The following is a 57,671-nucleotide window of genomic DNA, read 5'->3' as shown; positions in this document are numbered from 1 at the left end:
TTAAGTTTAACTTTTCTTATTAATCTCGCAAAGACGCAGAGTCGCAAAGATTTTCTCATTTGATCTCATTATGCTCAAATTCTTTATCTAAAAACTACGCGACTCTGCATCTTTGCGAGATTCTAAAAACTACATCGCGAGAAACTCCAATCGCATCTTGATAAAAAATATTATCTTTAAACTCAAATACTCTATCTCATGAAAAAAACAATCTTCTTTCTTTTATTCGTTGTTTCTTTTGCAAATGCACAAGCCGATAAAAACAAAATCAATCAAACTTTAGACGCTTGGCACAAAGCGGCTGGCGAAGTAAAATATGATGCTTATTTTAATGCAATGGCAGATGATGCGATTTACATCGGAACAGATGCAACAGAAAATTGGACAAAAAAAGAATTTGCAATCTGGGCAAAACCTTATTTCGACAAAAAAACTACCTGGAATTTTAAAGCTTTAGAACGTCATATCTTTTTTGATAAAAGTGGAAAAACAGCTTGGTTTGATGAATTGCTTGATACCCAGATGAAAATTTGCCGTGGTTCTGGCGTTCTAGTAAAAGTGGGCAACGAATGGAAAATTCAGCATTATGTTTTATCCATGACTATTCCGAATGATGAAGTGGATGCCGTAACTAAAATAAAAGCACCTATTGAAGACGCTTTGATTGCAAAGCTTCAAAAGAAATAAAACATTTTACATATTTCTTTTTATAAACATAACTTTTCTAGCACCTTACTAGCCGAATTAAGAAAATAATTTTAATTAATTCGGCAAAAACGGTGCTTTTTTGTAACTTTAAAATAAGATACTGTCAAAAAAACGATGTGTATTTTAAAAAATCAATCAAAATAAAACACCGACCTCTATTTTAACAGCCTTCAAAACGAGAATCTTTATTTTTTTTTAACTTTGACCCCAAAAAAAATAGGGTTAAACAAAGTATTTTAAAATGAAAATAGAAAAACGCTGGATTATTTCCTTTATTATGATCAGTGTCGTTTGCACAATTGGTGCATTTTGGCCAACAGTAACAGAAAATAGTTATGTTTTATCAGAATTTGGAACTACAGATCATATTGTTCCTGCCGATGTTGCCTGGATGTTGACTTCAAGCTGTCTGGTTTTAATTATGACACCTGGATTATCTTTCTTCTATGGTGGAATGGTAGGAAAGAAAAATGTTATTTCGACAATGCTACAGAGTTTTATCTGTTTAGGAGTAGTAACACTTTTATGGGTTACAGTTGCATTTAGTTTAGCTTTTGGAGATCCTGTTGGTTTTGGTTCTGGAGAACATTTTTACAGTTTTTTCGGAAATCCGACTACTTTTGCTTTTATGGATTATGTAGGCGTTCTGCCTCATAAACAATTGGCAAGCACAATTCCGTTTATGCTTTTTGCTTTGTTTCAAATGAAATTTGCTATCATTTGTCCAGCAATTATTACGGGTTCGTTTGCAGAACGTGTTCGTTTTATCTCTTATTTAGTTTTCATTAGTTTATTCACGATATTTATATACGCTCCTTTATGCCACGCCGTTTGGTATCCGACGGGTGTTTTAGGAAGTTATTTTGGTGTTAAAGATTTTGCCGGAGGAACTGTAGTGCATATGAGTTCTGGTTTTGCTGCTTTGGCGGGAGTTATTGTTTTAGGAAAAAGAAAAAACAGCCAGCATATTCCAACCAATATTCCGTTTGTTTTATTAGGAACTGGAATGCTTTGGTTTGGATGGTTCGGATTTAACGCTGGATCTGCTCTTGCTGCCAACGGAACGGCTGCTATGGCTTTTGCAACAACCACAACTTCATCTGCAGCAGCGATGTTGACTTGGATTTTCTTCGATAGAATGAACGGAAGAAAAGTTTCTGCATTGGGCGCTTGTATCGGAGCTGTTGTAGGTTTAGTAGCGATTACACCAGCTGCAGGATTTGTTTCTGTTCCAGAAAGTATGTTCTTCGGATTCATAACTGCTTTGGTTTCTAACACGGCTGTAAACTGTAAATATTCTAAAAAATTCGACGATACGCTTGACGTTTTTGCCTGCCATGGAGTTGGTGGAATTATGGGAATGATTCTAACTGCAATTTTTGCTCACGGAGAAGACGCAAGTTTACTTCACGGAGGATGGAATGTTTTCGGACACCATATGATGGCATTGGTTCTAGTTTCGATCTTTACTTTCTTCGGAGCTTATTTCTTATTCAAAGTAACCAACTTTATTATTCCATTGAGAGTTTCGGAAGAATCAGAACACATCGGATTGGATTTATCTCAACACGATGAATCTCTTGACCCAAAAGCACAGCCAATTACTGAGCCACATTACGGTTAAAAAATATTTCTTTCCGCCACGAATTCACGAATTTTATTTTTAAAATAATTCGTGAATTCGTGGCGGAAAACTTTTTAAACCTAATTACGCTATTTTCATTCGTTTATATTCCTTAATTTTGCGGAAAATTTTTAGTAAAAGTGGGAAGCAAAAATAAACTTAAAAGATTCAGAGAAAACGAAACATTTCAAAACGTTTTTCAACCAACCAGAGAAGAAGTTGTAGGCGATTTAATGCCATTAAAAGGAAAATGGAATTCTGATTTCTTTAAAAATGATAATCCTTTAGTTTTAGAATTAGGATGTGGAAAGGGAGAATATTCTGTTGGATTAGCTGAAAAATACCCAAACAAAAATTTTATCGGAATCGATATTAAAGGAGCGCGTTTCTGGCGCGGTGCTAAAACTGCTGTTGAAGACGGCCTACATAATGTGGCTTTTGTTCGTACTCAAATCGAATTGATCAATCATATTTTTGCTGAAGGCGAAGTAGACGAAATCTGGATTACTTTCCCAGATCCGCAGATTAAATACAAAAGAACAAAACACAGAATGACTAATTCTGAGTTCTTGAAATTATACAAAAAAATCCTTAAAAAAGACGGTGTCGTAAACTTAAAAACCGACAGCGAATTTATGCACGGATATACACTCGGATTACTTCACGGAGAAGGTCACGAAGTTTTATATGCCAACCATAATGTTTACAAAAATGAAGGAAGTCCAGAAGTTGTAACTTCGATTCAGACATTTTATGAGAAACAATATTTAGAAATTAACAAGGCAATTACGTATATTCGTTTTAAAATTAAAGACTAATCTTAATTTTAAAACTTTTATTCAAACAGATTTAATTACTGAATGGTATATCTTACTCCATTACTTTCAGGCTTTATTGCAGCCGCAATTGGGATTATTCCGCCAGGATTAATCAACATGACAGCTGCCAAAATAAATCTGAAAGAAGGAAAAAAGAATGCTTTGTGGTTTGCTATTGGCGCAGTTCTAGTTATTTTTTTTCAGGTTTATGTTGCGGTTCTTTTTGCACGCGTAATCGATAATAGACCCGATGTTGTTACATTATTGCGTGAAGTCGGTTTCGGAATCTTTTCAATCTTAACGATTTACTTTTTATTTATTGCGAAAGAACCCAAAACCAAGAAAAAATCGAAGATTAAAAAGAGCAGTAAAAAAAGTCGCTTCTTTCTGGGAATGTTGCTTTCTGGGTTAAATTTCTTTCCCATTCCGTATTATGTTGTAGTAAGCGTGACTTTAGCTTCATATCATCTTTTTGTATTTGAAAACAATATCATTTTTACGTTTGTATTAGGATCAGTTTTAGGTTCGTTCGCCGCTTTGTATAGTTACATTGCCTTTTTTGGACGAATTGAAAAGAAAACTGATTACATCATGCGAAACATGAATACTATTATTGGAAGTATTACAGGATTAATCGCACTTGCAACACTTTTTAATATCCTGAATTACTATTTCGGTTAATTTTATATAGCCACAGATTAAAAGGATTAAAATGATTTTTTTTTACTTTGTGATGAAGTTTTTCACGCAGATTTTGCAGATTTGCGCCGATCTAAAAGATTTTTTGATTTAATTTTAATCTGCTAAAATCTGCGTGAAACAAAAAAACAATTTATGGCTGAGGAAAATTTTTTCGAAAGAGTTTATGTAATTGCAAGACAGATTCCGTACGGAAAAGTAACTTCGTATGGCGCAATTGCAAAAGCCTTAGGCACTGCCCGATCTGCGCGAATGGTTGGCTGGGCTATGAATGCTTGTCATAATATGGATGATGTTCCAGCGCATCGAGTTGTTAATCAAAAAGGGCTTTTGACTGGAAAACATCATTTTGACGGAACTAATTTAATGCAGCAATTATTAGAAAATGAAGGCATTAAAGTAGTCAATAATCAGATTGTAGATTTTGAAAAGCATTTTTGGAAGCCTGAGGTTGAATTCTAATTTTTAAATGCAAATACTATCTTTCAGCCTCACATTCTTGTAAAATTAAAAACAGATTGCGATTTATTTTCTTTGTGTAGACGCACTGCAGTGCGCTTCTGCGATAAAATCTTTGCGTCTTAGCGCCTTTGTGGCAAAACCAATCAAATCAAACAAATCACAAAACTCGTTTTATCTTCATCTGTTTGGTAGCTTAAATAACCTCCGTGCGCTTCGATAATATTTTTAGAAAGCGTTAATCCGATACCGGCGCCGTCTTTTCTGGTTGTGAAAAATGGCAAGAAAACCTTATCTCTAATTTCAGCATCTACTCCTTTTCCATTATCAGAAATCACAATAAAAAAGCGGTTATTTTCGGTATAACTCGACACAATTAATTTCTTTTCTTCTTTTTCTTTTAAAGCGTGAATACTATTGGTAATCAAATTAATAATAACTTGTTCCATCTGATTTTTATCTATTGAAATCGAACGGGAACTATGAATTTCATTAATCAATTCGATCCCTTCTTGTTTCAAAATCGGACTCATAATTCGCAAACAATCTTCAAACAAAGCATTAATTGGCGTCATTTGTTTGTTTGGAGTGGGAAGCATGGCAAGTTTTCTATAATTTTCAACAAAAAATTGCAAATGATCGCTTCGGTTTATAATGGTCGAAATACTGCTTTTTATGTCTTCAAAATCATCTTCTTCTAATTCTTCCTGATCTACAATATGAAGCAAATTTTGCGAAAGCGCGCGAATCGGCGTTAATGAATTCATTAATTCATGTGAAATAATTTTCATTAAATTGATCCAAGCCTCTTTTTCTTTTTTCTCAATGACACGCTGAATACTATCCAATAAAATAATAAAATACTCTTTATCGTATGTTTGCGTATACGACGTCTGAAGCATAAAAGTCTGCAAATCTTGTTCTTCAATTTTAATAGAAATAGCGTTTTTTACCTCAGCAAATCCAATATTTTCAATTTCATTGCAAAGTCCTGGAAGGTAATTTTTAAGATATTTCCAATGCGTTACTTTTGGCACTTTGAAAAGATTCGAAAAACAATCGTTCATTATAAAAATAGACCATGTATCATTTTCTTTTTCCAAAATCAACGCGGCTGTGTCGATACTGTTCAATATCGAACTATAAATTAATTCTTTAGAAGTCTGTTCTTGTTTTTGCACTTTTAAAGCATCATACAAATTATACAAACTAGTAAAATCACCTTTTTTATGTTCTTCTGGAAAATGTGTAGAAAAGTCGTTATGCAAGATAGAGTTTATGGTTTTATCATAAAACGACAACTGATTTTTGATAAAAAAATACATTTCAAAAAGGAAAATTAATACGAAAGCACCAACCAAAATGGCATTGTATCGAAAACCGAAATAGAAAAGGAAAGCGCTTCCAAAAAAAAGCAACATTATAGACAAAACTCGCACAAACAGCGCATTATAAAACTTCCAATTCTTCATGTTTTATTTGAATTGCCTCCAGCTTTAGCTGGAGAGATAAAATTATTTAGGAAATGGCTTTAGCCAAACTTACTTATTTTGGCTAAAGCCTCTCATCTTTCCTTATTATTTACATCCAGCTAAAGCTGGACGCTACTCATTTTCCTTAATTTTTCAAATCGTATTTTTCAATTCTTCTGTACAAAGCTGCGCGCGAAAGCCCCAAATCTTCGGCAGTTTTACTGATATTTCCATTGTGCTTAAAAAGCGCTTTTTCAATTGCTACTTTTTCCATTTCAGATAAAGGATTTTCATCATTTTCCTGAATTTCTTCAAAATCCAAAATATCCAAATCAAGTACAGAAATTGTATTATTTTCGGCTAAAATTAAAGCACGTTCTATTTTATTTTCCATTTCGCGAACATTTCCTTTCCAAGGATATTTTTCAAGATAAGGAGCTACATTATCGTCAAAATTCCATCGCGAAGTTTCGGAACCATGATTGTACTTTTCTGCAATCTGCTGCAAAATAAAATTTGCCATCGGAACAATGTCATCTTTTCGTTCGCGCAAAGAAGGCAGATTAATTTCCATTGTATTGATTCTGTACAACAAATCTTCACGGAAAGTTTTATTTTTTACTTCTGTTTTAATATCACTATTTGTTGCCGCAATAACACGAACATTGAGAGGTCTTGGTTTGCTTTCTCCTAATCGAGTCACGGTTTTGGTTTGCAAAACATGAAGCAATTTCGCTTGAAGATGTAAAGGAATATTTCCAATTTCATCTAAAAAAATAGTCCCATTCGAAGCATTTTCAAAGCGTCCTGCAGTATCTACTTTAGCATCTGTAAAAGCGCCTTTTGCATAACCAAAAAGTTCGCTTTCGAACAAATTATCGCTCAAAGAACCCAAATCTACATGTACAAAAGGTTGATTTTTTCTTTCAGAATGCTGATGAATATGTTCGGCAAAAACATACTTTCCTGTTCCGTTTTCTCCCAAAATCAAAACATTAGCATCGGTTCTGGCTACTTTTTCTGCTATTGCATAAGCTTGTTTTATTTTGGATGAAGTTCCGACAAAATACCTTTTCTCATTTTTACTTTCTTCAACAGAAGCCTTTTTGGTGTTTTTTCTGCTTTCTACAACTGCTTTTTCTATAATTTCAAGCAGTTTTTCGTTGTGCCAAGGTTTTAAAACATAATCAAAAGCGCCAATTTTTATACCTTCAACAGCCGTTTCAATTTTACCGAAAGCGGTCATTAAGATTACAATTGTGTTGGGAGAAAGTGTTTTTATTTCTTTCAGCCAGTGAATTCCTTCTCGCCCATCTTCAAATCCAATTCGATAATTCATATCTAAAAGCACCACATTTATTTCGTTTTCACTTAAAATAGAAATGATTTTTTTTGGACTACTAGTTGTAAAAATGGTTTCAAAATGCTTTTTGAGAATCATTTTTGCCGAAAAAAGAATTTCTTCCTGATCGTCTACAACTAATATTTGGGCTTGCTTTTTTCTCATGTGGTACTTTTTTGTTCGATTTTGAACGGTCAACTGTTCATTATCGAACACTACTTTTTTATAGTGGTTTTGAAAGCTTCTTTAAAATCAACACTTTACAAATAATAAATTTAATGGCACAGTATTTACCTATTGATTATCAGTAAAATATTAAAAAAATGGACAAGATAATTCCTCGTAAAAATAAAAAAATTAGATATCTCACAATAGCAATTGCTGTTTTTTTAGTTTTGGTGGTTATCGTTGGTTTTGCTTTGAATTCGAAAAGAACTTTGAATGTAAAAACCGATGAACTGGTAATTCAAAAAGCAGAAAAAGCCTTTTTTGAAGATTTTGTAGTTTTTCAGGCAAAAGTTGAACCATTGAATGTTATGTTGGTCAATGTTACGGAGGGAGGTTCTGTAAAAGAAATTTTTGTAGAAAATGGTGCAATGGTAACCAAAGGGCAATCACTAGCTCGTTTATACAATCCGAATACAGAATTAAATTATTTGACGCAAGAAACTGCTATTATTGAGCAAATCAATAATTTAAACACAGGAAAATTAAATATTAGAAATCAGGAATTAAACTTGACAAAAGATTTAGTTTTAATTGAACATGATTATAACGACGCCAAACGATTATATGACATGAACGCTAAACTTTATGAAAAAGACGTAATTTCTAGAAATGACTGGAATACTTTTAAAGAAAGTCTGCGCTTTCAGGAAGAACGAAAAAGAACGATTCAGCAAAGTGTTCAGAAAGAAAAACAAAGCAATCAAGTTCAAATCTCTCAAATCAATCGCTCGATTCAAACCATGGAAAAAAGTTTGGAAATTTTGAGAAACAACAAAAAGAACTTTTTAATTACAGCGCCAGAAACAGGAAGATTAACTTCTTTTGAACCGGTTTTAGGAAAAAGTTTTCAGGCTGGAGCAAGCATCGGAAAAATTGATTCTAATAAAGGTTATAAACTTGCCGCAGAAGTTGACGAATTCTACTTAGAAAAAATCAGAGAAGGCCTAAAAGGTCAAGTTGAATTTAAAGGAAAAAATCTTGAGGTATTGGTTACCAAAGTAATTCCAGAAGTAAAAAACGGACATTTTACAGTAGAATTGGCTTTCACATCCAGAGAAAATATTGTTTTGCAAGACGGACTTAGCTTTGGTGTAAAACTGATTTTATCCGAGAAAAATAAAACATTAGTAATTCCAAGAGGTGCTTTTAATCAAGAAGCTGCTGGAAAATGGATTTTCGTAGTAAAAGGAAATAAAGCAGAAAGAAGAAACATAAAATTAGGACGCGAAAATCCTTCTTATTATGAAGTTCTTGAAGGATTAAAAGAAGGCGAATCTGTAATTACTTCTTCATATTCAGATTATAAAGATATTGAAGAGCTTTCGCTTAATCAAGAATAGTTTGTTTTGTTTCAAGTTTCAGGTTTCATGTTAACGCAACGAAAAAAACTTGAAACCTGAAACAAATAAAAACAAAAACAAAACACACAATCATCGTTTCAATCATCAATCAAAAAACGTATTTAATAACATTTCAAAACCTTAAAAAATTATGATCACAATTCAGAATTTAACCAAAGTTTTTAGAACAGAAGAAATAGAAACTGCTGCTTTAAGCGGTATCAATTTAGAAATAAAAAAAGGAGATTTTTTAACTATCATGGGACCTTCTGGTTGCGGAAAATCAACTTTATTAAACATTATCGGACTTCTAGACAGCGCTAATGACGGAAGTTATAAATTATTAGATCAAGAAATGATCGGACTTAAGGAAAAAGGAAGAGCGCAAGTGAGAAAAGAAAACATTGGTTTCATTTTTCAAAACTTCAACTTAATCGACGAGCTTTCTGTTTACGACAATATCGAATTACCATTGCTTTACAATAATGTAAAAGCATCTGAAAGAAAACAGAAAATCGAAGCCATTGCAGAAAAATTAAATATTTCTCATCGTTTGAAACACTTTCCGCAACAGCTTTCAGGAGGACAACAGCAAAGAGTTGCCGTTGCAAGAGCTTTAGTTAATGATCCTAAAATTATTCTTGCCGATGAGCCAACTGGAAACCTAGACAGTAAAAACGGTAATGAAGTAATGGAACTTTTAACCGATTTACACGCAAAAGGCGCAACAATCTTGATGGTTACCCACTCTGATTATGATGCTTCTTTCTCTCAAAGAACCATTCATATGAAAGACGGAGTTATATTTTCTGAGAAATTGAATCAGAGAAATGTAGATGTTTTTATGGACGCTAAATAAAGAAATCATGATTAAAATTATTGTTACTGCACTCGTAGTTCTGGTAGAATTTGTCTGCAAAATTTTTACAATGCTTTAAAAAAATCTTTACGATTTAAAACTCATTTAACTAAAAACATATACCATGATTTTTAACTGGTTTAAAATATTTATTTATCATTTAAGACAAAGCAAATTGTTTTCGTTTTTAAATGTTTTAGGATTAAGCATCGGAATTGCTTCTGTTATTTTCGCTATTCTGTATTGGAATAATGAACATTCTTATGATCAATGGAATCCAAATAAGGAAAGTGCTTATATGGTGCTAAACCGAATTAGCTCTGGAGATACTTGGGGTTCGAATTCTATTCCGTTTGGAGAAACCTGTAAAGCATCAATTCCTGAAATTGAAAAAATCTGTTTTTTCAACACTTGGTATGACGAAGATATCGTCAAATATCAAGCTCAAAAAATAATGGCTAAAAAGATTACTGTAAGTGATGGAAGTTTCTTCGATTTTTTTCCTTTTGAAATTATAAAAGGTTCAAAAACTAATATCTTACAAGAGAAGAACAGCGTAGCAATTTCTGAAGAACAAGCAAAATTAATCTTCAAAGACGAAGATCCAATTGGAAAAGCAATAATCTACAACACCATTACTTATACCGTAAAATCGGTTTATCGCATTATAAAACCTTCTTCAATGGAGCCTAATTATGTATTTAGTGGCGTAAAACGTGACGGCGATGAAAATAGCTGGGGGAATTTTAATTATGGCTTGCTCGTTAAACTCAAAAAAGGAGCAGATCCAGCTGCTGTTTTAAAGAAAATGCAGAATGTAAATTTTGTTAACCGAACTTTAAAAGATGCTAAAGAAAGTGGACAGACTGTAGAACAATATGTAAAAGAAAATGGCGAAATCAAAGTTATTTTGGACCAATTGCAAATGTCTCGTTTGCACGGAACAAAAAGCTCAGCAGGACAAAATTTCCCAGAAGGTGTTGGGAATTTAAAATTACTCTATATCATGGGCGGTTTGTCTGTTTTAATTCTGGTTTTATCATTAGTTAATTACATCAATTTAGCAACTGCATCGGCAATCAAACGTGCAAAAGAAGTTGGAGTTCGCAAAATTGTTGGAGCTTCAAAAAATCAAATTATATCACAGTTTATTTTTGAAACGGCTATAATTGTTACAATGGCAATTTTGTTTGCTTTGGCAATTGTAGAGCTTTCATTACCTTATTACAATACCTTTTTAAAGAAAAATTTGACTATGAATGGCAGTGAATTTTACCTGCAGCTCATTTTTATATTTGGATTAGTAATCGTTCTTGCCGGTATTTTCCCTGCCATTTATATCTCAAATTTTGAAACTTTAAAGGTTTTAAAAGGAAATTTTTCCAGAAGTAAAAGCGGTATTTGGATTCGTAACTCCATGCTTATTTTTCAATTCGGAATTGCAGCATTTTTTATCATTGGCGCTTTGATTGTCAATTCTCAAGTAGATTACATGATGAATAAAGAACTTGGTTTCAGCGGAGATCAGGTAATTTCGATTCCATACAACAAACCAGATCGATTTAAACGAACAGAACAATATTTGGTTGACAAACAAGAAATAGCAAAAATTCCTGGAGTTGTGGATGTTTCTACGTTTGCTGGCTCTTTTGGCGGAAGTACCAACTCAAGTTCTGGTTTTACACATAACGGCATTTTCGTACAGCCAAGAAATGTCGAAATGGATTTTGGGTTTCTGGATATGATGAAAATCAAAATTGTTCAAGGACGTGATTTATCTCCAAAGTTTGCCTCAGATACAATTAGCAGTATGCTAATGAATGAAACACTGGTAAAAACATTAAACCTTAAAGATCCGATAAATACTGTTGTGACCTCTGGATGGGGAAACGAAAAAGGCAACTTGAAGTTTAAAATTGTCGGGGTTGTAAAAGATTTTAATATCACTGGTTTACAAAATAAAGTACCGCCAATGGTTTTTATTAATCTTAAAACTTTAAAATGGAATAACTTTAATAATGTGCTTGTAAAGGTTTCTCCAAATAATTTAACAGAAACGTTAGAAAAATTGAAATTATATTGGGATAAAAATGTAAACCCAGACTATCCTTTTGATTACGAATTTGTTAACAAAGGTTTTGCAAAAACTTATCAAGAGCAAATCAAGCAAAAAAACCTGTTTTTTATCTTAAATTTGGTCGTAATTATAATTGCTGTGTTCGGATTGTTCGCTTTGGCATCATTTTCGATGGAGAGAAGATTGAAAGAAATTGCAATTAGAAAAACGCTGGGTGCAGAAACAGATATTTTGCTAAAAGAATTATCAAAACAATATATCGTATTTTGTTTCATGGGATTCGCAATCGGAATACTACCTGCTTATATTTTATTGCAAAAATGGCTTGAGGATTTTGCTTTCAGAATTAATATTTCTGTTTTTCCTTTTACGGTAGCACTTATTTCTTTAGTAATTCTTACTTTAATAATTGTACTAACAAAGGCATATCAAGTAACTAAAATAGACGTTTTAAAATATTTAAAATACGAATAAGCTTGTAGACCATTTTTTTTAAGAAGCCCGACAGATTTCAGTAAAATCCGTCGGGCTTTTATTTTGATCTTAATTCATAGTTACAGTATCTGAATACAGAAGCTTATCTAAACTTTCATCACGGCTGTATACATCTGGAAAAAAATTTATTTCACCATTATCTTGAACCCAAGCCGTAAAATAACCAATGTAAACCGGAATTTTATTTTTGAGCATACAAGTGGTTTCCTTTTCGCCACTCATTGCTTTGTCTATTTTCTCTACCGGCCAATCTGGGTCATCTTTTAAAATCGCCAATGCCAGATTTTTTGCTTCTTTTACATTAATACAGCCATGGCTAAAAGTACGGTTTTCAAACTCGAATAAACTTTTTGCAGGCGTATCGTGCATGTAAATATCATTTGGATTTGGAAACATAAATTTGACTAATCCTAATGAATTTTTTGGTCCAGGTTTTTGTCGTACGCGACCTCCATTCCATTCCATATTGTTTTCTGCCAGATAATTTTTATCTCTGGCGATCTGTGATTTCAATTCGTTTTGGACGATACTGTTCGGAACATTCCAATACGGACTAAAAACAATTCGATCCATATTTCCGCTAAAAATTACCGTTTCACTAAGTCGATTGCCAACAAAAATATCCGAAACAAGTGCATATTGTCCGTCTTTGACATAAAACATTCTGAATGATGGAATATTAACCATAACATATTCTTTTGCCTGAGATAATTTGGTCGGAATCCAGCGGCAACGCTCCATGTTTAGCATAATCGTTTTGATTCTTTTGCTAATTGGTTCGTTCAACTGATTGATATGATCTCTCGTTATAGCATAATTCAGCTTAAGATTATATCTTTTTTTATAGTTTAAAACTCCCGCCATTAACTCTTCATCATAAACATTACTTTTAGAATCTCGTTTAAGATCTCCATCAATAAACAAACGGTGTCTTATCTGTCCTATCGCTACGGCAGAATCATCAGGTCTTAAATCTTTATAAGCAGCACTATCAATTATAATTTTTTGCCAAAGACCATCTTTTTCTATCTGTCTGTATTTTTTTAGAGCATCTTTTAGTTTATAATACTGGCTAAACATTAAATTATCATCTTCATTCAATCTATTGGTATCTACAATCAAAGAATCTAATATTTTGGAATATGAAATAGTTTTAGCCGGAAGATACCAGCCAATTTTCTTCAATGTCGCAGGATCTACGCCAGAATAAACATTACTGGCATAAAAAACATACATACTTGTTAAAAGCAATTCTGTATCAATTTGTGGAGGCTCTATATTATCACTTTCATTAAAGGCTTCATCAATTACTTCTTTGTATGGTAATTTATTGTCAATTCCTTGATCTTTAAGCACATTTACTTTTTGGTACAATAATGCTCCAAATTCAGTTATTTTGTTATCATCATACCAAATAGATTTGTACTGTTTGGTTTTATAAATATCCTCAACATCTTTCTGATATTTTTTCAGTTTAGGATATTTTTTAAAAAATGCATTTATAGATGCCGCATCTATCGTAACAGCCAAAGCATTTTTAGCGGTTTCCTTATGTATAATTTTCTTTGGAAATGAGTTAAAAGAAAATACCAAAAAGCTAATTGCAACAATACAGGTAGAAAAAGTAAAATTTCGCATATTTCTAAAGTTTAAGTGGAAGAAAATAACTTTAAAAAAAATATCGAAAACCCAAAAAACACTTCTAGAAAAACAAGTTTTCGTATTCTTTTTACATCTGAAAATCATCGATTTGGGCTATCAAATATACACAAGATTTGTGAGATTTTAATGGTAAAAAACAGAAAATTTTGACAAAAAAATGACCTTAATTTTTCAAAAATTTTAGTTCATTTTAAAGAAAATCGTTTTATCTGGTAATCAATTGAGCATCAAAATGTACTTCAAAATTGATCTTACATAATTTTGAATAATCTCTCTATCAATAATTACAATTTAAAAACGCTTAATTCCGAACTTAATCTGTTATCTTTGCACCCTGAAATCAGTTTAACTAGTTATAGTTTTAAAAATTGGCTTCTTAGAATAGAAAAAATAGCCCATTACAATGAAATTAGATAGAAAAGAAATTCTTAAAGCTTTAGAATCAATTACTATTGCTGGAGAAGGAAAAAATATGGTTGAAAGCGGCGCTGTAACCAATGTTATTACATTTGGAGATGAAGCTGTGGTAGACCTTGTGTTGCATACACCTGCAATGCACATCAAAAAAAGAGCAGAAGACGATATCAAAAAAACAATTCACGAATTAATATCGCCAGACGCAAAAGTAAAAGTGAACATTAAAGTAGAATCTCCAGAGAAACCTGAAATTAAAGGTCGTGCAATTCCTGGAATCAAAAATATTATTGCTGTTGCTTCTGGAAAAGGAGGAGTAGGAAAATCTACTGTTACAGCAAATTTAGCTGTTACACTTGCAAAAATGGGATTTAAAGTTGGTGTTTTAGATGCTGATATTTATGGTCCTTCGATGCCGATTATGTTCGACGTTGAAAACGAAAAACCAGTTTCTATTACTGTTGATGGAAAATCAAAAATGAAACCTATTGAAAGTTATGAAATCAAAATGCTTTCTATCGGATTCTTTACAGCGCCAAGCCAAGCCGTAATCTGGAGAGGTCCAATGGCAGCAAAAGCTTTAAATCAAATGATTTTTGATGCAGATTGGGGAGAATTAGATTTTATGTTACTTGACTTACCTCCTGGAACTGGAGATATTCACTTATCTATCATGCAGTCACTTCCAATTACTGGAGCTGTTGTAGTAAGTACTCCACAAGCTGTAGCACTTGCAGATGCTAAAAAAGGAGTTGCAATGTTCATGCAAGACAATATCAATGTTCCTGTTTTGGGAATTATCGAAAATATGGCGTACTTTACACCAGAAGAATTGCCAGAAAATAAATATTACATTTTTGGACAAGAAGGCGCTAAAAACCTTGCTCAAGATTTAGAAGTTCCATTTTTAGGAGAAGTTCCAATTGTTCAGTCTATTCGTGAAGCAGGAGATTACGGTCGTCCAGCAGCATTGCAGACAGCTTCTCCAATAGAAAAAGTTTTTGAAGAAATCACAAGAAATGTGGTTCAGGAAACAGTAAACAGAAACGAAAGTTTACCAGCAACAGAAGCCATCAAAATTACAACAATGGCGGGTTGTTCGGCAGTTAAGAAAAATTAGATAATGAGATAATCTGTCAATTGGATAATTTTCTAATTGGCACATTTTCATAATTGACAAATTAAATATTATGACAACAGAAGAATTAACAAATAATGTTTTATTGGCCTTAGACGAGATAAGACCATTTTTAAAATCTGATGGTGGAGATATTTCATTAATTTCTATCGAAGATGATAAACATGTAAAAGTTCGTTTGGAAGGGGCTTGTATTAGCTGCAGCGTGAATCAAATGACACTGAAAGCAGGAGTTGAAACAACAATAAAAAAATATGCACCGCAAATTGAAACTGTGGTAAATATTATGTAATAAACAAAATTGTTTTTTTCGACTAATGTTTTTACAGTGAATCGATAAGAGTTTCCGATGTTTAGAATATACATCGAACCATCTTTTCATCATCATCGCATTATTAAAAAGCCTAAAACAGTAATCGAAAAATTTAAAATTAATTACAGAATTTGAACACGTTTTCAAATTCTAAAATAAAATTCCAATAATTTAAAATGGATGTATTAATCAAGATTAAAGATCGAGAAGGAGTTATTCACGAATTACAAGCTCCTACTGATATGGCAATGAATATAATGGAGTTATGCAAAGCATACGAACTTCCTGTTGAAGGAACTTGCGGCGGAATGGCCATGTGCGCTTCTTGCCAATGTTATGTTCTAAATGACGTTGCATTACCAGAAATGGGAGACGATGAAGAAGCAATGCTTTCTGAAGCATTTTACGTAAAATCTAATAGCCGTTTAGGCTGTCAGATTCCAATTACTGAAGAATTAGAAGGTTTGGAATTAGAACTGGCTCCGGAATACTAAAAAATAAAAAGCGAGGATTGTTAATTCTCGCTTTTTTTTTATTTTCCGAACTCTTAATCACAATCCGCATGTAATCTATGCTGACCACAATTTACACATTGAAACAAATAACCAACAAGACTTCCATTTGTTGTTAAATGATTCGTAATAAATTCAGGATCATAACCGATATTTATCTCAATATCTTCTTTAAGCTCCTCTAAATATGGTTTAATAATTTCACTATCAGCATAACCTACAAATGCGCACGGTTCATTACAATGTGTTAGCCAAATCTCTTGTTGCCAACTTATGTAACTTGGAGTTCTTTCGCTAATTTCTAATAAGCTATCTTTAGGAATATTTATTTTACTTTGAATTGAAGGATCTGGCGACACTCCTTCAATACCGCAATAATCATTGAATTCTCCTTCATACTTTTTAGCGGCACTGCCATCATGAATACACCATGGACAAATATATTCTGGCTCTTCAATACTATAGAAAGAACTTGTGTATTTTAAATTTCTTTTATTATTACAAACTGAACACGTACCCTCTTCTTCTGCAAAGACATCAATTTTGTATGCGTTCGGACTATACTTAAATTTAGGCAATTCCATTATATAATATTTTATTGATTGTACTTTTTTTCTAACTCTTCTAAAGAAAACTCCTTTAGCAATTTATCTAAATACTTTCCTCTGCTGCTTAATTCTCTTTGATATGGTGCAAATAAACTAGTCGATTTATTGAATTCTTCATTGAGTGCTTTCAATTCCTCTAGCTCTTCTCTCGTTACTGAAGTTGATTTCTTTTCTATAAAATTTAGAATTCTTTTTATAGCAATTTCTTTATTGATAATTGCTTCTTCATTATTATTTAAAGTACAAATTCCGTAAACTCCTTTACAGAAATAATTCCACTCTTCTTCTAATGCATTTTCAATTTTTAAATTATCAAAATTCCCGTTTTGATCAAAAACATTTCCGTATGCAAAGGTTTTGTAAGCATGATTTTTTAGATTTGACAATAAGTTTTCTTTAAAAATTCTTTTGAACTTTTCAGGATCTAGATTCTCAACATTATCTTTAATAAGCTGTAAAACACTTGGATGAAAATACTTTCTTTCAATAGAAACTTTATGACTATCACTTAAAGATGAACTGATTGTAATATCTGAGTTTATAACATAAGAAGGCTCTGGAACAAGTTTGTTTTTAATTAATTCATTAAGCTTATCTGAAGAGATATTTGCCATTTTAGTTACTTCTTCAAACACTATATAATTTTCTGCAATATATTTTAGATTTTTATCCATTTCTTGTTTTGTTCTTGGTGAAATTAAAGTTTTATTTCCACTTCCAATCTAGCTCTGAGATAAATTCGATTTTTATTTTGTTACATATTTTTTTTAATTCCTCTCGTAAAACAGCAACGTTTTCAATTCCATTTTTCGGAATTATTAAATTTGAATTTGTTTTTAAACCGATAAAAATATATTCTTGAATCTCACTTATATTTTCAAAAACAGAAAAATTAATTACTGAATTTCCTATTCCTTCTGAAAAAGCTTCTAACGTATCTTCTTTGAATATTATTTTAGAAACAATTCCTATTCTATTTCTGAAATTTTCGTTGACATATTTCTTAAAAAGTTTATAATAATACTTTTTCAAATAAAAAGGAAAAAGTAAAAAACAAATGATACTTGCTATTCCAAAATAATAAGCCAAAAACATATTTTTAGTTATAAAAAATAAAAGTCCTATTACTAATAATAATACAAACACTAATAATCTAGAAATTTTTCTTTGTTTTTCAATTAATTTACTTTTTGATGCAAGATATAATTGCTGTTGTAAATAATCGTTTTCTGTTAAACTGTAGTTTAGTTCCATAAATAAAAATATTTCCGAAACGCAAAATTAAATTTAACCTAAAAACTCCGATATCCTTCAAAGCCATAAAACCAACAAAATAAGTCAATTACAAAAACAAAAAAACCGTAATTACATTACTGCAATTACGGTTTTTTCTTTATAACAATTTTCTTTAATCTCTCAGCTTACACCAAACCAGCTTGAATTAAATATTCAGCAATTTGGATAGTGTTTGTTGCAGCACCTTTTCTTAAGTTATCAGCAACAATCCACATGTTTAAAGTATTTGGCTGGCTTTCGTCACGACGGATTCTTCCAACAAAAACATCATTTTTACCTTCTGCGTATAATGGCATTGGATATGTAAATGCATCTAAATTATCTTGTACCGTTACACCATCTGTATTGTGCAAGATTTCGCGAACTTCATTTACCTCAAAATCATTTGTAAACTCAACATTTACTGCTTCGCTATGTCCACCAACAACTGGTACACGAACTGCAGTAGCCGTAACTCTAATCGTGTTATCAGCAAGAATTTTTTGAGTTTCACGAACTAACTTCATTTCTTCTTTAGTATATCCGTTTTCTTCAAAACTGTCGCAGTGAGGAATTGCATTTCTGTGAATTGGGTATTTGTAAGCCATATCACCTTGAATTCCTGCATATTCGTTTTCTAATTGTTTTACCGCTTTTACACCAGTTCCAGTGATAGATTGGTAAGTAGAAACAATGATTCTTTTAATATTGTATTTTTTATGCAAAGGAGCCAAAGCCATTACCATCTGAATTGTAGAACAGTTTGGATTTGCAATGATTTTATCTTCTTTAGTTAAAACAGAAGCGTTGATTTCTGGAACAACCAATTTCTTAGTTGGGTCCATTCTCCATGCAGAAGAGTTATCGATAACCGTAGTTCCCGCAGCTGCAAATTTTGGTGCCCATTCTAATGAAGTATCTCCACCAGCTGAGAAAACAGCGATATCAGCTTTCATATCAACTGCTGTTTGTAAACCGACTACTTTATATTTTGTTCCTTTATATTCAATTTCTTTTCCTACTGATCTTTCAGACGCAACAGGAATTAATTCTGTAACAGGAAAATTTCTTTCCGCTAAAACTTTAAGCATTACTTCGCCAACCATTCCGGTAGCACCTACAACTGCAATTCTCATTTTTATATGTTTAAATATTCTATTAATCTAATTTGTATCGCAAAAGTAAACATAATAAAAGTCTCTGCAAGGCTATTCACAAAAAATAACAAAATGTTACAAAATAAACATTTTGTAAAAAAACCGCCTCTTTAGAAGGCGGTTAAGTTAGACTTAGTGTAGCGGTATTATATTTTTATTTATTTTTCAATAAATCTCTAATCTCAGTAAGCAATTCTTCCTGCGTTGGTGCTGCAGGCTGATTTGGAGCTGGTTCTTCTTTCTTTTTAAGACTGTTTATTGCTTTAATAATCAAAAACAAAACAAAAGCAACAATAAGAAAGTTAATTACTGCTGAAAGAAACAGACCATATTTAACTCCACCAAAAGCAGTTAAATCTTCTATTTTTGACAAATGAGCCGCATCTAAAGCTGGTTTTAAAACCAACGGCGTAATTACATCTTCAATAAATGAACTTACAATTTTACCAAAAGCAGCTCCAATAATTACTGCAACAGCAAGATCAACTACGTTGCCTTTCATTGCAAATGCCTTAAATTCTGAAAAAAATCCCATATCGTATTTGTTTACATTTATAATAAGTGAATCCCGAAAATACGCAATTTTCTTGAAATTTCTTAAAATTATCTAAAAAATACACGCTTTACACGTTGCGAAATACTCGTCATTATCTCATACGGAATCGTTTTTAACGCTACAGCCATCTCAATAACGGTTGGGCTTTCGCCGAAAATAATTACAGAATCTCCTTCTTTGCAATCTATTTCTGTCACATTTACCATCAGCATATCCATGCAGACACTTCCAACGATTGGTGCTTTTTGATTTTTAATGACTACAAAACCAACTTCATTGCCCCATAATCTTGCTATTCCGTCTGCATAACCAATCGGAATTGTAGCAATTTTGGTTTCTTTTTCTGCCATAAAACGACGCCCGTAACCTACGCTATCGCCAGCCGGAATGGTTCTAACTTGAGAAATGATAGATTTTAATGTTCCAACATTTTCTAAATATTTCTGTTCTGAAGCATCATTGGAAACGCCATACAAACCAATTCCTAAACGAACCATATTATATTGCGCATTCGGGAAATTGCTAATTCCAGAAGTATTCAAAATATGACGAATCGGATTGATATTTAATTCAGAAATCAATCTTGAAGATAATTTTTCAAACAAAGCAATTTGCTGATTGACAAAATCATAATGCTTTGGATCATCACTTGTTGCTAAATGAGATAAAATACTTTGGACACGAACGGTCGAATTTCCTTTTAAAGTATCTATTAATTCTTGAAGTGTATTTTCTTCAAAACCTAAACGATGCATTCCCGTATCAATTTTTATATGAATTGGAAAATCTTTTAAATTCTTTTCACGAGCAATTTTCAAAAAGGCATTTAATCCTTTTATGCTGTAAATTTCAGGTTCTAATTGGTATTGTATAATAGAAGGAAAACTTGTCGATTCGGGATTTAAAACCATAATTGGTAATTTTATTCCGCCATTTTTTAGTGAGATTCCTTCATCCGCGAAAGCGACACCTAAATAATCTACTTTATGATGTTCTAATAATTTGGCAATTTCTAAACCGCCATTTCCATAACCAAAAGCTTTTACCATTACCATCATTTTGACATTTGGAGCCAGTTTTGATTTGAAATAGTTGAAGTTATGACTAATAGCGTCTAGGTTTATTTCTAGAACTGTTTCATGTGTTTTCTCTTCCAGAAGCGAGACAATTTCTTCAAAATGAAATGATCTTGCGCCTTTTACCAAAATGGTTTCATTGGCAAAATTCAAACTTTCAATTGCGTCGATAAATTCATTTTTTGTTTGGAAAATAATAATGTTCGGAAATTTATCTGCAAAAGTGCTGATTGTCTCCCCGATTCCGATTACGCGATTTATTTTATTGGATGCAATTAAATCGGCAACTTTTGTATAAAGTTCTTCATTTGAAAATCCGCTTTGAAAAATATCCGATAAAATGACCGTTTTAGAAGCGTTCTTTTTCTGGCTTTCTAAAAAGTCTAAAGCAATTTTTAAAGACTGAAAATCGGAACTATAACTATCATCAATAATACTGCAATTATTAATTCCGTTTTTTACTTCCAAACGCATTTGAACTGGATAAAGCATTTCAATTCGATTTTGAATCGTTTTCTGATCGTAATTAAAATGCAGTAAAACCAATAAACAAGAAATCGCATTTTCTACCGAAGCAGAATCACTAAATGGAATTTCTAAATGAAATTTCTCTTTTTTGTATTGATATGTAATATGTGTGTGATCGTTTTTGTTTTCTTTTTTTAGAACAAAAATATCTGCACTTTTATCTGTAAAACTCCACGAAAAAAGCTTTCGCGGATGCATCATATATTCTGCCGCAAATTGCGTTAGACAAGAATCTACAAGTTCATTTTTTTGATAAATAATGACTGGACAATCTTTGAACAAAAGCAGTTTTTCGTCGATCTTTTGTACCAAATTCAAAAAACCTTCATCGTGTGCAGAACCAATACTCGTTAAAATACCGATATTAGGTTTAATGATTTTCTCCAATTTCGCCATTTCGTTTACTGTAGAAATGCCGGCTTCAAAGATTCCTAAATTGTGGTTTTCATTAATAGAAATAACAGAAAGAGGAACTCCGACTTGAGAGTTGTAGCTTTTAGGGCTTCGAACAATATTGTAATCTGGACTCAACAAAAAATTAAGCCATTCTTTTACAATCGTTTTTCCGTTACTTCCTGTTAATCCAATTATAGGAAAATGGAAAAGACTTCTATAATATCCTGCAAATTCCTGAAGCGCATTTAAGGTATTTTCAACAACCAAAAAATTAGCTTTATCGGTACAATTTTCAGGAATATGCTGTACCACAAAATTCCGAACTCCCTTTTCTATTAAATCGGAAATAAACAAATGAGCATCATTGTTTACGCCAACCAAAGCAAAAAATAAAGTTTGCGATCCGTTTTGTAGTGAACGACTGTCAATTGAAATGTGATCAATTAAAACAGCGTCTTTTGAGCCAGTCCATTTGGCATTTATAACTGAGATTAGGTCTTTTGAATTTATGCTCATTTAGAAATTTCTTTTTTTCAAAATTAAGATATTAAAGATAGAAAAGAGTTGTGATTTTCTTAAAAATAATGTGCGTACGCAATTAAAAAAGTTGCCACGAATTACACTAATTTTCACGAATTGATTTTTAAATAATTCTCACAATTAAAAACAATTATTGGCAATTTAAAATCCGTTTAATCCTTTTAATCTGTGGTAAACAAACAAATTAATTAGTGAAAATTAGTGTAATTCGTGGCAGAAAACATTAATTGAGTATATTTGTTTTTACACCACAAAATTGAGCCTTTTGAAAAATTTACTTCCCATTTTCTCTTATATATTACACCCGATTTTTATATCGGTTTATGCCACTTTGTTTTATTTGTATGCAGCGGGAGATGTTTTTGGCACTCAAGAAAAATATTATGTTTTAATTCAAATTGCGGTTATCAATGTAATTGTTCCTGTTTTGTTTTATTTACTTTTAAAATCAACTGGACATGTAAAATCGATAATGCTAAGTCAGGTTTCTGAAAGAACAGTTCCGCTTGTGTTGCAATGTTTTTTATATATTTTATTGGTAAAAAGAAGTATTGTAATTACTCGTTATCCGGAACTTCATTTCTTTTTCTTGGGAGCTTTATTCAGTACCATTTTAGCTTTAGTCTTTGTACTTTTCAAGAAAAAGGCCAGCTTACATATGGTTGCCATTTCTGGTTTTGCCATTTTTGTAATAGGCTTAAATATTCATTTTCAAATGCATAATCCGTATTGGCCTGCATTATTAATTTTGTTATCTGGGGTTGTTGCTTCATCTCGCCTAGAAATGAATGCACACACCTCTAGAGAAATACTTTTCGGACTCTTTATCGGAATAATGCCGCAACTTTTATTTTTATACCTGTGGTTATAAAATATAAAAGATCAATCCCGCATTTAAGGTTTTCATATTGATTTTCTCACCCGACAAAGTGGTTGCAGAATTAAACAACGGACTTAAACCATAATACAAGTAAACGTTCCATGTATTATATCCTGCGGCAATATAAGGTCCATATTGAAATTTATTGATTGCTGCATTATTTTTTATCCTGTATGTTTTTTCTCCATCATCTAAAATGGATGAATTTGAAAAGATATAACTCAGTTTTACACCTCCGTAAATACGCCAGAATTTAGTGCTTTCGTAAGTTGAATTTCTCCATCTAAATTCTATCGGAAGATCTACAGAATATTGTCTGTATCGATTGGAAACAAACTCTCCATAATCATTTACGCCATATATAATAGCTCCTGAACCATCTTGAGAAATAGTCAAATTTTGATAATAGTTCTGATAACTCAATCCTAAACCAGCCGCAATGGCAACTGTTCTCGATTTATTAATCGGCATATCACGTAAAAAACCTCCAGAAAGCCCGAGTGAGAACTTATTTTGTTTAAAATCAATCGGAATATCGGTAAACATATTATACGTTACAGAAAAGTAAAACTGATCTTCTCGATATAAAGAATCTATTTTTATAACTGGTTTTACTTCAGGCTTAACTGTTTCTTGCGCAAAAGAGTTAAAAAAAGTAAGTAAAAATAAACAGCTAAAAATAATTCGCATATCGTGGGTTTGGTTTTAGAAAGGTTTTAGAAATAAACGTTTTTAAAAGTATATTTATTTCATATACAAATATAATATAATGGTTTTTGTAGTTGCGACAAGAAACAAAAATATTCTCTTTTTGATGTCGCATAAAATTAATTGCTGCGTTTTTTTCAATAAATAACCTTGAACAGACAAAAAATAAATTAATTTTCTATTTAATCTTTATACCTTTGCGGAGTATGAAAAGAAAACAGCTCATATTAAGTTTGTCTTTTGCTGTCACAATATTGTTCTCGATATTGTTTCAGTCCATACACAGTTATGAGCATATTGTAAAACAGCTTTCAGAAAAACAATGTCATCATAATTACAATGACCCAAGTGGTGAAATTACGCATCAGCACCATGATTTTGAGGTTTGTTTTGTTTGTAATTTTGCTTTTGGAAGTTACATCGTTCCCGAAACTTTTCAATTTCAGTTTCATTCTTTTCAAAAACAAATTGCCTATTTCTTTCCTGTTTCAGAGAAGATTTTTTCTATTTCAACCACTTCTTATTTTTTACGTGGCCCTCCTGCAGTTATAGTTTCTTAAGTTTCGATTTTTCGAAAAAAATCACATTTCTTTCAATTTAAATTCAAATAACATTGAGTTTCCTAATCCTATTTTTACAATTAGGATCAGCAAGCTTTATCGTTAGTTTTTGATTTTTCATTCTAAGAAAAAAATCAAATTAACTATAGCATCATTTTCAAATGAAAAAATTTATAATTGCCCTTATTTTAGGGTTTTCGAGCATGCTTTCTGCTCAAAATTCGGTTTCAGGAACAGTAACTGATAACGAAAACACTCCTTTGCCAGGCGTTTCTGTTTATGCGCCAGAATTACACAAAGGAACGACTACAGACGCAAATGGAAAATACGAATTGAACAATCTTCCAAACGGAACTTTACGTCTTGCTTTTACTTACGTTGGATATGCCAATCAGAATAAAACGATTACTAAATTATTAAAACAAAACACTTTAGATATTACGCTTGAAGAATCAATTTTAGAAATGGACGAAGTGGTTGTTTCTACTCCTTTCAACAAATTGCAATCGCAAAACGTAATGAAAATTGAGCACGAAAGCATTAAGGCTTTGCAGCAAAAAGGAACCTCAACTTTAATTGAAGGTTTGGCAACAATTCCTGGAGTTTCTCAAATTTCTACAGGAACATCAATCGGAAAACCGGTTATTCGTGGTCTTAGCGGGAATCGTGTTTTGGTTTATTCTCAAGGTGTTCGTATCGAAAATCAGCAGTTTGGAGACGAACATGGTTTGGGTTTAAATGACGGCGGAATTGAAAGTGTGGAAGTTATTAAAGGACCTGCTTCTTTATTATACGGTTCTGATGCTTTGGGAGGTGTTTTATACTTCAATCCAGAAAAATTTGCTGATGCTGGCGATTTTAAAGCTAATTTCAGTCAAAAATATTTTACCAATACGCAAGGAAGCAATTCTTCTATCGGATTAAAAACTTCTACCGATAATTGGAAATTCTTGGTTAGAGGAGGTTACAACACCCATTCTGATTATAAAATTGCCGATGGCGACCGCGTAACCAATTCACGTTACAATGAAACCGATTTTAAAACTGGAATCGGTTACAGCAACTCCACTTTTTCTAGTGTTTTGAGATACAACTACAACAAATTGGATATCGGAATTCCAGAAGACGGAATTGCAGAACAATCTTCAAGCAAAGACACACAATTTCCGAGACAAGGAATTTTCAATCATTTATTGAGTTTGAATAATGTTATTTTCTTCGAAAACTCAAAATTAGATGTTGATTTGGGTTATATCGCAAATGATAGAAGCGAATTTGAAGACAGCAACGAAGCTTCTCTTCACATGAAACTGAATACTTTCAATTATAATGCAAAATATCATTTCCCTAAATTCGGAAAAATTGAAACTATTTTAGGCGTTCAAGGAATGCATCAAACCAATAAAAATTCTGGAGAAGAATATTTGATTCCAGATGCAACAACAAACGATTTTGGTGTTTTTGGAACTGCAAATTACGAATGGGACAACAGCGTTATTCAAGCCGGATTGCGTTTTGACAACAGAAATGTTACATCAATTGCTCACGGAACAGAAGGCGAAGAAGGTTATTTCTTGCCTCTTGACAAATCATTTGACAGTTTTAATGCATCATTAGGCTATAAAACAAAATTGGCTGAACCGCTAACATTGCGTTTGAATGTAGCTACAGGATTTAGAGCACCGAATTTAGCTGAATTAACTTCAAATGGTGTTCACGAAGGAACAAACCGTTATGAAATCGGAAATGCAAACCTGAAAACAGAACAAAACGTTCAAACTGATTTAAATTTAGAATACAAAAACACGCATTTTGAATTCTTCGTAAACGGATTTTACAATCATGTAAACAATTATATCTACACTTCGCCAACTGGAGAAGTTTTAGAAGACAACGATGTTTTCGCTTATGTTCAAGATAATGCAAAATTGTTCGGTGGTGAAGTTGGCTTACACTTTCATCCGCATCCTTTAGATTGGTTACATTTTGAAACTAGTTTTGAAACAGTTACAGGTAAAAAAGACAATAACGATTACTTGCCTTTAATTCCTGCAAACAACTGGAATAATACACTTAGAACTGAATTTAATATCAAAGACTGGTTAAGCGAAGGTTTTGCTTCTTTAAATGTTTCTTCTACTTTCAGCCAAGATAATGTAAGTGGTTTTGAAACAGCTTCTAAAGGTTACACTTTGGTGAATTTAGGTTTTGGTGGAACTGTAAAACTTGGAAAAACGGCATTTGACATTAACTTAAACGGAAACAATTTATTTGACAAAAAATATATTGCACACCTTTCTAGATTGAAAACAGACGGCATTCCAAACATTGGAAGAAACATTGTTTTGGGAGTTAATTTTAATTTATAATTTTTATTTAACCGCAAAGTACGCAAGGTTATTTTAGCTTGACTTTTAAAAATCTCGCAAAGACGTGAAGTCGCAAAGAAATTTTAAAACTTTGCGCCTCTGCGCCTTTGCGAGATTAATATTGAATACTTTTCGTTCTTTGCGGTTAATAACACAACAATCTCACAGAAAGTACTATTTTTGTTACAACAGATAAAAATTAACTATGAAAAAAACTTTTTTATTAATGGCAATCACAACTGCAGGAATTTCATTTGCCCAAAACAAAATCAAATATCCTGAAACTAAAAAAGGAGAAACAGTTGATGTATATTTTGATACAAAAGTTAGCGATCCTTACCGCTGGCTTGAAGACGACAAATCTGCTGAAACTGGAGCTTGGGTAAAAGCTGAAAATGAGGTAACTTACGGTTACTTAAATCAAATTCCATTTCGTGAAGAACTAAAAAAACGAATGGAAAAACTTTGGAACTACGAAAAAATTGGTGCTCCATACAAAGAAGGAAAATTCACTTATTATTCTAAAAATAACGGTCTTCAAAATCAATCTGTTGTTTACAGAAAAGATCAAAACGGAAAAGAAGAAGTTTTCTTAGATCCAAATACGTTTTCTAAAGACGGAACAACTTCTCTTGGTGGTTTAGATTTTTCTAAAGACGGTTCAAAAGCGGCTTATTCTATTTCTGAAGGAGGAAGCGACTGGAGAAAAGTTATTATTATCGATGCTATTTCTAAAAAAGTATTAGAAGACACTTTAGTTGATGTAAAATTCAGCGGAATTTCATGGCATGGAAATGAAGGTTTTTATTACTCTAGTTATGAGAAACCAAAAGGAAGCGAATTATCTGCAAAAACAGATCAGCATAAATTGTATTTTCATAAGCTAGGAACTGCTCAAAAAGACGATAAAGTAATTTTTGGCGCAGATCAGAAAAGAAGATATATTGGAGGCGGTGTCACAGAAGATGATCGCTATCTGATTATTACCGCAGCAAATTCTACTTACGGAAACGAACTATATATTAAAGACTTAACTAAACCAAATAGTCCAATTGTTACCATTGTAGATAACTTTAATGCTGAGAATTCGATTATTGAAAATGAAGGATCAAAACTGTTTATACATACTGACTACAATGCTCCAAACGGTCGTGTAGTTACGGTAGATGCAGCAAATCCAAAAGTAGAAAACTGGAAAGATTTCATCAAAGAAACTGAAAATGTTTTATCTCCAACAACAGGCGCAGGATACTTTTTTGCCAATTATACTAAAGATGCCGTGTCATTTGTATTACAATATGATTACAACGGAAAATTAGTTCGTGAAATCAAACTTCCTGCAGTTGGATCTGCTGGCGGTTTTGGTGGAAAAAAGAGTGAAAAAATCTTGTATTACAGCTTTACAAATTATACAACTCCAGGAAGCATCTATTCTTTTGAACCAAAATCTGGCAAATCTGAAGTATATCAAAAGCCAAAAGTTGATTTCAAAAGTGAAGATTACGAGTCAAAACAAGTATTCTATACTTCAAAAGACGGCACAAAAGTTCCTATGATTATTACGTATAAAAAAGGAACAAAACTAGATGGCAAAAACCCAACTATTCTTTATGGTTATGGCGGATTCAATGTTAGTTTAACTCCAAGTTTCAGCATTGCAAACGCAGTTTGGATGGAAAATGGTGGTGTGTATGCTGTTGCCAATTTAAGAGGTGGCGGTGAATACGGAAAAAAATGGCATGACGCAGGAACGAAATTGCAAAAGCAAAATGTTTTTGATGATTTTATCGCTGCAGCAGAATATTTAATTGCTCAAAAATATACTTCATCTGATTATTTAGCTATTCGCGGAGGTTCTAATGGAGGTTTATTAGTTGGAGCAACAATGACACAGCGTCCTGATTTAATGAAAGTAGCTTTACCAGCAGTTGGAGTTATGGATATGCTACGCTACAATGCTTTTACAGCTGGTGCTGGTTGGGCATTTGATTATGGAACAGCTCAAGACAATAAAGAAATGTTCGAATATTTAAAAGGATATTCACCAGTTCACAACGTTAAAAAAGGAACAAAATATCCAGCAACAATGGTTACAACAGGAGATCATGATGATCGTGTTGTTCCGGCACACAGTTTTAAATTTGCTTCTGAATTACAAGAAAAACAGGCTGGAGAAAATCCGGTTTTAATTAGAATTGATGTTAAAGCAGGTCACGGAGCAGGAAAATCTGTTGCGGCTTCTATTCAAGAAAATGTAGACATTCAAGCTTTCACACTTTACAATATGGGTTTTAAAGCTTTACCTAAAAAGTAAAACTTTAAACTTAATTTTTTTTAGCCACGAATTCACGAATTATTTTGTGAATATCGTGGCTTTTTATTTTGTTTCACGCAGATTCCCCAGATTATTGCAGATCTAAGCTGATTTAATTAATAAAAATTTGTGTACATCTGCTTAAATCATTTTTAATCTGCGTGAAAAAATAATTCGTGAATTCGTGGCTAACTTTTTTTAAATAATTCTTTTCACTTAAATTTGAGAAACTTAAAACTTGAACCATGAAAATTATAAAATGGGGAATCATTGGCTGCGGGAATGTAACAGAAGTAAAAAGCGGACCTGCTTTTCAGAAAGCGCCAAATTCTGCTTTAGTGGCTGTTATGCGTCGTGATGCAGCACTTGCCGAAGATTATGCCAAACGCCACAATGTTCCAAAATGGTATTCGAATGCTATTGATTTAATAAACGATTCAGAAGTCGACGCCGTATACATTGCTACTCCTCCATCTTCTCATAAAGAATATACTATTTTATGCGCCAAAGCAGGAAAACCTGTTTACGTAGAAAAACCAATGGCTTTAACTTTTGAAGAATGCAACGAAATGATCAGCGCCTGCAAAGAGCATAATGTTCCTTTGTTTGTTGCTTACTATAGAAGAGCTTTGCCTCGTTTTTTAAAAATTAAAGAAATAATTGATGAAGGTAAACTAGGAAACATTCGTCATGTAAATTGCGTTTTGTATCATCCTTTTGAACAGCGTTACGATGACGAGATCAATCTTCCTTGGACTGTTTTACCTCATATTTCTGGAGGCGGAATTTTTGTTGATCTTGCCTGTCATACTTTAGATTTTCTAGATTTTGTTTTAGGTCCGATAAAATCTGTTCGCGGACATGCGACTTCTCAATTAATGGCATATCCTGCCGAAGATGCCGTTTCAATGTCTTTTTTATTTGAAAATGGAGTTCACGGATCTGGTATTTGGAATTTTGCAAGTTTCGAACGTTATGATAACACTGAAATTGTGGGTGATAAAGGAAAAATTTCTTTCTCTACTTTCGGAAATGACTCAATTCATATTCAATATGCAAATGGAGAAAAAGAAAGTATTACAATAGAAAATCCATTGCATATTCAACAGCCTTTTATAGAAAGTGTTATGGCTGAACTTTTAGGAAAAGAGAATGCTTCAGCTTCAAAAGGAGTTTCCGGAGCTAGAACAACTTGGGTAATTGATCAGGTTTTGAAAGAGTTTAGAGAGACTTCTAAATAATATTTACAAAGTTTTATCATTTCGATCCTGAAACCTCGGAATCGAAATGACAAAACAAAAGAGGATATTCTTTCGAATATCCTCTTTTTGTAAACTATAATAACGGAATAAAATTATAGGCTATATTTAAGACCTAAAGTCAATCCTAAACCTGAAATACCAACATAAGAACTTAATTCGTCCATTGGTTTATCTTGATTAACACCATTAGGATTTGTTAAACTATTATTAGAATTTACATCTAAACGATCAACATAGTGTGTATGGTTTGAAGCAGTTGAACCAACTCTAAAATTCGTATTTTCATTCAATTTATTTACACCATTTTCAGTATAAATTGTAGTTTCTTTAGATTTTCCATGCACTGTAAAGTTACGGTATTCTAATTCAGCAAACGCAGAAATATGTTTTCCTAATTTATAAGAAGTTCCTAAAGCAGCCATAAATCCAAGTGTTGGATTTGGTTTTACTACATCTTTAGAATAAGCATCTGTAGCAGCAACCTGAGTTCCATTTACAAATGTTCTATATTCTCTATCTGTTTTAATATCTAATGTACCGTGAACTGGAACAATAACCCCTACTTTAGTGTAAGGTTCAAAACCATGAGCTTCTCCTAAAAACATTACGATTGCTGGAGCTAAATCAAAAGCTTTAATTTGACCTTCAGCTGTAAAATTCACGTAAGTCACTGGAACTGCTGCCGATGGATTCGGAGTAACCATTCTGTTTGTAGTTTGAGCCATTGTTTTCTCATTACTTACATAATAATTTGCAGACATCTCTACTCCTAAACGTGTAGAGAAACGGTATCCAGCAGTAATTCCACTTCTAAAACCTTGTCCAAAAGAACCTGTTATACTTTCTCTTGAAACTAATCTATTATTTCCTAAAGTTCCTGCATAAACATCTCTATTTGGTAATTGTCCACCAACAACTGGAAATTCAGTTGAAGCAGTTTGGTTAAAATAAGATCCACCTAATTTGAAATACCAGCTTTCTGGTTTGTCCGCTTTTTGTGTTTGCGCCATTGTTGCCATAGAGCAAACTAGCATTCCTAATAAAAATAGGTTCTTTTTCATAATTTTGATTTAATTGATTTATACAAACTTAGAGTATTTTTAACATATCCTTAAGTTTGTAAAGTTAGACTTGGAACGAAATCGTTGTAATTTTGGGCAATATTACTAAAAAACTATTATGCGTGCATATTTTTAACACAAAAAATTAACATGTGTTTAAATTTTAACTGTTAATTTTTTAGTTCAATTTAAAATTAATCTGCATTTTCTCTAATTCCTGTAGTAATTCCGCTGAAATCCTCACTTTTAAACGACGGCTAGGCATGGTTAATTTTGTAACCACTTTTATCTCTTCAACTTCATTTACCTCCTGAATCTTGGTGTCTTCCATAGCACTATCTTCATTTTCACCTTCTCCTTCGAAAACAGCATCTTCGGTTTCAAAATCTGTTGGTGTTTCTACCTCAACTAGTCGCTTTATGTTTTCTAATTCCATGATTTCGAAAGTCACAGAATTATCTCCTTTATTTTCATTAAACAAATGACTCAGCTTATGTATAAACTCAGGATGAAGATCTTTAATATTTAAAAGAAGGATCAGTTTTTTAGCGAAAGCTTCTAAAATATCTTGCAATTGTCGTATCTCAACAAACTGCATTCTTGGATCTGTTTTTTTACCTGTATCGTGATTTACCCATCCATCTTTGATCAAAATTTTCAAAAAGGCAAAATTATTTTGAATTAAGAAATGACGAAACTTCAAATATTCTTCCCCAAAAATTTTGAATTCATAACTTTCATCATACCCTTCTAAGTTGAAAGCCGCCCAGCCTTTTCCATTTTTAGCTACTCGATGCTGTACGTTATTGATAATTCCAGCAAAGTGTAAATTCTTGCCGACATATTCATTCATACTTTTCAATGATTCTAAACGAGAATTACAGAAGTATTTCATCTCAAATCTGAAATCATCAAGCGGATGTCCAGAAATATAAATCCCGACAACCTCTTTTTCTTTAGCGAGTTTTTCCATTGTACTCCAGTCTTCACATGGTGGTACAACTGGTTCAGCGATCTGCACTTCGCTAGCTTCTCCAAACAAACTTACTTGAGATGAATTTTCATTTTCTTGAAACTTCGATCCGTAACGCATTGCTTTTTCGTAGAAAGTAATTCCGTCACCATCATCATGAAAATATTGTGCTCTGGTTGTTCCTTCAAAAGAATCGAAACCTCCGGCAAGTGCTAAATTTTCAATCGCTTTTTTATTCGCAGCGCGCAAATCAATTCGTTTAGCTAAATCAAAAATCGATTTATATCTTCCGTCTTTTCTGTTTTCTACAATCGTTTCTACGGCTCCGGAACCCACACCTTTAATAGCTCCCATTCCGAAACGAACGGCATAATCGTCGTTTACAGTAAATTTATAGTACGATTCGTTTACATCTGGGCCTAAAACCTGTAATCCCATACGTTTACATTCTTCCATAAAGAACGAAACTTGTTTAATATCGTTCATGTTATTTGAAAGTACCGCTGCCATATATTCTGCAGGATAATGCGCTTTCAAATAAGCCGTTTGATAGGCAATCCAAGCATAACAAGTCGAGTGCGATTTGTTGAAGGCATAACTCGCAAAGGCTTCCCAGTCTTTCCAGATTTTCTCTAGAATTTTAGCGTCGTGACCTTTTGCTGCCGCTTGTTCAACAAACTTCGGCTTCATTTTATCTAGTACGTCTTTTTGTTTCTTACCCATCGCTTTACGCAAGACGTCGGCCTCACCCTTTGTAAATCCTGCCAAAGACTGAGACAAAAGCATTACCTGCTCCTGGTAAACTGTAATTCCATAAGTTTCAGATAAATACTCGGCACAGGCATCTAAATCGTATTTGATTTCCTCGTCACCATTTTTTCTTCGAACGAAAGAAGGAATATATTCCAAAGGCCCCGGACGATATAAAGCATTCATGGCAATTAAATCTCCAAAAACCGTTGGCTTCAGATCTTTCATATATTTCTGCATCCCTGGTGACTCATATTGGAAGATTCCAACGGTTTCACCTCTTTGGAAAAGCGCATACGTTTCTTCATCATCAATTGGAAAAGTATCTGGATTCAGCTCGATTCCTGTTCTATATTTTACCAGTTTTACGGTATCTTTTATCAGCGTAAGGGTCTTCAGACCCAAGAAGTCCATTTTCAGCAATCCGGCACTTTCTGCAACCGAGTTATCGAATTGTGTTACATATAAATCCGAATCTTTTGCAGTGGTAACAGGAACATAATTTGTAATATCCGACGGTGTAATGATTACCCCACAGGCGTGAATTCCCGTGTTACGCATCGATCCTTCCAGAATTTTTGCCTGCTGAATGGTTTCTCCTGCCAAATCATCTTCATTGGCAATCGCAATTAATTCTTTGACATTATCAAATTCGTCAGAACGAAGGGCTTTTTTGACTTCCTCTTCACTCTCAGAAATAAAACGCGCCAAGTTCCATTTGGACGGCATCATTCCTGGAATCAATTTTGCGATTCTATCGGCCTCGAATAATGGTAAATCCAGTACACGAGCCGTATCACGAATCGCCGATTTGGTCGCCATTTTACCATAAGTGATAATCTGCGCTACCTGTTTTTGTCCGTATTTATTGATTACATATTCCATTACACGTCCACGACCCTCATCATCAAAGTCGATATCAATATCGGGCATCGATACACGGTCAGGATTTAGGAAACGCTCAAAAAGTAAGTCGTATTTAATCGGGTCAATATTGGTAATTCCGAGACAGTAGGCAACGGCTGAACCCGCTGCAGATCCACGTCCAGGTCCTACCGATACATCCATGTTTCTTGCTTCGGCGATGAAATCCTGTACAATCAAGAAATATCCGGGATAACCGGAGTTCGAAATCGTCATTAATTCAAAATCCAAACGTTCCTGAATCGATTCGGTAATTTCGCCATATCTTCTTTTTGCACCTTCCATAGTAAGGTGTCTCAAATATTTATTTTCCCCGCGAACACCTCCGTCTTCTTCATCTTCAGGAACCATAAATTCGTCCGGAATTTCAAATTTCGGAAGTAATACATCTCGATATAAGGAGTATCCTTCAACCTTATCTATAATTTCCTGAATGTTGATAATGGCTTCCGGCAAATCAGCAAAAAGCTTTTTCATCTCATCTTGCGACTTGAAATAATATTCCTGATTTGGAAGTCCGTAGCGGTAACCACGTCCACGTCCAATTGGCGTTGCCTGCTTTTCACCGTCTTTTACGCAAAGTAAAATGTCGTGTGCATTGGCATCTTCTTTATTTAAATAATAAGTATTGTTCGTCGCAATTAATTTGACATTGTGTTTCTGCGAAAACTCAATCAGGGTTTTGTTTACACGATTTTCATCTTCCTGATTGTGGCGCATTACTTCCAGATAGAAATCTTCGCCAAATTGTTCTTTCCACCAAATCAATGCTTCTTCGGCTTGGTTTTCACCGATGTTCAAGATTTTACTCGGAATCTCTCCATATAAATTCCCAGACAAAACCATGATATCACCTTTGTATTGTTCTACAATTTTGCGGTCAATCCTTGGAACATAGTAAAATCCATCTGTATAGGCAATCGAAGCCATTTTAGCTAAGTTGTGGTATCCAGCTTTATTTTTAGCCATTAAAACAACTTGATAACCGTTGTCTTTTTTGCTTTTATCTAAGTGATTTTCGCAAATATTAAATTCACAGCCAACAATTGGTTTCACTTCAGTTTCAGTAGGTTCTTCTCCAGCTTCCACTAAAGCTTTATTTTTTCCTGAAGCTGCTTTATTATGGTTCATAACGGCGCTCACGAAATGGAAAGCTCCCATCATGTTTCCTGTATCGGTCATGGCAACGGCAGGCATTCCGTTTTTGGCTGCAGCTGCCACAATATTTCCAACTCCAATAGTAGATTGAAGAACCGAAAACTGTGTATGATTATGCAAATGCGCAAATTTTGCTACTTTAAAATCCGCTTTATCTTCTTCTGAAACTACATTTTGCGTGTCTTCTCCAGCTAAAGCTTTAAGCTGTTCTCTGATTTTATCAGAAGCTGCTTTTAAGTTGATATGTTTTAAGCCAATTAACTTAAATGGCTCTGGATTTCTTTCTTGAAAATCTTTGAAATACTCTTTCGGAACATCTAGTTCTTCTTTGGTAAAAACTTCTCTTCTAACCAATTCTAAGAAACAACGCGTAGTTGCCTCAACGTCGGCAGTTGCGTTGTGCGCTTCCGCGAATGGCTGATCGAAAAGATAGCTGTGTAATTCGGTCAAAGTTGGAAGTTTGAACTTTCCTCCACGACCTCCTGGAAGCTGTAATAAAGAAGCCGTAACTTCAGTACAGGTATCCAAAACAGGCATTGAACTCATTTGAGATTCAACTCCCATTCTATGAAATTCTGCTCCCATAATATTAACGTCGAAACCTAAGTTCTGACCGACAATATATTTGGTTTTGCTTAAAGCAATATTGAATTTCTCCAAAACTTCGGCCAAAGTGATTCCATCGGCTTCAGCCAATTCAGTCGAGATTCCGTGAATACGTTCGGCATCATAGGGAATGTTGAATCCTTCTGGTTTTACAAGGTAATCCTGATGCTCAACAAGCTGTCCCATTTCGTCATGCAACTGCCAAGCGATTTGTATACATCGAGGCCAGTTATCAGAATCGGTAATCGGGGCGTCCCAGCGTTTTGGTAATCCGGTTGTTTCGGTATCGAATATTAAATACATAAAGTCGTAAAAGTCAAATTTTAAAGCTCCAACATTTCAAACCCTTATCACATAAACATTTGATTACATGAAGAATACTAAAGTTATGAATAAAAATTGGAGGAAGTTCAAATTTACGCTTTTTTTAAAGAAATAATAAAGTGAAAGTTGTTAACAAAAACGTTAATTAAAACCTGATTGTTCACTATTCGTAAAATTTAAACACATAGAAACATAGGTTTTTACTTTTACAAAGAGGCGCTTAAAAAAAAAATCTAGATTTTTAACACATAGCTATGTGTATTTAAAATAAGTGAAACGCCTTTTTTAAGAATTACAAATCTATGTTTCTATGTGTTTAAAATAATTACGTTCAAAAGTTTTTCAGATTAAAAAACTCCGATTATTCATTTTGGATACTCATTGAACCAAAATGAGCACTTTTAAGCTGCAGTGTATCCTGAACTTTGCTTCATCAAATTATAACAATTAAAAAATAATAATCATGAAGACAATTTTTATCACAGGCGCATCATCAGGTTTAGGAAAAGCAACAGCAAAATTATTTCACGAAAAAGGATGGAATGTAATCGCAACTATGAGAACTCCAGAAAAAGAAACGGAACTTTCTCAATTAAAAAATGTAACGCTTTTACCATTAGACGTTACGAATTATGAGCAGATTCAAAACACAGTCCAAAAAGCTCTAGAAATTAGCGATATAGATATCGTTTTTAACAATGCTGGTTATGGTTTAATTGGGCCTTTAGAAAGCCTTACAGATGATCAGATTACAAAACAATTGAACACTAATTTGTTGGGAGTAATTCGAGTTACAAATGCTTTTATTCCGTATTTCCGAGAAAGAAAAAACGGTTTATTTATTTCAACCACTTCTATCGGCGGATTGATTGCTTTTCCTTTAGGCTCAATTTATCACGCAACAAAATGGGGATTGGAAGGCTGGAGCGAGAGTATGGCTTACGAATTAAATCCGTTTGGAGTACATATCAAAACGGTTTCTCCGGGCGGTATCAAAACAGAATTCCTGCATGGTTCACTTGACACTGGCGCAAAACCTGAGTATGAAGCGATGACCAACAGCATGTTTGCAAGTGTAGACACCATGTTTGAAATGGCATCGACTCCAGAACAAATTGCCGATGTAGTTTATGAAGCTGCAACCGACGGAAAAAACCAATTAAGATATGTTGCCGGCGAAGATGCAAAAGCACTTTACAAACAAAGATTAGAATTGGGTGCAGAAACTTTCCGTACCGAATTTGGAAAACAGTTTTTGGGTGCATAATTATTCCTAATAAGGTTCTCCAGAGAGCATTAAACATTCTTTTTATTAAGCTCCAGCGAAGCGAAATATTTATAGAAATTCAATCATAAAGGATGCAAAAGAGCTCCAGCGGAGCGAAATATATTTTGCAATGAATATGTCGCTCCGCTGGAGCTTTGCCCTCACCAATAAATCCTGATTTCTATAAATATTTCGCTTCTCCGAAGCTTGTCCTTTAAAATCAAATAGATAGTTCAATACATTTCGAAAAGCTTAATTAGTCCTTTAATTTTCATACTTTTATATCATGGAAAAGAAAAACAATACTCCGGCAAAAATCTCTTCTATATCGCAGTTTCACGACCTGTTAAGATTACCAAAACCGCTTCATCCAATGGTTAGTTTGGTAGACAATACTCAATTGGTTTTAAATGAAGATTTAGCCAACCATTCCTTTTTACTTGATTTTTATAAGATCTCTTATAAGTTTTCTACCAACGGAAAAATGGGTTACGGACAGGATTATTATGATTTTAATGAAGGCGGACTCATGTTCGCTTCTCCTAATCAGTTGATTTTTACTGAAAATGAAGAAGGCGTTGAATATGGCGGTTATACACTTTTATTTCATCCTGATTTTATTCGAAATTATCCTCTCGGAAAAAGCATCAAAAAATACGGCTTTTTTTCTTATGATACCAATGAAGCACTGCATCTTTCAGACAGTGAGAAAACCATTATTATTGGATTATTACAAAGCATCGACAATGAACTCAATACTGCAATAGACGAAATGAGTCAAGACTTGATTGTTTCTTATATTGACGTTCTTCTGAATTACAGTAATCGTTTTTACAAACGCCAATTTATTACCCGAAAAACCATCAGCCACGATTTATTATTAAAGGTTGAAGAAACTCTGGATAATTACATTAGCAATGCCGAAACCTTAAAAAAGGGATTGCCTACAGTAGAATTTCTGGCTTCGCAAATTAATGTTTCAACCCACTATTTAAGCGACATGCTTCGTAATTTGACCGGATTAAATGCGCAACAGCATATTCATTCGAAATTAATAGAAAAGTCAAAAGATTTCCTGATCACGACCAATCTTTCGGTAGCAGAAATTGCTTATCAATTAGGTTTTGAATACCCACAATCCTTTAGTAAATTATTCAAAAAGAAAACCAGTCTGACTCCATTAGAATTTAAAAATTCGCTGAATTAATTTTCAAAAAAACTACCCTAAAAAAATCAGTTTTTGTCTCAAAAAATCATAAAGTTTCATAAAAATACACTTCTTGGACGTCGTAGTATTTCGACCTTTTATTGAATCTAAATAGTGCCCTAAAAACTCCTTTAAAAGCTTTAAAAAACCAAAAAAGCATCCCTTTTGCAAAAAAATCAAAACTAACAATTATTACTATTTTTATACATTTTGTTAGATTTTTTCAATCAAATTCTTATATTTTGTATTGATTTTGAGATAAATTTGCAAACTATTAAAACAAAAAACAAACAATGAAAATTAAAGCCGAAAAAGCAAAAGCAAATCAGTTTCTTAATCATTTTTCTTTCAAATTTTAGCTTACAAAAGCCGTTTGGCAATTTGTAAATTAGTTTGGGTATCGTATATAATGAAATATCGAAATTGACGCTTTTGTATCTTTTTTTACTTTTGTTTTGCTATTATAATGAACAGGAAATTGCTGTGGTTATAGAAATTACAATTAAAAAAAATAAAAAATGAGTAAGACATTATTTGACAAAGTATGGGATTCACATGTTGTGCGTAAAATTGAAGATGGGCCAGATGTGTTTTTTATTGACCGCCATTTCATTCATGAAGTTACGAGTCCTGTTGCTTTTTTAGGATTAAAATCAAGAGGCGTTAACGTATTATACCCACAACGTACTTTTGCAACTGCCGACCACAATACACCAACCATAAACCAACATTTACCAGTTCAGGATCCGCTTTCTGCTAATCAGCTTCAAGCTCTTGAAGACAATGCTAACGAATACGGAATTTCGCACTGGGGATTAGGTCACCAAAAAAATGGTATTGTACACGTAGTAGGTCCTGAAAACGGAATTACTTTGCCAGGTGCTACTATTGTATGTGGAGATTCGCATACGTCTACTCACGGTGCTTTTGGAGCTATCGCTTTTGGTATCGGAACATCTGAGGTTGAAATGGTGCTTTCTACTCAATGTATTATGCAACCAAAACCAAAGAAAATGCGTATCAACGTAAATGGTCAATTGAGTAAAGGTGTTGGTCCAAAAGACGTTGCACTTTATATTATTGCTCAATTAACTACTTCTGGAGGAACAGGTTACTTCGTTGAATATGCTGGTGATGTTTTTGAAAACATGACTATGGAAGGCCGTATGACAGTTTGTAACTTAAGTATCGAAATGGGTGCTCGTGGAGGTATGATTGCTCCTGACCAAACTACTTTCGATTTCTTAGAAGGAAGACTTTACGCTCCAAAAGGAGAAGCTTGGACAAAAGCTGTTGAATACTGGAAAACTTTAAAAACAGATGCTGATGCTGTGTTTGATGCTGAATTAAACATCAAAGCTGAAGATATCGAACCAATGATTACATATGGTACAAACCCAGGAATGGGAATTGGTATCACAAAACATATTCCGAATGCTAAAGAAGTTGAAGGCGGTGAGGAAACTTACAAAAAATCTTTGGCTTACATGGGCTTCAACGAAGACGACATAATGATCGGAAAACAAATCGATTACGTTTTCTTAGGAAGCTGTACAAACGGACGTATTGAAGATTTTAGAGCTTTTGCTGAAATTGTAAAAGGAAGAAAAAAAGCAGATAATGTTACGGCTTGGTTAGTTCCAGGTTCTCACGTTGTTGAAGCACAGATTAAAGAAGAAGGAATTTTAGATATTTTGACTGAAGCTGGTTTCGTATTACGTCAGCCGGGATGTTCTGCTTGTTTAGCAATGAACGACGATAAAGTTCCTGCTGGAAAATATGCAGTAAGTACTTCAAACAGAAACTTTGAAGGTCGTCAAGGTCCTGGTTCAAGAACGCTTTTAGCTTCTCCAATTATGGCAGCAGCGGCAGCAGTAACTGGAAAATTAACTGACCCAAGAGAATTATTTTAATTCTTTTCTAGCTGTAAGCTTTAAGCAATAGGCTTTAAGCTTTACAACGGAACTTAAAAAAGGCTTACAGCTTATTGCTTAAAGCCTAAAGCAAAAAAACAATTGCTGTAGAAAAAAGCCTAAAGCTTATTGCCTACAGCCTAAAGCAAAAAAAACAATGGCATACGATAAATTTAATATACTTACAAGCAGCGGAGTTCCGTTGCCAATTGAGAACGTAGATACAGATCAAATCATTCCGGCTCGTTTCTTAAAAGCTACAAAACGTGAAGGTTTTGGAGACAATCTTTTTAGAGACTGGAGATATAATGGAGATGATACTCCAAAAGCAGATTTCGTTTTAAACAACTCTACTTACTCTGGAAAAATTCTTGTTGGAGGAAAAAACTTCGGTTCTGGATCTTCTAGAGAGCACGCTGCTTGGGCAGTTTACGATTACGGATTCCGTGCTGTAGTTTCTTCTTTCTTTGCTGATATCTTCAAAGGAAACTGTTTAAATATTGGTGTTTTGCCAGTACAAATCAGCCCAGAATTTTTAGCTAATATTTTCAAAGCTATCGAAGCTGATCCTAATACAGAATTAGAAATCAATCTTCCAAACCAAACGATTACTTTATTGTCAACTGGTGAGCAAGAATCATTTGCTATTAACGGTTACAAAAAGAACAACTTAATCAATGGTTTTGATGACATTGATTATTTACAAGATATGAAGGAAGATATTAAAGCTTTTGCTGATAAACTTCCTTACTAAAAAAATCAGGTTCAGTCCTTTGAGACCCGACAGGTTTTTAAAACCTGTCGGGTCTTTATAAGTTAAAAAACCAAGACAACACAACAAAAATTTACCTTATAAAAAAAGGAATTTAGAATATCAATATGGAAAAAAGAAAAATTGAAATAATGGATACGACGCTTCGTGATGGTGAACAAACCTCAGGAGTTTCATTTTCTGCTGCAGAAAAACTAACCATTGCGCAATTGTTGTTGGAGGAATTAAATATTGATAGAATCGAAATTGCTTCCGCACGTGTAAGTGAAGGAGAATTTCAGGCCGTAAAAGGCATTACTTCTTGGGCTGAAGAAAGAGGTTATATCAACAGAATTGAAGTCCTGACGTTTGTTGATGGAGGCGTTTCAATTGACTGGATGAAAAAAGCCGGTGCCAAAGTTCAGAATTTGTTGACCAAAGGTTCAATGAATCACTTAACGCATCAATTAAAAAAAACTCCAGAACAGCATTTTTCTGAAATCGCTGAAATCATTTCTTTAGCACAAAAGAACAATATTGAAACCAATGTTTATCTGGAAGACTGGAGCAACGGAATGCGAAATTCCCAAGACTATGTTTTTCAATTTTTAGATTTCTTAGCTACACAACCAATCAAAAGAGTTTTACTTCCAGATACTTTAGGTGTCTTGATTCCGTCTTTGGCTTTTGAATTTATTTCAAAAATCAGAGCAAAATATCCGAACATTCATTTTGATTTCCACGCACACAACGATTACGATTTAAGCGTTGCTAACGTTATGGAAGCTATAAAAGCGGGAATCAACGGACTTCACGTAACCGTAAACGGAATGGGAGAACGCGCTGGAAATGCGCCTTTAGAAAGTACTGTTGCCGTAATCAATGATTATTTACCAGAAGTTAGCATCAACATTAAAGAAACCTCTTTATACTCTGTAAGCAAATTGGTGGAGACTTTCACGGGTTACAGAATTCCTGCCAACAAACCAATTGTTGGTGATAACGTTTTTACTCAAACAGCGGGAATCCATGCTGATGGAGACAATAAAAACAATCTTTATTTTAATGATTTACTTCCGGAACGCTTTGGAAGAAAAAGAAAATACGCTTTAGGAAAAACTTCTGGAAAAGCCAATATCGAAAAGAATCTTCAGGAATTAGGTTTAAAATTAAACAACGAAGATTTGAAATTGGTTACGCAAAGAATTATTGAACTGGGCGACAAAAAAGAAACCGTTACGAAGGAAGATCTTCCATACATTATTTCAGATGTTTTGGACAGTCATACTTACGAAGAAAAAATTACCATAAACTCTTATATGCTGGTACATTCTAAAGGAATGCGCCCATCTACGACTTTATCTTTAAATTTAAACGGAGAAATAATCGAAGAAAATGCGCAGGGAGACGGTCAGTTTGATGCTTTTATGAATGCTTTATCAAAGATTTACAAAAGCAAAAAACTAACACTTCCGAAACTGATCGATTACGCAGTAAGAATCCCTCCAGGAAGTAGTTCTGATGCGTTGTGCGAAACCATTATCACATGGACCAACAACGGAAAAGAATTCAAAACCCGCGGATTAGATTCTGACCAAACTGTTGCAGCGATTATTGCAACGCAGAAAATGCTTAACATTATAACTTAATATCAGGTACAAAGGTTCAGAGGAACAAAGGGACAAAGGCTAAAAAAGCAATTTTCATCCCAACACCTCTGAACCTTTGTTCCTCTGAACCTTTGAACCTTATAAAAACACATATAGAATGAAATTAAACATAGCCCTTTTAGCCGGAGACGGAATCGGACCAGAAGTAATCAATGAAGCTGTAAAAGTATCTGATGCTATTGCACAAAAATTTGGACATGAAATTACATGGAAACCAGCTTTAACCGGAGCTGCTGCGATTGATGCAGTTGGAGAACCTTATCCAGACGCAACACACGAAGTTTGTAAAAATGCCGATGCGGTTCTTTTTGGAGCAATTGGACACCCTAAATACGACAACGATCCTTCTGCGCCAGTACGTCCAGAGCAAGGTTTATTGAAAATGCGTAAAGCTTTAGGTTTGTTTGCAAACGTAAGACCAACTTTTACATTCCCATCTTTATTGGATAAATCTCCTTTAAAAAGAGAAAGAATCGAGGGTACAGATTTAGTTTTCTTAAGAGAATTAACTGGCGGAATTTACTTTGGTGAAAAAGGAAGAAAAGATAACGGAGATACAGCTTACGACAACTGTGTTTACACAAGAGCGGAAGTACAGCGTTTAGCAAAAAAAGGTTTCGAATTAGCAATGACTCGTTCTAAAAAATTATGTTGCGTTGATAAAGCAAACGTTTTGGAAACTTCACGTTTATGGAGAGAAACAGTTCAGGCAATGGAAAAAGATTATCCAGAGGTTGAAGTTAGCTACGAGTTTGTTGACGCTGTTGCTATGCGTTTGGTTCAATGGCCAAACTCTTATGACGTATTAATTACGGAGAACTTATTTGGAGATATCTTAACAGACGAAGCTTCTGTAATTTCTGGATCAATGGGATTAATGCCTTCTGCTTCTATGGGAGCTGAAGTATCATTATTCGAACCTATTCACGGTTCTTACCCACAAGCTACAGGATTAAATATTGCCAACCCGATGGCTACTATTTTATCTGCTGCCATGATGTTCGAAAATTTCGGATTAATGGAAGAAGGAAAAGCAATGAGAGATGCTGTAAACAAGGCTTTAGAAGCTGGAGTAGTTACTGAAGATTTAGCAAACGGAGGCAAAGCATACGGTACTAAAGAAGTTGGTGACTGGTTAGCTGCGAATGTATAATTTTTGTTTCAAGTTTTATTTGTTTCAAGTTTCAAGTTGGAAAAACCTGAAACTTGAAACCTGAAACAAAAACAACAAAAAAAGGGATCAACGAAAGTTGATCCCTTTTATATTTTAGAAAAAAAATATTAATATCCTCCTCTGTTTCCGCGGTCATCTCCTCCACGGTTGTTTCCGTAACCACCACGATTATTTCCTCCGCGGTTGTTATTAAAACTTCTTCTTTCGCCTTCTGGTTTCGGCTCAGATTTATTTACAACGATTGTACGTCCTGAAACAACAGCACCGTTCAATTCGTCAATAGCTTTCTGAGCTTCGCTATCATTTGGCATTTCAACAAAACCAAAGCCTTTACTTCTTCCAGTAAATTTATCAGTAATAATTTTAACAGAGTCGACTGCTCCATAAGCCTCAAAAGACTCTCTTAAATCTGCTTCCTCAATACTGAATGGAAGGCTTCCAACAAAAATATTCATAGATATTTATTTATAATAATAAACAAATGTAGTTTTATTTTTATCTAATCTACTATCTTATGAATTTATTTAAGTTTTTATTTTGATTTGATAAAATATAGCTAAATCAAGAACTTACTCTGTTGTGAAATTTGCTCCTAGGCCAACTGGAATTTTATAGAAAACGCCTTCTGTAAAATTGATTTCCTGCTTTTCAGCATCAGTTTTAACATTGACAGCTTTAAATTTGAATGTTCCCGAGATTGTTTTATCGACAGTATTGTATTCGGTAATGGTAACTTGACCACTTCCTCTTCCTTCTCCAGTTGTAAATTCTGCTTCCTGTCCAGAAAGTGTATTTTTATAAGTTGCTGTAGCAGTATTGTTTACACCTAAAATATAAGTATCCTCATTAGGATTCTGTATACGGAAACTTATTGTTTCATACCCAAGAGAACCTTGAATACCAAAAACTCCATTTGACTCTCTTTCTGCATGATAACTACGTCCTCTCCAAAAAACATTATCTTTTAAAGTTTGAAAAGCAGGATTATTAAATTTTATATCCTCTGTACAAGATGTTATTAATAGTAAGAATGATAAAAAGTAAAAGTATTTTTTCATATTTTAAAATGAATTTGACGCAAAAGTACCGTTTTACAACTAATTACGTTTCAAAATTAAAGCAAAATAGCTTAAAAAACGGCAAAAATTCATCTTATTAGTATTTAATCAATTTTGAAACACATTATTCATAAAAAAATTATATCTTTGCGCCCTTAATTAACGGAGGTCGAGTACCTCAAAATTTAATCATAAGATTATGTCAGTAAAAATTAGATTACAAAGACACGGTAAAAAAGGAAAACCTTTTTACTGGGTAGTAGCTGCAGATGCACGCTCAAAAAGAGATGGTAGATACTTAGAGAAAATCGGTACTTACAATCCAAACACAAACCCAGCAACTGTTGAGTTAGACCTTGACAGTGCAGTTAAATGGTTACACAATGGTGCACAACCAACTGATACTGCAAGAGCTATCCTTTCTTACAAAGGTGCTTTATTGAAACACCACCTTGATGGAGGTATCCGTAAAGGAGCTTTAACTCAAGAGCAAGCAGATGCTAAATTAGCAGCTTGGTTAGAGGCTAAAGCTGGAAAAGTTGATGCTAAAAAAGATGGTTTATCTAAAGCAAAAGCTGATGCTAAAGCTACAGCATTAAAAGCTGAAAAAGAAGTTAACGCTAAACGTGTTGCTGATGCTGCTGCTGCACAAGCTGAAGCTGCTGCCGCTGCACAAGCTGAAGAAGCTACAGAAGAAGTTGCTGAAGCAACTGAAGAAGCTCCTGCTGCTGAAGAGAATAACGAAACAACTGAAGCATAATTTTACTTAGCGATAATGCGTAAAGAAGAATGTTTTTATTTAGGTAAAATCGCTAAAAAATTTAGTTTCAAAGGTGAAGTTCTGATCTACTTAGATACAGACGAACCTGAGTTATACGAAAATCTGGAATCAGTGTTTGTTGAACACAACAAACACTTGGTTCCTTTTTTTATTGAATCAAGTTCTATGCATAAAAACGACTTCTTAAGAGTTCGTTTTGAAGATGTAAATACAGAAGAAGATGCCGATGCTCTTGTTGGAAATGGCATTTATCTTCCCTTAACTATGTTACCAAAACTTACAGGTAACAAATTTTATTTCCACGAAGTTATTGGCTTTGAAATCGAAGACAAACGTTTGGGTGTTTTCGGAAAAATTACTTCTATTAATGATTCTTCTGCTCAACCTCTTTTTGAAGTATTAAATGGCGAAGTAGAAATCTTAGTTCCAATGATCGATCAGTTTTTAGTAAAAATTGACCGCGAAAACAAAAAAGTAATCATGGATCTTCCTGAAGGTCTTATTGAGATGTACTTGTAAAAGTTTTCAGTCCCAGTGACAGTTTCCAGTCATTGTGTTTAACAGATTTTAATTTTCATAAATGTCTACATTCAGCTTCAAACAATTTTCTATTAAACAAGAAAAGACCGCTATGAAAGTTGGCACAGATGGTGTTTTACTTGGTGCTTGGGCTCCTATTTCACATAATCCGTTTAGTGTTTTGGATATTGGTGCGGGAACTGGAGTTATCGCTTTAATGCTTGCCCAACGAAGTAATGCCGAACAAATTGATGCTTTAGAAATTGATGAAGATGCTTATGAACAAGCAGTAGAAAATTTTGAAACCTCGCCTTGGGGAGATCGTTTATTTTGTTTTCATGCTGGTCTGGATGAATTTATTGAAGAGCCTGAAGACGAATATGATTTGATTGTTTCTAATCCGCCTTTTTATTCCGAAGATTATAAAACTGAAAACGAACAACGAGATTTAGCACGTTTTCAAGATGCAATGCCTTTTGAAGAAATTGCAGAAGCTGCCGATTTACTGCTTTCAGAAAATGGAATTTTAGCTATTATTATTCCTTTTAAAGAAGAAGAAAAATTTACAGCTTTGGCTAAAGAATTCGAGCTCTATCCAATAAAAATTACTCGTGTTAAAGGAACTCCAACATCAGAAATAAAAAGAAGTTTATTAGCTTTTAGCCGAAAAGAAGTTTCTGAAATTGCGACCGATGAATTAGTAATCGAAATTGAAAGACACGTTTATACTCCAGAATATATCGAATTGACTAAAGATTTTTACTTGAAAATGTAAAATCATCTTTGTCAAAGTTTAAAACTTTGACAAAGAATTATACTTTATTATTTCCCATTTTTAGCAAAAAGAATTGCTCTTTCTAAAATTTCATCTCTTCCTTGCTGAACCCCTAAAAGAGTTGGCTTTACTTCAATATCTGGAACAATACCTATTCTTTGCGTTTCTTTTTTGTCGGGATAAAAAACACCTATTCCGCTAAATGCAGTATAAAATCCTTTTATAATCTGAAAACTACATACGTTTCCGTCAGCGCCAGCAGTCTGACTTCCTATTATTGTAACATCTGGCGCCGTTTGCATGCTCATCGCTGTAAACTCTGCGTGGCTTTGCGTATTTTCATCTACTAAAACAATAACTTTTCCTTTATAATAATTCGGATTTTTACTTCCTATATCAAAATTTTTACTCCAATAAAATTTTCCTGGATATGTGATATCCGGGTAAGTAAATCTTGCAAAATCTTTAGATTCGGAATTAATCCACTCGGCTATCGTAGACATTACACCATTAGGGTAGCAGCGATTATCAAAAATTACTGCTTTAGTGTCTTTTAATTTTTCAATTAAAGCAGGAATATCATCGCGCACCAACGAAGTAAAATTGACATAGCCGATATTGTCTTCCAAAATTTTCCATTTTTCCTTTTGTTCAACAGGCTTCGTCTTCATATCCTTAAAAAGATATCGATTTATTGATTTCACTTCCGTCTTGCCGTCTCTTATAAATTCAATCTCTACATTTTTTGATTTTCCATTAAAAACAATTCCATTAAGGTTTCTTAAAACAGTTGGAGCATTAGATCCTTCCACATATTTTGCTTTTTCTTTTAAAATTTCAGCAATCTCTTTACCATCAATTTTTGTTATGACATCGTCAATCCTAATATCATCTACTTTTGCAAGAGAATCATTTTTAAATTTTACAACAATCGCTTTATCCTCAATAATTTTCGTTTCAAACGGAATAAATTTATCTCCTGAAAAGTTTAAAAACAAAACTCTTGATGACAAAAAAGCATGTGAATCGTTTAACTTTGCAACTAATTCTTTCAATGTGAAATGAAAATCGGCCTCTGATTCTGGAGCAACAAAACTCGGCAATACTTCTGAAAGCGATTTGTCCCAATGCTGATCCATTTGGTATTTATAAGGAAAAAAATATTCTACATAATTCCAATATCGGAACAAAATTAAAAGTCTCAGATTTTTATCGGTCCACTGAAAATCGGGATAATTATTTTCGTTCTTAAATTCTTCAAAAACACCTTTAGTATCATCTTCTGTAAATTCAAAGTAAAATTGTTTTGTTTGAATTCTGTTTTCCTCAATAAACTTTAATTTTTTAGAAAGTGCTTTCGAAAATAATTCTTTATTAGAAATCCATGATAAATCGAAGTTTTTACCAAAATAATCTTTCTTTTTTTCAGAAGTAACCGCTTTATAAGACTTAATTTCTCCCAAAGAAACAATCCATTTCTCTATAACGGAAGAAAACTCTTCAGATGTTTGAGCTTTCTCAATCTGAGGTAAAATCAAAAATAATTGCTCATCCCAATTTTTACTTCCATCTGCAACATTCGGATGGTAATATTTTAAAAACCCCCAAACCTTGCACGTTGCAGCAAGCTTTTGAGTTTCGGATATTGGTTTTGAAAATGAGTTTTGAAACAAAAACAGTAGTAGAATTAAAATATACTTTTTCATTAAAAACCAGAATTAAGTGAGTTGATTGTCTAATTAATTATCGAGATTGAAAAAACGTTTTTTTCATACTATTTTTCGTTTTTAGCAAAAAGAATTGCTCTTTCCAAAACCTCATCTTTTCCTTGCTGAATACCTAGAATTGTAGGTTTTACTTCAATATCAGGAACAATACCAATACGTTGTGTTTCTTTTTTGTCGGGATAAAAAACGCCGTAAGTTGTAAAAGATGTCCAAAGGCCTTTTATAATTTCAAATCGATAACTTCTTCCGTCAGAACCTGCTGTCTGACTACCAATTATGGTTGCTTTTGGAGCAACTTTTAATGTCATTGCAGTAAATTCAGAATGACTTATCGATTTTTCATTCACTAAAAGAATAACGTTTCCTTTATAATAATCTGGGTTAATTTTCCCGCATGGTGTATCTTCTTTTCTCCAAATAAAACGTCCTGGCGAACTTAAATCGGCATCTATAGATTTTACAAAATTTTTCGGTTCTGGATTTAGATATTCTGCAATTGCAAAATTAGTTCCTTGCGGATAGTTTCGAATGTCGAAAATAATTGTCTTAGTATTTTTAAACTGTTCCATCATTGCAGGAACATCATCTGGAGTTAATACAGCCAAATTAGCATATCCAATATTATTTTCTAAGAATTTATATTTCTCACTATTATTCTCGTAATTAATTTTTAGATCTTTATACTCGTAAAAATTAATTTCTTTCACTCCTATTTTACCATCTCTCAAAAATTCAATTTCTGCAACATTCCCTTTTTGCGAAAAAATTGGCCATTCTAAACGAGTTAATTTCGCAGCATAATTAGCTCCTTCAGCATATTTCAAATTTTCTTTTATAAGAATATCGATTGGCTTACCTTGTATTTTAGTGATAACATCTCCTATTTTTATATCATTTAAAGCTGACAAAGATTCATTTTTAAAACCGGTAACAATTGCTTTATTGTCAATAAATTTAAATTCGAAAGGAACAGAATTCCATCCATAAATTTGGAATAATTTATTGGCTCCGAAATAGGCGTGCGTATCATTTAATTTAGCACTCAATTCTTTGAATGATAAATAATAATCGGCTTCTGAGATAGGATTAATTGTTTTGGGCAAAAATTCAACTAGAGTAGAATCCCAATTTTGATCCATTTGATATTTGTATGGAAAAAAATACTCCACATAATTCCAGAAACGGAATAGCGCTAAAAGTCTGAAGTTTATATCTTTATCATCAAACCGATCGTATTCAACTTCATTTGTAAATTCAGTTCCTTTCTCAACGTAGTATTGTTTTCCCTGAATTTTATTTTGTTCGATAAATTTGAGTTTTTGGCAAAGACTCTTTGAAAATAATTCTTGATTTTGTGTCCATGAAAGATCAAAATTTTTATCAAAATAATCAATTACCTCATTTGAGGTTTCTGGTTTATAAGCTTTTACTTTTCCCAGAGAATTAATCCATTTTTCAATTACATTCGAGAATTCGGTATCCGTTTTTGCTTCTGCTACTTTTGGTAATATTTTAAAAAGCTGTTCATCCCAATTAAAATTTCCATTCGCAACATTCGGATGATAATACTTTAAAAATCCCCATACTTTGCAGGTTACGGCAAGCTTTTGAGTTTCTGAAATCGGTTTTGAAAATGAGTTTTGAAATAGGAATAGAATGAGAATTAGTAGATGTTTTTTCATTAAAAAATGACTGGGTTTAGTTAGTAATTGAGGTTATTAAACCTGTTCAAATATGCTTTTGAACTGATATAAAATTCTTTCTATTAATCGCAAATCTTCGGTTACAATTTCTGCACTCCCTTTCATTTCCTGCTGAAAAACAATTTGTTTGTCGTAAGATGTTTTTAATCCGTTTGGAAGCGCAACATCTACTAACAGATTTCCGTCCTTATCTGGCACCAAGGAAATATTTTTAATCTCACCTTTTAGTACGCCAAATTCTCTATCTGGGTAATTTGCCAGACGAATATTGACACGCTGGCCTACTTTAATTTTTCCTGAATTTAACGCTGGAGCTTTCACTTTTCCTATAAAAGTATTTTTGGCATCGGGAATTATTGAAAAAACATTATCGCCCACATTTATAGTCTGATTTTCATTCCAAACCTGCAGAAAAGTAACCACACCGCTTACAGAAGATTTAAGCGTATAAGCCAGTTCCCAATCTTTTATCACTTTTTTTAGCTGATAAAAAGATTGCGCCATGCTCCTGCCTAGATTAACTTCTTCTTTTGTACTATTTATCTGCGAATTCTGACTTGATTTGGTATTGTCAATCAAAGAGGACTTTATTTGAGAAATTGAGGTTAAAAGCCCTTTATAACTCTTCATTGCCTGAAGATATCCCAATTTTTTAGCTTCCATTTCCTGAGCAGAAATAATTCCTTTCTTGAATAATGTTTCAAAACGCGCAATTTCATTTTTCTGCAATTCAAGTTCACTCTCATTTAGCACCTTTTGCTGCTGCAGAATATCCAATCTTTCTTTAAGCTGGATTTTCTCCGAACTTTGCGCCTTGCTTTCAACCTCAAACGGATGAAGGCTTTCATTAAGCTGCTGCGCCTGATAATCTTTTTGAAAAACAGCAAAAGCACTTTCAATTTCACCCAACTGCGTATTTTTTAGCGAAGCAAAAGGAAAAGCTTTTTTCGAATTATTGATATCATAACCGTCCACAATGCTTTTAAGCAAGAAAACATCTTTATAATTGGCAGTATTTTCAATAATAGCCAATGTGCTATTTTTTGCAACTGGCGTTTTGTCTTTTACTAAAATCGCTTCGATGCGTCCAGAAGATTTTGAAACGATTTTCTCTGGCGGAATATTGGTTGTAATTACAATTTCTGTTTTGACTACATCCGGATATTTTACAAACCAGGAAACAAAAAACAGCATCACAATTATGGCAAATATCAGAACAGTTCCCCATCGAATCATCCAATGAGGCACTTTGGTCAGAATGTCCTGAACTTCTTCGCTTCTTAATTCAAATGTATCTTCGTTCATGATTAATTTCCTAATTGCAATTGGTTTCTAACCAGTTCAAAATAATTTCCTTTTTGGGCAACTAATGCAGAATGGCTTCCCATTTCGATAATTTTTCCTTTATCTAAAACCACAATTTGATCGGCATTCATCACTGTGCTTAATCGATGCGCAATTACAACTACAGTTTTATCTTTGAAAAAAATATCCAGTTTTTTCATAATTTCTTTCTCATTATTGGCATCTAAAGCTGAAGTTGCTTCGTCAAAAAATAGAATTTCTGGATTTTTATAGACTGCTCTTGCAATAAGCAATCGTTGTTTTTGCCCTGTGCTCATTCCTAATCCTTCTGCTCCAATTTTTGTATTATATCCGAGAGGCAAGCCGGAAATATATTCTTTAATATTAGCTACATCTGAGGCATATACCAATCTTTCCTTATCAATTCTATCAGATCCAAAAGCAATATTATTGGCAATGGTATCGCTAAAAATAAATCCTTCCTGCATTACAGCTCCTATATTTGATCTCCATGCTTTTTGCGAAATATTTTTAAGCTGTGCATTTCCTATACAGACTTCTCCTTTTTCGGGTTCGTAAAACTTTAAAAGCAGTTTCATTAAAGTAGTTTTTCCGCTTCCGCTGACTCCAACAATAGCGGTTACTTTATTGGCGGGAATTACCAAATTCAAATTATCCAAAACTGGAGCATCTGCACCTAAATAGCGGTAAGAAAGATTTTTGATTTCAATATCGGCATCATGAGGTATCTCATTTGTCTGATGTGCTTCCTGTTGCAGCTCATCTTCTTTCTGATGAATTTCAGACAATCTAGCAAGCGAAATTTTAGCATCCTGCAGTTCTCTCACAAATTCTATTAATTGCGTAATCGGCCCATTTAAACTTCCCACAATAGCACTTATTGCGAGCATCATACCCAGCGTAATTGAGCCTTCAATTACCAATTTGGCAGAAAGCAGAATAATGAAAATATTTTTTAATTCGTTAATGACAGAAGAACCAATTGTTTGAGATTGTTCTAAAACCAAACCTTTTATAGAAACTCTAAAAAGTCTAGCCTGCACATATTCCCATCCCCAGCGTTTTTGTTTTTCTGCATTATGGAGTTTTATTTCCTGCATACCGTTTATAAGCTCCATTACCTTATTCTGCTCGTTTGAAACTTCGGCAAAACGCTTATAGTCTAATACTTCCCTTCTTTTTAAAAACAAAGTGATCCAACCGAAGTAAAGAACGCTTCCTAAAAAGAAGACCAAAAATATCTGTAAGTTAAAATAAGCTAGAACCGCGCCCATAACAAACATATTAATTACAGAAAAAAGCACGTTTAAGGAAGATGTAGTAAGGATTTTTTCGATACGTCGATGGTCGTTTATTCGCTGCATAATATCTCCTGTCATTCGAACATCAAAAAATGAAATTGGTAGGTTCATTAATTTGATAAAGAAATCTGAAATCAGCGAGATATTAATTCTTGTAGATAAATGCAGTAAAATCCAGCTTCGAATTAACTCTAAACCTGTTCTTCCAGCAAAAATAAAAAGCATTGCAAAAAGAATGAGATAGATAAAATTAATATTCTGATTCTGAATTCCGACATCGACAATACTTTGGGTTAAAAACGGAAAAATCAAATTCAGCAAACTACTGGCAAAAAGGCCAATTGCAAGCTGAATCAAAAATGATTTGTATTGAAATAAATACTGAGAAAGAAATCTAAATCCTAAACCTGAATTTTCTTCTTTATCAAAATCAGACTGAAAGAAATTTGGTGTCGCTTCAATTAAGAGTGCTATTCCTTCCTTGGTTTCGTCGCCCGCATTATTGCCAATCCAAAATTTGGTAAATTCTTCTTTACTATATTCCAAAAGTCCAAAAGCTGGATCTGATATATAAAATTTCCCTTTTTTTATTTTATAAAGTACAACATAATGGTCGTTGTTCCAATGAAGAATACAAGGAAGAGGCGCTTCTTCAATTCTTGATACAGACAATTTTACGCCTAAAGTTCTGAAACCAATTTTTTCGGCTGCATCACTTAGAAAAAGCAGATTACTTCCTTCACGAGTTGTTTCGCTAAAATCTCTCAACTCCTGAATGTTGATTGTTTTACCGTAATGTTTTGCAATTATTTTTAAACATGTTGGTCCACAATCTTTAATGTCGGCTTGTCTATAATGTGCGAATTTTTTCAATTTATTTTGATTTATTCAAGAGCCAATTTAAGAAAAAAAATTCTTGTTAATCCATAAAAAAACAGAGAAGACCTAAATCTTCTCTGTTTGGCTATTCATAAACAAATTTTTTAGCAACACAATTTCTTTAGGACATGGTCGCGGTTTTACCCTAACCAAATAAAATCAAACACAGCGACCAACTCCTAAGAATCTTAGTACCAATCATCAATACTAAGAAAATGCTCAATGTTCCACGATCGAGCGCCTATACATTCAAAAAAAACATGACTAAATTCTAAATAAGGCTATATCGTATTACTTTTAAAAAAGTTAAAAAATTAACAACAAAGACGACTTGAATTACAAATACCTGCTACTGTATTTATCGGACAAGTTTCGCCTGGTGGTATTAGAATGCATCCCGCTTCTAAGGCATAAATCCAACATTGAGGAATTCCTCCTTTCATGTTTTTTTGCTCACTTTTATCTATACTGCGAACATCTTTAAGACTTAAAATTTCCTTCAACATAACTAATACTTTTTTTTAATAGTAACAGAGATTAAAACTCTGTTACTATTTAAATATTCAAATTAGCAAGCATAAAATTTATCAGCTGTAGCATTGTAACAATTTGGTTCCGATGATTCGCCTCCTAAAATGTTTTTCTGCTCTTTTTTCGTCAGCTTTTTAGTCTCTTTACTTTTTAAGATTTTTTCTAACATAACTGGTTATTTACGTTTTTCTGGGTGTAAGCTTTCAAATCTTCAAAAACTTGATACTTAATTTTTTCTACTAACAGCTTCCAACGTAGCTATTTGGCAAACAGCTCCAGTATGCAGGAACAGTTCCAAACTCTGTACATCTTTTAGCTTTAAATCCGTCATCACAAATAGGAGCATTTCCCCCATTTATTGTTTTTTGCTCACTCGCAGTCAATTCAACTGCACCTTTCAATTTCAAAATATTCTTTAACATAACTGCAGGTTTTTGGGGTTATTTATATTTAGGCTGTTTTTTCTAAAACTTGAACTTCATCAACAAAATCGTTCAAGAAATATTTTAATTCATTTAATTCATATTCATTTGGAAATAATCTTTCATTTACAATTTTTACTGGTGTATAATTAAAGTTATTCATTGAACACCAATCGTATTGTTTTTGAATTTCCTGACTGATCATCATACTTACCGAATCTACAGCCCATTTTTTTAACCATTTTTTGTGTACCATTCTTTTAATGTACCAATCGGAAATTGCTTCAACAGTTTTTCCTGGAGTTACTCTATTAATGGTTAACAATCTCTCTACAACTGTTTTATATGGATTGTCGTTGTTTTCTGGATTAATATTAAAAAGAACGTTTAAATATATTTTGTCAGGAAACTTCAATACTAAATCAAATGCTTCTTGAAATGTTTTGTAACAATGTCCGCAGCTTGGACTTATAATTATAGAAAGTCTTACTACCGCATTTTTATTTCCAAAATTAAGGCCTCTTAATTCTTCAAATCCTTTAGTGTATTTTACTTTCTTAGATAAGAAGTTTAATAGAGAATAATTTCTTTTGAACTTTTTAAGTTCTTTCAATGAATTCTCATTATCCAACATATTTTTAATCATCACTTTAACTGCCGCCCAAATTGGTATTAAAAGCAATAAAGAAAACACATAAGGAAAAATTGTATTTAAGCTAAAACTCAAAGTAAATAAGTCTGATGAAAACCAAACTACACTTTGAATTAAAATCAAAAATGACACTGCTAAACACATAACACACCATTTTTGAATTTCAAATTTCTGAATCCAAATAGAGCAAACTACTAACGGAATTGCCAACAGACTTAAAAAACCAACAAAAATGGCAGAATTTAATGGCTGTATTAAAATGGAAATAATGCTTGCGCTAAAGAATAGCAATGGTAAATCTGAAAAACTTAACCACTTATTTGCAATATCATCGTTGAAACTTATTACAGAATGACAAGAAGAGTTAGAACTTAAATTACAAAATTTTGAAATTACAGTGTTTTTAACACCCCATTTCTGCTGCACAATGAATATGCTAACTACTAATCCAATAATTGACGTAATTAAAAATGAACCACTAAACAAATCAAAGTCGTTATAGAAAAATGATAATCCTGTTAAAAGAACAAGAGGCATAAAATATTTTAACCAATTGTACTCTACTTTCAAATTTTCTCTTGCAACAACATTATTTGGCTCGATGGCAACAATTACTCCGTTCCAATCTAAAAGAAATTTATCATACGATAATTTTTGACTTCCTTTTTTTGTTGTCGTAATTCTAACACCATTTTTAATCTTCTCGACAAGAATTAATTCATCTTTGAAATAAGCCAAAAAATTAGATGGCAAATCCACAATTTGTTCTTTCGAAACTCTTACCGCTGCGTTCTCTACAGAAAGCAAATCGAACGAGTCTGTAATCGCAAATAAACTCGGATAATTTGGATGAGACAAAAACAGATCCTTGAACTCATTTTTTATGTCTGAGTATTTGTTAATTTGAAGAAATTTTTGGACCAGTTTTAACATCGTTTTCGACCGTTTTTAAATCATGATTACACTGCAAAGATTGGGGTTTTTATTGATAAATATCGCATACATGCATACATTTTATTAATTATACCACATACAATTTATAAATTATACCAAGTATACTACATATTGCAAATGCTTGACAAACAATACTTTATGTTGATTTTTTTTCTATAAAAAGCTCACAAAGCCAATTTTCGATTAACGGTTTATGTTTTTATCTAGTTTTGGAAAAGAAATAATTCAAACATCAAAAAACATGAAAAAGAAGCTATAAAAAGTACATTATTTTAAATAAAAAAAAGTGGTCAAAAGAGTAAAAAAATGACTCGAAAAGTGATCAAAAAAGACCCCTAATTGCACCAAAATTACCTCTCAAAAAAAGCAAAAATCAAACCCTATAAAGTGAGATTTAACTTATAAAAAGAAGTTCAATTTTACAGCTTTTTTTATCAAAATAAACCCAAAATTTTTTAGCGTAACCAATTAAAAATTTCGATTTTATCGCTTTTAAAATTATCGCTTAAAAATATTTATGACAGATTTATAGTATTAAAATATAACTTAAAAAGAGAAAAAAATGAAAAATCCTAAATCAAATTTCGAAGATTTCCAAAATGAAAAATTAGCAGCAACTGAATTGAAAGTGATTCGTGGCGGTGACGGTGTTCCTCCGGTAGACCCAGGAAAAAATAATGGCGGTAGCGGAAATACTTAATTTTTTTCCATCTATATAAAGCATCCAAAAAATCAATTACAAAGACATCTAAAATATAAGCATCATGAAAAATCATAAAGCAAATTTCGAAGATTTCCAAAATGAAAAATTAGTAGCAACTGAATTGAAAGTGATTCGTGGCGGTGACGGTGTTCCTCCGGTAGACCCAGGAAAAA

General features: G+C 33.2%; 48 protein-coding genes. 26 read left to right on the top strand and 22 right to left on the bottom strand.

Annotation, left to right across the window (positions count from 1 at the left end; genetic code table 11):
- Positions 1-198 precede the first annotated feature (198 nt).
- The 5 genes from HNP35_RS03970 to HNP35_RS03950 all read left to right on the top strand — a co-directional run bounded on the left by HNP35_RS03970 (position 199) and on the right by HNP35_RS03950 (position 4,311).
- Positions 199-687 carry a nuclear transport factor 2 family protein gene (locus tag HNP35_RS03970; RefSeq protein WP_184158243.1) on the top strand — a complete coding sequence of 163 codons (489 nt, stop codon included), beginning with the start codon at positions 199-201 and terminating at the stop codon, positions 685-687.
- Between the two features lie 262 nt (positions 688-949).
- On the top strand, positions 950-2,332 hold the full coding sequence (locus HNP35_RS03965; RefSeq protein ID WP_184158245.1) for an ammonium transporter: 1,383 nt from the start codon (positions 950-952) through the stop codon (positions 2,330-2,332).
- 140 nt (positions 2,333-2,472) lie between these two features.
- A complete protein-coding gene (gene trmB, locus HNP35_RS03960; protein WP_095929742.1) occupies positions 2,473-3,150 on the top strand; it encodes a tRNA (guanosine(46)-N7)-methyltransferase TrmB in 678 nt (225 codons plus the stop codon).
- Between the two features lie 42 nt (positions 3,151-3,192).
- Positions 3,193-3,831: a LysE family transporter gene (locus HNP35_RS03955; protein ID WP_184158247.1), complete on the top strand. Its 639-nt coding sequence runs from the start codon at positions 3,193-3,195 to the stop codon at positions 3,829-3,831.
- A gap of 153 nt (positions 3,832-3,984) precedes the next feature.
- Complete coding sequence (locus HNP35_RS03950; RefSeq protein WP_184158249.1) at positions 3,985-4,311, top strand: MGMT family protein; 327 nt, start codon at positions 3,985-3,987, stop codon at positions 4,309-4,311.
- A gap of 143 nt (positions 4,312-4,454) precedes the next feature.
- Here HNP35_RS03950 and HNP35_RS03945 read toward each other — a convergent pair whose 3' ends face one another.
- Both HNP35_RS03945 and HNP35_RS03940 read right to left on the bottom strand, forming a co-directional pair.
- On the bottom strand, positions 4,455-5,780 hold the full coding sequence (locus HNP35_RS03945) for a sensor histidine kinase (RefSeq protein WP_184158251.1): 1,326 nt from the start codon (positions 5,778-5,780) through the stop codon (positions 4,455-4,457).
- Positions 5,781-5,925: 145 nt separating this feature from the next.
- The gene (locus tag HNP35_RS03940; protein ID WP_184158253.1) at positions 5,926-7,287 is read right to left on the bottom strand and encodes a sigma-54-dependent transcriptional regulator; all 1,362 of its coding nucleotides are present in this window, start codon (positions 7,285-7,287) and stop codon (positions 5,926-5,928) included.
- Between the two features lie 158 nt (positions 7,288-7,445).
- Between HNP35_RS03940 and HNP35_RS03935 the strand changes: the two genes are divergently transcribed.
- From HNP35_RS03935 to HNP35_RS03925, 3 genes are all read left to right on the top strand, one after another.
- On the top strand, positions 7,446-8,690 hold the full coding sequence (locus HNP35_RS03935) for an efflux RND transporter periplasmic adaptor subunit (RefSeq protein ID WP_184158255.1): 1,245 nt from the start codon (positions 7,446-7,448) through the stop codon (positions 8,688-8,690).
- Positions 8,691-8,841: 151 nt separating this feature from the next.
- Positions 8,842-9,549, top strand: coding sequence for an ABC transporter ATP-binding protein (locus tag HNP35_RS03930; RefSeq protein WP_184158257.1), 708 nt, complete (start codon positions 8,842-8,844; stop codon positions 9,547-9,549).
- Between the two features lie 124 nt (positions 9,550-9,673).
- Positions 9,674-12,100 (top strand): ABC transporter permease, encoded by a 2,427-nt coding sequence (locus HNP35_RS03925; RefSeq protein WP_184158259.1) that lies wholly within the window; start codon positions 9,674-9,676, stop codon positions 12,098-12,100.
- A gap of 69 nt (positions 12,101-12,169) precedes the next feature.
- On the opposite strand, the gene HNP35_RS03920 is transcribed toward HNP35_RS03925, so the two are convergent.
- On the bottom strand, positions 12,170-13,759 hold the full coding sequence (locus HNP35_RS03920; RefSeq protein ID WP_184158261.1) for a L,D-transpeptidase family protein: 1,590 nt from the start codon (positions 13,757-13,759) through the stop codon (positions 12,170-12,172).
- A 427-nt stretch (positions 13,760-14,186) separates the two neighbouring features.
- Between HNP35_RS03920 and HNP35_RS03915 the strand changes: the two genes are divergently transcribed.
- The 3 genes from HNP35_RS03915 (at position 14,187) to HNP35_RS03905 (ending at position 16,142) form a co-directional block, all read left to right on the top strand.
- A complete protein-coding gene (locus HNP35_RS03915) occupies positions 14,187-15,317 on the top strand; it encodes an Mrp/NBP35 family ATP-binding protein (RefSeq protein WP_184158263.1) in 1,131 nt (376 codons plus the stop codon).
- Positions 15,318-15,387: 70 nt separating this feature from the next.
- Complete coding sequence (locus HNP35_RS03910) at positions 15,388-15,627, top strand: NifU family protein (protein ID WP_057116000.1); 240 nt, start codon at positions 15,388-15,390, stop codon at positions 15,625-15,627.
- Positions 15,628-15,824: 197 nt separating this feature from the next.
- Positions 15,825-16,142, top strand: coding sequence for a 2Fe-2S iron-sulfur cluster-binding protein (locus HNP35_RS03905; protein ID WP_095929730.1), 318 nt, complete (start codon positions 15,825-15,827; stop codon positions 16,140-16,142).
- A gap of 53 nt (positions 16,143-16,195) precedes the next feature.
- Here the strand turns inward: HNP35_RS03905 and HNP35_RS03900 are convergent, their stop codons facing one another.
- The 6 genes from HNP35_RS03900 to HNP35_RS03875 form a co-directional block, all read right to left on the bottom strand.
- On the bottom strand, positions 16,196-16,744 hold the full coding sequence (locus tag HNP35_RS03900; protein ID WP_184158265.1) for a CbrC family protein: 549 nt from the start codon (positions 16,742-16,744) through the stop codon (positions 16,196-16,198).
- 11 nt (positions 16,745-16,755) lie between these two features.
- The gene (locus HNP35_RS03895) at positions 16,756-17,442 is read right to left on the bottom strand and encodes a DUF6058 family natural product biosynthesis protein (RefSeq protein ID WP_184158267.1); all 687 of its coding nucleotides are present in this window, start codon (positions 17,440-17,442) and stop codon (positions 16,756-16,758) included.
- A 31-nt stretch (positions 17,443-17,473) separates the two neighbouring features.
- Positions 17,474-18,022, bottom strand: a complete 549-nt coding sequence (locus tag HNP35_RS03890; protein WP_184158269.1) for a YcxB family protein — start codon at positions 18,020-18,022, stop codon at positions 17,474-17,476.
- Positions 18,023-18,189: 167 nt separating this feature from the next.
- Positions 18,190-19,179: an aspartate-semialdehyde dehydrogenase gene (locus HNP35_RS03885; protein ID WP_184158278.1), complete on the bottom strand. Its 990-nt coding sequence runs from the start codon at positions 19,177-19,179 to the stop codon at positions 18,190-18,192.
- A gap of 175 nt (positions 19,180-19,354) precedes the next feature.
- Entirely contained in the window at positions 19,355-19,735 is a 381-nt protein-coding gene (mscL, locus tag HNP35_RS03880; protein WP_184158280.1) for a large conductance mechanosensitive channel protein MscL, read from the bottom strand.
- 68 nt (positions 19,736-19,803) lie between these two features.
- Positions 19,804-22,272 (bottom strand): bifunctional UDP-N-acetylmuramoyl-tripeptide:D-alanyl-D-alanine ligase/alanine racemase, encoded by a 2,469-nt coding sequence (locus HNP35_RS03875; RefSeq protein WP_184158282.1) that lies wholly within the window; start codon positions 22,270-22,272, stop codon positions 19,804-19,806.
- Positions 22,273-22,561: 289 nt separating this feature from the next.
- On the opposite strand from HNP35_RS03875, the gene HNP35_RS03870 reads away from it, so the two are divergent.
- Entirely contained in the window at positions 22,562-23,167 is a 606-nt protein-coding gene (locus HNP35_RS03870; protein ID WP_246453322.1) for a hypothetical protein, read from the top strand.
- On the opposite strand, the gene HNP35_RS03865 is transcribed toward HNP35_RS03870, so the two are convergent.
- Entirely contained in the window at positions 23,162-23,866 is a 705-nt protein-coding gene (locus tag HNP35_RS03865) for a porin family protein (protein WP_184158284.1), read from the bottom strand. The two genes, HNP35_RS03870 and HNP35_RS03865, sit on opposite strands and share 6 nt — an antisense overlap.
- Positions 23,867-24,090: 224 nt before the next feature.
- Here HNP35_RS03865 and HNP35_RS03860 point away from each other — a divergent pair, with 224 nt between their 5' ends.
- The 4 genes from HNP35_RS03860 to HNP35_RS03845 all read left to right on the top strand — a co-directional run bounded on the left by HNP35_RS03860 (position 24,091) and on the right by HNP35_RS03845 (position 30,368).
- Entirely contained in the window at positions 24,091-24,444 is a 354-nt protein-coding gene (locus tag HNP35_RS03860) for a hypothetical protein (protein ID WP_184158285.1), read from the top strand.
- A 161-nt stretch (positions 24,445-24,605) separates the two neighbouring features.
- Positions 24,606-26,813 (top strand): TonB-dependent receptor, encoded by a 2,208-nt coding sequence (locus tag HNP35_RS03855; protein WP_184158287.1) that lies wholly within the window; start codon positions 24,606-24,608, stop codon positions 26,811-26,813.
- 205 nt (positions 26,814-27,018) lie between these two features.
- Positions 27,019-29,127 (top strand): prolyl oligopeptidase family serine peptidase, encoded by a 2,109-nt coding sequence (locus HNP35_RS03850; protein ID WP_184158289.1) that lies wholly within the window; start codon positions 27,019-27,021, stop codon positions 29,125-29,127.
- Positions 29,128-29,372: 245 nt separating this feature from the next.
- Entirely contained in the window at positions 29,373-30,368 is a 996-nt protein-coding gene (locus tag HNP35_RS03845; RefSeq protein WP_184158291.1) for a Gfo/Idh/MocA family protein, read from the top strand.
- A gap of 113 nt (positions 30,369-30,481) precedes the next feature.
- Here HNP35_RS03845 and HNP35_RS03840 read toward each other — a convergent pair whose 3' ends face one another.
- Entirely contained in the window at positions 30,482-31,450 is a 969-nt protein-coding gene (locus HNP35_RS03840) for an outer membrane beta-barrel protein (protein ID WP_184158293.1), read from the bottom strand.
- Positions 31,451-31,628: 178 nt separating this feature from the next.
- Positions 31,629-36,164 carry a DNA polymerase III subunit alpha gene (gene dnaE, locus HNP35_RS03835; RefSeq protein WP_184158295.1) on the bottom strand — a complete coding sequence of 1,512 codons (4,536 nt, stop codon included), beginning with the start codon at positions 36,162-36,164 and terminating at the stop codon, positions 31,629-31,631.
- A gap of 484 nt (positions 36,165-36,648) precedes the next feature.
- Here dnaE and HNP35_RS03830 point away from each other — a divergent pair, with 484 nt between their 5' ends.
- From HNP35_RS03830 to leuB, 6 genes are all read left to right on the top strand, one after another.
- Complete coding sequence (locus tag HNP35_RS03830) at positions 36,649-37,452, top strand: SDR family oxidoreductase (protein ID WP_184158297.1); 804 nt, start codon at positions 36,649-36,651, stop codon at positions 37,450-37,452.
- Positions 37,453-37,738: 286 nt separating this feature from the next.
- Positions 37,739-38,659, top strand: a complete 921-nt coding sequence (locus HNP35_RS03825; protein WP_184158299.1) for a helix-turn-helix domain-containing protein — start codon at positions 37,739-37,741, stop codon at positions 38,657-38,659.
- Positions 38,660-39,177: 518 nt separating this feature from the next.
- Positions 39,178-40,572: a 3-isopropylmalate dehydratase large subunit gene (leuC, locus tag HNP35_RS03820; RefSeq protein ID WP_184158300.1), complete on the top strand. Its 1,395-nt coding sequence runs from the start codon at positions 39,178-39,180 to the stop codon at positions 40,570-40,572.
- 157 nt (positions 40,573-40,729) lie between these two features.
- Positions 40,730-41,326 (top strand): 3-isopropylmalate dehydratase small subunit, encoded by a 597-nt coding sequence (gene leuD / locus HNP35_RS03815; RefSeq protein ID WP_184158302.1) that lies wholly within the window; start codon positions 40,730-40,732, stop codon positions 41,324-41,326.
- Between the two features lie 125 nt (positions 41,327-41,451).
- Entirely contained in the window at positions 41,452-42,972 is a 1,521-nt protein-coding gene (locus HNP35_RS03810) for an alpha-isopropylmalate synthase regulatory domain-containing protein (protein WP_184158304.1), read from the top strand.
- A gap of 118 nt (positions 42,973-43,090) precedes the next feature.
- Complete coding sequence (gene leuB, locus HNP35_RS03805) at positions 43,091-44,146, top strand: 3-isopropylmalate dehydrogenase (RefSeq protein ID WP_184158306.1); 1,056 nt, start codon at positions 43,091-43,093, stop codon at positions 44,144-44,146.
- A 128-nt stretch (positions 44,147-44,274) separates the two neighbouring features.
- Here the strand turns inward: leuB and HNP35_RS03800 are convergent, their stop codons facing one another.
- Entirely contained in the window at positions 44,275-44,622 is a 348-nt protein-coding gene (locus HNP35_RS03800; RefSeq protein WP_184158308.1) for an RNA recognition motif domain-containing protein, read from the bottom strand.
- A 114-nt stretch (positions 44,623-44,736) separates the two neighbouring features.
- Entirely contained in the window at positions 44,737-45,225 is a 489-nt protein-coding gene (locus HNP35_RS03795; protein WP_184158310.1) for a DUF6252 family protein, read from the bottom strand.
- Positions 45,226-45,424: 199 nt separating this feature from the next.
- Here HNP35_RS03795 and HNP35_RS03790 point away from each other — a divergent pair, with 199 nt between their 5' ends.
- The 3 genes from HNP35_RS03790 to HNP35_RS03780 all read left to right on the top strand — a co-directional run bounded on the left by HNP35_RS03790 (position 45,425) and on the right by HNP35_RS03780 (position 47,300).
- Positions 45,425-45,985: a 30S ribosomal protein S16 gene (locus HNP35_RS03790; protein ID WP_184158312.1), complete on the top strand. Its 561-nt coding sequence runs from the start codon at positions 45,425-45,427 to the stop codon at positions 45,983-45,985.
- A gap of 15 nt (positions 45,986-46,000) precedes the next feature.
- Entirely contained in the window at positions 46,001-46,525 is a 525-nt protein-coding gene (gene rimM, locus HNP35_RS03785) for a ribosome maturation factor RimM (RefSeq protein WP_184158314.1), read from the top strand.
- 61 nt (positions 46,526-46,586) lie between these two features.
- On the top strand, positions 46,587-47,300 hold the full coding sequence (locus HNP35_RS03780; RefSeq protein WP_184158316.1) for a tRNA1(Val) (adenine(37)-N6)-methyltransferase: 714 nt from the start codon (positions 46,587-46,589) through the stop codon (positions 47,298-47,300).
- Positions 47,301-47,347: 47 nt separating this feature from the next.
- Here HNP35_RS03780 and HNP35_RS03775 read toward each other — a convergent pair whose 3' ends face one another.
- The 8 genes from HNP35_RS03775 to HNP35_RS03745 all read right to left on the bottom strand — a co-directional run bounded on the left by HNP35_RS03775 (position 47,348) and on the right by HNP35_RS03745 (position 56,774).
- Positions 47,348-49,006, bottom strand: a complete 1,659-nt coding sequence (locus HNP35_RS03775) for a S41 family peptidase (protein WP_184158318.1) — start codon at positions 49,004-49,006, stop codon at positions 47,348-47,350.
- Positions 49,007-49,074: 68 nt separating this feature from the next.
- Positions 49,075-50,709, bottom strand: a complete 1,635-nt coding sequence (locus tag HNP35_RS03770; protein WP_184158320.1) for a S41 family peptidase — start codon at positions 50,707-50,709, stop codon at positions 49,075-49,077.
- A gap of 36 nt (positions 50,710-50,745) precedes the next feature.
- A complete protein-coding gene (locus tag HNP35_RS03765) occupies positions 50,746-52,035 on the bottom strand; it encodes an HlyD family secretion protein (protein WP_184158321.1) in 1,290 nt (429 codons plus the stop codon).
- Between the two features lie 2 nt (positions 52,036-52,037).
- Positions 52,038-54,230 (bottom strand): peptidase domain-containing ABC transporter, encoded by a 2,193-nt coding sequence (locus HNP35_RS03760; RefSeq protein WP_184158323.1) that lies wholly within the window; start codon positions 54,228-54,230, stop codon positions 52,038-52,040.
- A 320-nt stretch (positions 54,231-54,550) separates the two neighbouring features.
- A complete protein-coding gene (locus HNP35_RS03755) occupies positions 54,551-54,742 on the bottom strand; it encodes a hypothetical protein (protein WP_184158325.1) in 192 nt (63 codons plus the stop codon).
- Between the two features lie 62 nt (positions 54,743-54,804).
- Positions 54,805-54,936: a hypothetical protein gene (locus HNP35_RS23870; RefSeq protein WP_260402231.1), complete on the bottom strand. Its 132-nt coding sequence runs from the start codon at positions 54,934-54,936 to the stop codon at positions 54,805-54,807.
- A 70-nt stretch (positions 54,937-55,006) separates the two neighbouring features.
- A complete protein-coding gene (locus HNP35_RS03750) occupies positions 55,007-55,189 on the bottom strand; it encodes a hypothetical protein (protein WP_184158327.1) in 183 nt (60 codons plus the stop codon).
- A gap of 28 nt (positions 55,190-55,217) precedes the next feature.
- The gene (locus HNP35_RS03745) at positions 55,218-56,774 is read right to left on the bottom strand and encodes a vitamin K epoxide reductase family protein (RefSeq protein WP_184158329.1); all 1,557 of its coding nucleotides are present in this window, start codon (positions 56,772-56,774) and stop codon (positions 55,218-55,220) included.
- 583 nt (positions 56,775-57,357) lie between these two features.
- On the opposite strand from HNP35_RS03745, the gene HNP35_RS03740 reads away from it, so the two are divergent.
- Complete coding sequence (locus HNP35_RS03740; protein WP_184158331.1) at positions 57,358-57,495, top strand: rSAM-modified peptide; 138 nt, start codon at positions 57,358-57,360, stop codon at positions 57,493-57,495.
- Positions 57,496-57,671 lie beyond the last annotated feature (176 nt).

Origin of the sequence: Flavobacterium notoginsengisoli (assembly GCF_014207905.1) — a bacterium.
Taxonomy (GTDB): domain Bacteria; phylum Bacteroidota; class Bacteroidia; order Flavobacteriales; family Flavobacteriaceae; genus Flavobacterium; species Flavobacterium notoginsengisoli_A.
Note: the sequence above shows the minus strand (reverse complement) of the source record. Positions and strands in the feature narration are given on the sequence as shown.

What these genes read in the sequence shown, in the direction of transcription:
- HNP35_RS03890 (WP_184158269.1), bottom strand. Translation starts at nt 18,022, where the DNA reads ATGGAACTAAACTACAGTTTAACAGAAAACGATTATTTACAACAGCAA.
- mscL (WP_184158280.1), bottom strand. Translation starts at nt 19,735, where the DNA reads ATGGGATTTTTTTCAGAATTTAAGGCATTTGCAATGAAAGGCAACGTA.
- HNP35_RS03865 (WP_184158284.1), bottom strand. Translation starts at nt 23,866, where the DNA reads ATGCGAATTATTTTTAGCTGTTTATTTTTACTTACTTTTTTTAACTCT.
- HNP35_RS23870 (WP_260402231.1), bottom strand. Translation starts at nt 54,936, where the DNA reads ATGTTAGAAAAAATCTTAAAAAGTAAAGAGACTAAAAAGCTGACGAAA.
- dnaE (WP_184158295.1), bottom strand. Translation starts at nt 36,164, where the DNA reads ATGTATTTAATATTCGATACCGAAACAACCGGATTACCAAAACGCTGG.
- HNP35_RS03965 (WP_184158245.1), top strand. Translation starts at nt 950, where the DNA reads ATGAAAATAGAAAAACGCTGGATTATTTCCTTTATTATGATCAGTGTC.
- HNP35_RS03905 (WP_095929730.1), top strand. Translation starts at nt 15,825, where the DNA reads ATGGATGTATTAATCAAGATTAAAGATCGAGAAGGAGTTATTCACGAA.
- HNP35_RS03950 (WP_184158249.1), top strand. Translation starts at nt 3,985, where the DNA reads ATGGCTGAGGAAAATTTTTTCGAAAGAGTTTATGTAATTGCAAGACAG.
- HNP35_RS03845 (WP_184158291.1), top strand. Translation starts at nt 29,373, where the DNA reads ATGAAAATTATAAAATGGGGAATCATTGGCTGCGGGAATGTAACAGAA.
- HNP35_RS03915 (WP_184158263.1), top strand. Translation starts at nt 14,187, where the DNA reads ATGAAATTAGATAGAAAAGAAATTCTTAAAGCTTTAGAATCAATTACT.
- HNP35_RS03920 (WP_184158261.1), bottom strand. Translation starts at nt 13,759, where the DNA reads ATGCGAAATTTTACTTTTTCTACCTGTATTGTTGCAATTAGCTTTTTG.
- HNP35_RS03755 (WP_184158325.1), bottom strand. Translation starts at nt 54,742, where the DNA reads ATGTTGAAGGAAATTTTAAGTCTTAAAGATGTTCGCAGTATAGATAAA.
- HNP35_RS03940 (WP_184158253.1), bottom strand. Translation starts at nt 7,287, where the DNA reads ATGAGAAAAAAGCAAGCCCAAATATTAGTTGTAGACGATCAGGAAGAA.
- HNP35_RS03810 (WP_184158304.1), top strand. Translation starts at nt 41,452, where the DNA reads ATGGAAAAAAGAAAAATTGAAATAATGGATACGACGCTTCGTGATGGT.
- HNP35_RS03750 (WP_184158327.1), bottom strand. Translation starts at nt 55,189, where the DNA reads ATGTTAAAGAATATTTTGAAATTGAAAGGTGCAGTTGAATTGACTGCG.
- HNP35_RS03800 (WP_184158308.1), bottom strand. Translation starts at nt 44,622, where the DNA reads ATGAATATTTTTGTTGGAAGCCTTCCATTCAGTATTGAGGAAGCAGAT.
- leuD (WP_184158302.1), top strand. Translation starts at nt 40,730, where the DNA reads ATGGCATACGATAAATTTAATATACTTACAAGCAGCGGAGTTCCGTTG.
- HNP35_RS03850 (WP_184158289.1), top strand. Translation starts at nt 27,019, where the DNA reads ATGAAAAAAACTTTTTTATTAATGGCAATCACAACTGCAGGAATTTCA.
- HNP35_RS03745 (WP_184158329.1), bottom strand. Translation starts at nt 56,774, where the DNA reads ATGTTAAAACTGGTCCAAAAATTTCTTCAAATTAACAAATACTCAGAC.
- HNP35_RS03740 (WP_184158331.1), top strand. Translation starts at nt 57,358, where the DNA reads ATGAAAAATCCTAAATCAAATTTCGAAGATTTCCAAAATGAAAAATTA.
- HNP35_RS03885 (WP_184158278.1), bottom strand. Translation starts at nt 19,179, where the DNA reads ATGAGAATTGCAGTTGTAGGTGCTACCGGAATGGTTGGCGAAGTAATG.
- HNP35_RS03945 (WP_184158251.1), bottom strand. Translation starts at nt 5,780, where the DNA reads ATGAAGAATTGGAAGTTTTATAATGCGCTGTTTGTGCGAGTTTTGTCT.
- HNP35_RS03795 (WP_184158310.1), bottom strand. Translation starts at nt 45,225, where the DNA reads ATGAAAAAATACTTTTACTTTTTATCATTCTTACTATTAATAACATCT.
- HNP35_RS03955 (WP_184158247.1), top strand. Translation starts at nt 3,193, where the DNA reads ATGGTATATCTTACTCCATTACTTTCAGGCTTTATTGCAGCCGCAATT.
- HNP35_RS03830 (WP_184158297.1), top strand. Translation starts at nt 36,649, where the DNA reads ATGAAGACAATTTTTATCACAGGCGCATCATCAGGTTTAGGAAAAGCA.
- HNP35_RS03970 (WP_184158243.1), top strand. Translation starts at nt 199, where the DNA reads ATGAAAAAAACAATCTTCTTTCTTTTATTCGTTGTTTCTTTTGCAAAT.
- leuB (WP_184158306.1), top strand. Translation starts at nt 43,091, where the DNA reads ATGAAATTAAACATAGCCCTTTTAGCCGGAGACGGAATCGGACCAGAA.
- rimM (WP_184158314.1), top strand. Translation starts at nt 46,001, where the DNA reads ATGCGTAAAGAAGAATGTTTTTATTTAGGTAAAATCGCTAAAAAATTT.
- HNP35_RS03875 (WP_184158282.1), bottom strand. Translation starts at nt 22,272, where the DNA reads ATGAGCATAAATTCAAAAGACCTAATCTCAGTTATAAATGCCAAATGG.
- HNP35_RS03925 (WP_184158259.1), top strand. Translation starts at nt 9,674, where the DNA reads ATGATTTTTAACTGGTTTAAAATATTTATTTATCATTTAAGACAAAGC.
- HNP35_RS03910 (WP_057116000.1), top strand. Translation starts at nt 15,388, where the DNA reads ATGACAACAGAAGAATTAACAAATAATGTTTTATTGGCCTTAGACGAG.
- HNP35_RS03840 (WP_184158293.1), bottom strand. Translation starts at nt 31,450, where the DNA reads ATGAAAAAGAACCTATTTTTATTAGGAATGCTAGTTTGCTCTATGGCA.
- HNP35_RS03860 (WP_184158285.1), top strand. Translation starts at nt 24,091, where the DNA reads ATGAAAAGAAAACAGCTCATATTAAGTTTGTCTTTTGCTGTCACAATA.
- leuC (WP_184158300.1), top strand. Translation starts at nt 39,178, where the DNA reads ATGAGTAAGACATTATTTGACAAAGTATGGGATTCACATGTTGTGCGT.
- HNP35_RS03855 (WP_184158287.1), top strand. Translation starts at nt 24,606, where the DNA reads ATGAAAAAATTTATAATTGCCCTTATTTTAGGGTTTTCGAGCATGCTT.
- HNP35_RS03825 (WP_184158299.1), top strand. Translation starts at nt 37,739, where the DNA reads ATGGAAAAGAAAAACAATACTCCGGCAAAAATCTCTTCTATATCGCAG.
- HNP35_RS03780 (WP_184158316.1), top strand. Translation starts at nt 46,587, where the DNA reads ATGTCTACATTCAGCTTCAAACAATTTTCTATTAAACAAGAAAAGACC.
- HNP35_RS03935 (WP_184158255.1), top strand. Translation starts at nt 7,446, where the DNA reads ATGGACAAGATAATTCCTCGTAAAAATAAAAAAATTAGATATCTCACA.
- HNP35_RS03765 (WP_184158321.1), bottom strand. Translation starts at nt 52,035, where the DNA reads ATGAACGAAGATACATTTGAATTAAGAAGCGAAGAAGTTCAGGACATT.
- HNP35_RS03895 (WP_184158267.1), bottom strand. Translation starts at nt 17,442, where the DNA reads ATGGATAAAAATCTAAAATATATTGCAGAAAATTATATAGTGTTTGAA.
- HNP35_RS03930 (WP_184158257.1), top strand. Translation starts at nt 8,842, where the DNA reads ATGATCACAATTCAGAATTTAACCAAAGTTTTTAGAACAGAAGAAATA.
- HNP35_RS03790 (WP_184158312.1), top strand. Translation starts at nt 45,425, where the DNA reads ATGTCAGTAAAAATTAGATTACAAAGACACGGTAAAAAAGGAAAACCT.
- HNP35_RS03770 (WP_184158320.1), bottom strand. Translation starts at nt 50,709, where the DNA reads ATGAAAAAACATCTACTAATTCTCATTCTATTCCTATTTCAAAACTCA.
- HNP35_RS03900 (WP_184158265.1), bottom strand. Translation starts at nt 16,744, where the DNA reads ATGGAATTGCCTAAATTTAAGTATAGTCCGAACGCATACAAAATTGAT.
- HNP35_RS03775 (WP_184158318.1), bottom strand. Translation starts at nt 49,006, where the DNA reads ATGAAAAAGTATATTTTAATTCTACTACTGTTTTTGTTTCAAAACTCA.